A 55,775-nucleotide genomic window follows, 5' to 3' on the forward strand; every position below is an offset into this window, starting at 1 on the left:
ATGGCCCTTCGCGGCGGGCCCACGGAGCGTCGCCGGAGTGAGGGAACCCTGACGAAGTCAGGGCCAAACCAGGAGCAAAGCGTTTTTGGTTACTTTTGGGGCGCTCTTGCCAAAAGTGACCCGCCGTAAGGGCGGAACCGATATCAGCAACACCACCGCGAATGGATATCCCCACGATCTAAAAGCCAACAGAAAAATTTCCAAACCGATGATGGAACCGATCCCACCCCCGTTACCACCTATCAGCACCAAGCACTTCCGCTGGTGATGACCCAGGAGTAATCGACATGGCCGTAGGTATGAACCCAATCTCGATGATCGGCAACCTCACCCAAGGCGCCGCCGGCGCGTTGTCCAGCATCAAGCAGGAAAGCAGCATCACCGACTCCGCCGCACCCTCCAAGGCTGAAGCCGCGCAAAACGCCGCGACCGAAAAATCCGACGCCAGCTCTGCACGACTGATCGCCATGCAGACCGACGCCGACATCAAGAAACAAACCAACGACGTCCTCAGCGCCATCCGTTCCGGCAAGGAAGACAGCTCGAACAAGGCGATCAGTGCCGAGGCGCAAAACGCCAAAGGTATCAGCTACTGATCATTCAGAGCGCCCCCTGAAAAAGGGGGCAACCCCCTGACATTGGAGGTTTCATGCTAAGTCTCAACGCCAGTATCAACCCGCTGCAGAACGCGCACATCGGCACCGTCGTGTCCACCGGCGGGATCGGCGGTCAGCAAGGGCCGCAACAGTCGCTCAAGGACGTCATCGACAAGCTCGCCGGCGCGCTGACCAAAGACGGTCACCTGGACCAGGATTCGCCGCTCGGCAAAATGGTCGGCGACCAGATGAAAAAGATGAACCCTCTGGCCGCGATGGTCGGCGGCTCGCCCGACATGATCAAGGCAGCCTTGGGTGACGTGATCAAGGACAAGCTGGGCGACAACTTCGGCGCGGCGGCGGACTTCGGCCTGGGCGGCGGCGCCAGCAGTGGCGCGGGCAAGCCGGACCTGATGTCCCAAGTGCTGAACGGCCTGGGTAAAGCTTCGTTGGATGACCTTCTGAGCAAGCAGGGTGATGGAACGAAGTTTTCCTCCGACGACATGCCGATGCTGGACAAGGTCGCGCAGTTCATGGACCAGAACCCGAGCAAATTCCCCGCGCCGGATTCCGGGTCGTGGAAGAACGAGCTCAAGGAAGACAACTACCTCGACAAGAGCGAAACCAGCGCCTTCCGTGCCGCACTGGACATGCTCGGTGGCCAGTTGGATCAGCAGCAAAGCGGCGTTGCCGATGCCAGCAGCGGCGCGGGCAGTCCGACGGGCAGCACGCTGGCGGCGGACCCGACCGGTGGCCAAGGCGCATTGAGCGGCAATCCTGCCCAGGACCTGGGCCAGCTGCTCAGCGGTCTGCTGCAACAGGGCCTCAATGCCAGCACCGGCAACGGCGCAGGGAACAACGTCGGCAGCGGCCTCGGCTCTCCTGCGAACGATGCCGTGCAGCCGGGCAATTCGGGCAGCCAGGGCGTGGCCCAGGACCTCGGTCAGTTGCTGAGCGGCCTGATCGAAAAAGGCCTCGAAGCCAGTCAGGGCAGCAACGGCAATGGCGCCAGCGCCACCGGTAACGGTGCGCCGCAAAACGCGTTGTTCGCGCAACACGATCTGCAAAACAGTCTGGGCCAGGCCGCCAACGCCATCGTCCAGGCACTGCTCGGATCGGGCAACAACAGCGTTTCCTGATCGAGCCTTCGTATCGACCCGTCTGCCGGAGAGCACCCGTGACCGTTTCCAACGTCAATCAACTCAAATCGCCATCCCCCGATCTTGAGCAACACCTTGATCACGGACTGGTCAGCGGGCCTTCGCAGGCGGACGTCGATCTGTTCAATGCGGCCATGCGCCCCGACATGGCGCTGCAGCAGAGTCACCTTTCCGAACAGATTGCCAGTGCCTTGTCCGAGCGACTGGGCACCATGGACAAGTTTTCACAGCAGGCGGCGCGCAAGATGAAGAAAGCCTCCACCACCGACGACCCGCTGGAGATCGCGCAGATGAGCCGATCCTTGTCGCAGTATTCGTTGCAAATGGCGTTGACCACCAAGGTCGTCAACAAGAGCGCTCAGGCGTTCGACAAGCTGACCAACCTGCAATAGAGGGTCTGGCGTGAAGTATCTGACTGCGGGTCTGATGTGCCTGATGTTGCTGCTCAGCGGATGCAGCGACGAGACCGACCTGTTCAGCGGTCTGTCCGAACAGGACTCCAACGATGTGGTGGCCAGCCTCGCCGATCAGCACATCGATGCGCGCAAACGCATGGAGAAAACCGGGGTGGTGATCACCGTCGCCACGGCCGACATCAACCGGGCTGTGCGCATTCTCGACGCCGCCGGATTGCCTCGGCATTCGCGCACCAGCCTGGGTGAAATCTTCAAGAAGGAAGGCGTGATTTCAACGCCGCTGGAAGAGCGCGCCCGCTACATCTACGCCTTGTCGCAGGAACTGGAGGCGACGCTGTCGCAGATCGACGGCGTGATCGTGGCCCGGGTTCACGTGGTGCTGCCTGAACGGGTCGCGCCGGGCGAGCCGGTCCAGCCCGCGTCGGCGGCCGTGTTCATCAAACACACCTCGGCGCTCGACCCCGACAGCGTGCGCGGGCGCATTCAGCAGATGGTCGCCAGCAGCATTCCGGGGATGTCCGGCGAGCCGCTGGACTCGAAGAAATTCGCCATCGTGTTCGTGCCGGCTGCGGAGTTTCAGGACACCGAGCGGCTGGTCAATTTCGGGCCGTTTCTGGTGGACAGCGCGAACCAGGGCTTCTGGAAAAGCATGCTGTGGGCGGCGCCGTTTGCCGGGTTGGTGCTGATCCTGTTGCTGGTGCTGATCCTGCGCAGCGACTGGCGCAACGCGCTGTTGCAGCGGATCGGCCTGCGTCGCGGCGAGGGTTCGAACCTGCCGGTGCGGGCGTGATGCATAACGCGACGCACGCCGCGATGACGGACGCGGATGAGCGCTGGATTCAGTGGTGGTGCGCGCCTTGGCAGTGGGCGCACGGCGACTGGCTGGCGCGATTCGCCGAGGACAGTGGATTGCCAACGTTGGAGCTGTCAGGAGTGTTGCGCACCCGGCATGGCGCGTTTTTGCACAGCGTCGGGATTGCGCCCAGTCAACCTCCCGCGCCGGTTGAGCCGGTGATGCAATGGTTGGCGCTCGATCCCGCTCAACAGCAGGCCGCGCTGCACCTCGCGCAGAGCATTTGCCTGGGCCGCGTGACCGATGAATCCCTTCATGAAAGCTGGTGCCGCGCCGTGGCCAAGGCGTTGCGTCCTGGCGTCTGGCTCGACGCTTCCGTGCACGATCCTCGTGAATTGTTGGCGGCCTGGGTGGGGGAGGATTGCTGGTCCCGGTTGCGCTTGAACTGGGCACCTGGCGCCGTGCGTGACGCGGTAATCGAGATGCCCGTCGGCAAATTGCACACGCTCTGGCAATCCGTCGTTTGGCGCGCCAGCACACCCTGACTCTTTCTCTCCGGGAATTCGACATGCTCGCCAAACGCCGCCTCGCCCTGGCTTCTTCCGATGTGCTGCTCGACACCATTCTGCGGCGGGACGACTTGGCCGATATCCAGCTCGCCGGGGACGTATTGCGCAGTGCGCGCGAGGAAGCCGAGCAGATCCTTGCGGACACCCGCGAACAGGCGCAACGGGAAAAAGACCAGGCGCTGATGCAGTTCTGGGAACAGGCCAACGGCTTTCTGGACGCGTTCGAGCTGCAGCGGCAGGCTTTGCAGCAAGAAGCGATGAGCGCTGTCGAAGACTTGCTCAACACCACGCTCGCCCGACTGCTGGACGAGACCACCCTGGCCGAGCGGACACGGGCGCTGATCCGCAACCTCGCCGACAGTCAACGCCACGAAGTCGTCGCCACCCTCAGCGCGCACCCCGATCAGCTCGACGAACTTCGGGACTGGCTCGCGCAAAGCCGGTTTTCGGAACACTGGCAACTCAAGGCCGACCCCCTTATGCCACCTCTCACCCTGCGCCTGAGCGACGCCAACGGCGCGTTCGACATTGACTGGACAAGCCTGAAACGCGGGCTGTTGGGGCAAGACGCATAGGTGCATCGACGCTCTCCACTGTGGGAGCGAATTCATTCGCGAAGGGCTCGGACAGGCACTCGATCTGCTTCACCTGTACTTCTTTTCGCGAATGAATTCGCTCCCACAGGTAATCGGCGGCGCTGCCAAATGCTGAGCCGGACTCGGTTTCAACTGTGGGAGCGAATTCATTCGCGAGAGGCCAGTACATTCAACCCAGAAGTGTCGGCTGCACCAACGCTTCGCGAATAAATTCGCTCCCACAGGTAATCGGCGGCGCTGCCAAATGCTGAGCCGGACTCGGTTTCAACGGTAGGAGCGAATTCATTCGCGAGAGGCCAGTACATTCAACCCAGAAGTGTCGGCTGCACCGCCGCTTCGCGAATGAATTCGCTCCTACAGGTTTTTCGCCGCGCCCCATTATCCTGAACACCCCACCCTCCGTAGCAGCACGGCTTGCTGGTAGTGGAGACGGTTACAGCACGCGTCTGAAGCCTTTTTGTCACGTCACAGGGAACCGGACCGCCCGTCGCTTCCACTCAGGGGATGAACCTTCACGTTGGAGTCGTCCCCATGATCAGTTTCAAATCCCTGCAAAACCACCTCGATCATTCCTACAGCCGCGCCCAGAGCGACATGGAAGACGCCGCTGAAACCGCGTCCGACAGCGGCACGATGGAAGACCTTCAGGCGTTCAACGACGCGTCGCAACAAACCAACGTGGCGAACATGATCCTCAACGAAGGGCTGCGCGCCAAACACGGCATTACCAAAGCGATCATCGATGGAATTCAGTGAGTTCACGGCGATCCTCGCCCAGTGGTGTGAGCAACGTCCGCTCACGCCGCTGGACTGCTGGATCGACGACGCCAACGCCCGGCTGGCGGTGCACGGAAACGGTATCCGCATCAGCCTCGACCTGCTCGATCCCTACGACGGCAGCGACCCTCAGCGTCTGGAGGCGTTACTGGGGCAGGGCGGTGCCAGCGTGGCCTGCGACTGCGTCGGTGCCTTGGCCATCGACCCCGAGACCCGCTGCGTCGTACTGCTCAGCTGGCTCCCCAACCCCTGCACGTCGGCGGATGCCCTCAATCGCCTCGAACAGCTGGCCAACCAGCGCGGCGCGATGCTCAGCCTGATGCAAACCTCCATGCGCCACGCCACGGCCCTGTCGTCGCCTCGCGCAACCCTCAATACCTGGCAACCGGGAGTGTGAAATGCGCAAGGCCTTAATGTGGTTGCCTCTGCTGATAATTGGCGTCGCGATGCCCGCGCTGGCAGCGGTGCCTGAAGCCTGGAAACACACGGCTTACGCCTACGATGCACGGCAGACGGACCTGGCCACCGCGCTCAAGGATTTCGCCAAGGAATTCGGCATTGGCCTGGACATGGCGCCGATCCAGGGCACCCTCGACGGTCGCATCCGGGCGCAAAACCCGCAGGAATTCCTCGACCGTCTGGGGCAGGAACACCACTTCCAGTGGTTCGTCTACAACGAAACCCTGTACGTCAGCCCCACCAGCGAGCAGACCTCGGCGCGCATCGAAGTGTCCCCGGAGGCGGTGGACGACTTGCAGCAGGCGCTGTCCGACGTCGGCTTGCTCGACAAACGCTTCGGCTGGGGCGCACTGCCCGACGAAGGTGTGGTGTTAGTGCGTGGCCCGGCCAAGTACGTCGATTTCGTACGCACCTACAGCAAGAAGGTCGAGGCGCCGGAGAAAGCCGAGAAGCAGGACATCGTCGTGCTGCCGCTGAAATACGCCAACGCCGCCGACCGCACCATCCGCTACCGCGACCAGCAACTGACCGTGGCCGGGGTGGCGAGCATTCTTCAGGAATTGCTGGAAAGCCGCTCCCGGGGCGAGTCCATCAACGGCGTGAATCTGGTGCAAGGGCAGGGCAGCACCGCCAGCGGCATGGCGGGCAACAATTCGGCCGGTCTGAATTACGGCGGCCTCGAAGGCGGCGGATTCGACACCAATGCGCTGGAGCAGGGGCTGGACCGTGTGCTCGGTTCCGGTGGCAAACGCGGCAGTGGTTCCCGTGACAGCGCAAGCGGCCGCTCGAAAATCCGCGTCAGCGCCGATGTGCGCAACAACTCGGTGCTGATCTACGATCTGCCAAAACGCAAGGCGATGTACCAGAAGCTGGTGAAGGAATTGGACACCCCGCGCAACCTGATCGAGATCGACGCGGTGATCCTCGACATCGATCGCAACGAACTGGCCGAACTGTCCAGCCGCTGGAATTTCAATTCCGGCAGCGTCAGCGGCGGGGCGAATCTATTTTCCCAAGGCACCAGCTCGACGTTGTTCATTCAGGACGCCGGCAAGTTCGCCGCCGACCTGCACGCCCTCGAAGGCAACGGCGCGGCGTCGGTGATTGGCAACCCGTCGATCCTGACCCTGGAAAACCAGCCAGCGGTGATCGACTTCAGCCGCACCGAATTCCTCACGGCGACGTCCGAGCGGGTGGCGGACATTCAACCGATCACGGCAGGCACCAGCCTTCAGGTGATCCCTCGCTCGCTGGAAAAAGGCGGCAGTTCTCAGGTGCAACTGATCGTGGACATTGAAGACGGCCAGATCGATACGTCCAACATCAACGAAGATCAGCCAGCGGTGCGCAAGGGCAACGTCAGCACGCAGGCGGTGATCGCCGAGCACGGTTCGCTGGTGATCGGCGGTTTTCACGGGCTGGAAACCAACGACAAGGTCAACAAGATCCCGTTGCTGGGAGACATCCCCGTGATCGGCAAGCTGCTGTTCCAGAACCGCACACGTGAAACCAACCAGCGTGAACGCCTGTTCATTCTGACCCCGCGTCTGATTGGCGATCAGGTCAACCCCTCGCGTTACGTCGAGCTGAGCAATCCCCACGACGTTGACGATCAGATGAAGCGCATCAAGCAGCGCCGCGACGGCGGTGAAGAACCGACCCGTGGCGACGTGCAGAACGCGTTCACGCAGTTGCTCGATGGCGTGGCGCCGGTGGGCTTCAACAGTGGCGAGGCGCTGCCGTTCGAAGCCGACAGCCTGTGCGACCCCGGTGCGGGTCTGGAACTGGACCGTCAGCGTTCGCAGTGGTTTGCCAAGAAGGATTGGGGCATCGCCGTGGTGGTCGCCCACAACACCACCGCGAAACCGGTGCGCATCGACGAAAGCCGTTGCGGCGGCCGCTGGGTGATGGGCGTCAGTGCCTGGCCCCATGCCTGGCTGCAACCGGGTGCGGAAAGTGAAATCTACATCGCCGTCCGCCAGCCGCAGGTCTCGACCAAGTCCGGCAAAAACCGTCCATCATTGCTCAAGGGGGCCACACGATGAACCTGCGCGGTTACATCATCCTGCTCGTGCTGTTCGCCACCCTGGGCGGCTGCGCGAGCCATTCGGGCTGCTCGGGCTACGCCTGCAAGCGCCCGGATTCCAACGATCGTGAGCTGGTGATCTGGTGGCCGACGGACATGCGCCAGGGCATCGACGAGCGGGACCACGAGCAAGACTTCACCGTTGTGCCATTAAAGGACTGAGCATGATTCGGGTATCGGAAAAGGCAGCGTTCTACGCCCACGTCGCCGCAGAACGCGCGGCCATCTGGCCAGTGGCAACCGGCATCGCCTTCGTCAGCCGTCGAGAGCACCGGGATTGGGGCATCGCCCTGCACATCGAAGGTCGCGCCCTGCGCCCCGAGCAATTGCGCGATGCATTGGAGCGGCGGTTTTCGCAGGCTGAGGTGTTCAACGAATATTTCCTGTTTCTCGATGTGCAGCGGGATTTCGTGGTCTGGCACGCCGTGCCCGACGCCTCGGAATCCCCCACCAGCCTGGACAGCATTCGCCAGCATGAATTGATGCTGGCGGGGTTGGAGCATTTGCGGGATTGAGGCCTGCGCCATTCAATGCAGCACCGCGATCCACTGCGAGAATCGAGGGGTGTCAGACACCCCTGTGATTCAGGCAATGTGGGTACGCAAGCGCAACACCCGCTGCCCGTCGAACGGGTCGGTCAACCAATGCCCCGATACGCCGAATGTGTCCCGCAATCGCTCCGGCGTCAGCACCTCGAACGGTGACCCCAACGCCACCAGTCGCCCCCGGTCTATCACGGCCAACCGGTCACAGGCCAGCGCCTGATTCAAATCGTGCAGGGCGATGACGGTGGTCACGGGCAGGCGCTGCACCAGGTGCAGAATCGACAGTTGCTGCTGAATGTCGAGGTGGTTGGTCGGCTCGTCCAGCAACAGGATCTGCGGCCGTTGCGCCAATGCTCTGGCAATGTGCGCCCGCTGCCGTTCGCCGCCCGACAGCGTGTGCCAGGCTCGGTGACGGAGGGCTTCAAGACTCACATCGGCAATCGCCTCACTGACGATTCGCGCGTCTTCCGCGCTCCACGGCGCCAGCGCGGACAGCCACGGCGTGCGCCCCAACTCCACGGCTTCAAGCAAGCTGATCGAATCGCCGGTTTCAGCTTGTTGCTCGACCACCGCCATCCCCTGCGCCATGTCGCGCCGGCGGATGGCAGACAACCGTTCCCCGTGCAGGAATACTTCGCCTGAGGTGGGCGTCTGCAACCCGGCCAGCAACCTGATCAGGGTCGATTTTCCTGAACCGTTAGGGCCCACGACACCGAGGTTTTCCCCCGCCCGAATCGACAATGACACGCCGCTGAGCAACGTCGCGCCCTTCACGCTGTAGCTCAGATTGACCGCGCTGAGCACGCTGGCGGCCTGTTCGACAGAAGCGTTCATCGGGCGCGATTTCCCCGCATCAGAATCAGTGCAAACACCGGCGCGCCGACCAGGGCCGTGATCACGCCAATGGGCAGCACCTGGCCCTTGATCAGCACCCGCGACAGCACATCGGCGGCGATCAAGAACAGTGCGCCGCTCAAGGCACTCAACGGCAACAGCCGCGCATGCCGCACCCCGGCGACCATGCGCACGGCATGGGGAATCACCAGTCCGACGAAGCCAATCGAGCCGACCATCGACACCATCACTGCCGTCACCAACGCTGCGGTGGCGATCAGAAGGGTCTGCACTCGACGCACCGGAATCCCCAGCGAAGCCGCCGAGTCGGCACCAAAGGTGAATGCATCCAGCGAACGCCGATGCCACAGGCACACAACCAACCCCAGCAGCACCACCGGCACGGACAGCGCCACGGAGGTCCAGCGCACGCCACTGAGATTGCCCAGCAGCCAAAACATGATGCCCCGGGCCTGTTCCGCGCTGGCGGATTTGGTGATCAGAAACGACGTCAGCGCATTGAACAGCTGCGAACCGGCGATCCCCGCGAGGATGATTTGCCCCGTCGCCGCCTGGCTGCCCGAGGCCCGAGACGACCGTGCCAACAACGCGACCAGGGCAAACGCGGCAATGGCCCCGGCGAACGCACCCATCGACAAGGAAATCGCCCCGGCGCCCAACCCGATGATCGCGACCAACACCGCGCCGGTCGAAGCCCCGGCGGAAATCCCCAACAGATACGGGTCCGCCAGCGCGTTACGCAGCAACGATTGCAGCACCACGCCGGACATCGCCAGGCCCGCGCCACAGGCCGCCGCGACGATGGCCCGGGTCAGCCGGTAATTCCAGACAATGCCCTCGTCGATGGGATCGACCGCATAACCGGCCGCCCACAGCTTGTTCGCCAGCACCTGAAAGATCACCGGCACGCTGATGGCCGTTTCGCCGATGGCCACGCCTGCGATCACCGCCAGTATCAGCAACGCGCTGACCCACAGGCCATGGCCCAGCGAGCGAACGACGTTCAGGATGTTCATGGCGCGTCAGTGGCCTTGGCCAGTTGCTCGATGCCGTCGAACAGGCGAACGCTGGACTCCATCGCACTGGCGTCCATGATCACGATGCGGTTGTTTTTCACGGCGTCCATGTTGCGGGTCACCGGGTCAGACTTGAGGAAGGCGAGTTTCTTTTCGTGATCGTCAGCGGGGAAGCGGCGACGGTCCATGCGCGCGATCACTAGAATCGTCGGGTTGGCCTTGGCGATGGTTTCCCAGCCCACGGTCGGCCATTCTTCGTCCGAATCGATGACGTTGCGCATGCCTAGTGTGTCGAGCATGAAGCCCGGAATGCCTTTGCGCCCGGCGACGTACGGATCGGTGTTGATGTCCGGGCTGGAGAACCAGAACACCGCCGAAACCCTGCTCGCGTCATGGGCCTTGGCGTGTTCGATGGCCTGAGCCAGACGGGCCTTGTAGCCATCGATCAGTTGCTGGCCGCGATCCTGAACGTCGAAGATTTCCGCCTGTTGCGCGATGCTTTTGTACAGCGCGTCGATGCGGAACGCTTCAAGCCGAGTCCCGTCAGCGCCGACCAGGTTGTTCTTGCCTTCGCAGTCGGACGGCAGGATATACGTCGGGATCTTCAGGTCCTGGAACTGCTGACGTGTGCCGACCGCACCTTGCGGACCGACCATCCATTCGAACTGCACCGGCACGAAGTCCGGGTGCTTGCCGATCACCGATTCGAAGCTCGGCGCGTTGTCGGCCAGGCGCTCGATCTTCGCGTTGGCGTCCTTGAATTGAGGCAGGGTGTCGTTGAACCACAGGGAAGTGCCAATGACCCGGTCGCTCAGGCCCAGCGCGTAGAGCATTTCGGTGGCGGCCTGGCCGATGGTCACGGCTTTGTGAGGCGCTTGCGCAAAGGTCAGGGGCACGCCGCAGTTGTCGAGGGTCAACGGGTAGTGGGTCGGTGCAGCCAACGCGGAGGGGGACATGAACGCTGCGCTCGACAGCGTCAGACCGGTGAACAAGGGAGCAAAGCGGCGCAGCGACATCGGGGTTTCTCCAGTGAGCCTGTGATCGACGAAACAGGCACTGGAAAGCACACCCTGACGGCAGCCGAAGAAAAGAGGCAAGCACCGCGCACGGGAGTCCTTCCCGGACACCCCGCCGGTGAATGATTGACGCTTGCCGGCAGGTCTCCTGACTGGCGCTTCATCACCGTGCTTCGGCCTTCCCGGGCGGTAACCCAGTGGCAAACAGGAAGCACGGCTCGACGCCTACAGTTGCGGGGACAGTTCCGTTTGAGCGCGCCCGATGACACAGGGCACGGCTCGTGGATTCCCTATTAATTCCGAGTGGAAACCGGCGGCGGGGATGGTAAACGATTTGCCCGAAACAGGCGACCACTCGGCGTTCGCAAGCCACGCTCCTACAGGTCCGTTATTTCAACGGCCAGCCGATCACTTTCTTCGGCCTCGGATTCGCATACGTCCGCACTTTGGAGGTCTTCAATCCCAATCGCACCAGCGACTCCGCCAGCGCCACGGCGGCCGTCACGCCATCTACTACCGGCACGCCCGCACCGTCACGAATCAACTGGTCCAGCCCGGCCATGCCGCCACAGCCCAGGCAGATCACCTCCGCCTTGTCGTGCTTCACTGCCTCGAGCGCCTGCTCGGCGATGGCTTCCAGTGCACGGTCCGGCATCTCTTCCAGTTCCAGCACGCTCATGCCACTGGCTCGCACCGACGCACAACGTTCGAACACCCCGGCCAGTTTCAGGCGGTCTTCGATCAGCGGCACGGTCCGGTCGAGCGTGGTCACCACCGAATAGGTGTGTCCCAGCAGCATCGCCAGGCTGGCCGCGGCTTCGGTGATGTCCACCACCGGCACGTCCAGCAATTCCTGCAAGCCTTCGCGCCCGTGCTCGCCATACCCGGCCTGAATCACCGCGTCGTAGGGCTGATCGTAGGACAACACGCGGTCCATCACGGCAATTGCCGCCAGGTAACTCTCGAAATTGCCTTCCACCGATTCCGCACCAAAACGTGGCGTCAGGCCGATGATTTCCGTGCCGGGTGACGCAACACTGCGCGCCTGCTCGGCAATGGTGTCGGTCATGGATTGAGTGGTGTTCACGTTGACGATCAAAATGCGCATGGGGGCGGGTCTCAAGCGGTGATCATGGGAATCATGCCTACCGCTGAAGCGAAAACCGCGCCACCTTGGAATTCGGCGGGTGAGACGTCGAACCGTTCGCCGACGTCTCGGGTGGATCTTCAATCCTTCATCGGCACCGGAGCCTGCGGCGCAATGAAGCCTTGATCACGCATCGCTTGCCAGAAGCCGTCCGGCACCTGGGCATTCAGCGCCGCAACGTCTTCAGTGATTCGCGAGGGCCGGCTCGCGCCAGGAATCACCGCCGCCACCAGCGGGTTGGCCAGTACGAATTGCAGCGCCGCCGATTTGATCTCGACCTGGTACTGGCGGGCGATTTCCTGAATGTGCGCGACCTTGTCGAGCATCGCTTGCGGCGCTTCCTGGTACTCGAAATGCTTGCCGCCCACCAACACGCCCGAGCTGTAGGGCCCGCCCACGACGAACTCGGCGTTGTGCTCACGGGCCTTGGCGAACAGGCGTTGCAGCGGCTGGTCGTGGTCCAGCAGCGAATAGCGGCCAGCCAGCAGAAAACCGTCCGGTTGTGCTTCACTCAGGTCCAGCGTCAGCTCGCACGGCTCGACGCGGTTCACGCCCAGGCCCCACGCCTTGATCACGCCTTCTTCGCGCAGGCGGGTGAGGGTGCGGAAAGCGCCCTTGCGGGCGATGTTGAAATGCTCGATCCACTCGTCGCCGTGGGCATCTTGCGCGATGTCGTGCACGAACACGATGTCCAGGCGATCAGTGTCCAAGCGCTTGAGGCTGGCCTCGATGGAACGCAGCGTGGCGTCGCCGGAATAATCGGTGAGGATTTTGTTTTTCAAACCGTCGCTGAACGGGCCGCTGCGGGTTTCGCTGTCCAGTTCGTCGGAAATCAACCGGCCAACTTTAGTGCTGAGGGTGTATTCGTCGCGCGGCACATGGGCCAGCGCCTTGCCCAGCCGTTGCTCGGACAGGCCCGAGCCGTACAGCGGCGCCGTGTCGAAATAGCGGATGCCCTGATCCCACGCCGATTGCACCGTGGCGGCGGCTTCTTCCTCGCTGATGTCGCGGAACATATTGCCCAGAGGCGCTGCGCCAAAGCCGAGGCGGCCAATGATCTTGTCGTGCAGACTCATGAAAGTGTCCTGTCCGGGGTCATGGAGTGCCGGGAAAAAATGCCCGGCGTGTTGTACAGATCATGCCGTGCGGCAGGAGTTCTATGGTTCGTGTGGAGGGCGGGCACACGTGTCACACCACGCCGCAGATTTTCCCTGTGGGAGCGAATTCATTCGCGAAGGCAGTACATCCGACGCAGGTGTGTCGTCTGCCAAACCCTTTCGCGAATGAATTCGCTCCCACAGGTTTCTCAACTCGGCACGCTATTGTGAATGACCCAGCCGGGCTGCTGCAGAGGCGGCGTCGCGGCGAACATGCAACTTTTGCGGTCTGCGCGCCTTCCAACCCATTACACCGCGTCGATAACCGGAAAGGGAGGGCCGTCGATGAGCGAACACATCGTCCATTTCCATTGTGGGGTCGATCAGACCACCACCGAGCATTTCCGCGACCGCTGCCTGGAAGCCCTCGACAAGGGCGCGACCGGCCTGCTGCTGAACCTCTCCACCGCAGGCGGCAGCACGGCCCTGGGCTTCACGATCTACAACTTTCTCAAGTCACTGAAGGTGCCGATCCGCGCACTGAACAGCGGCAACATCGAATCCATGGGCATCGTCATCTACCTCGCCGCCGAGGAGCGCATCGTCTGTCCTCACTCCCGGTTTCTCATCCACCCGATGAGCTGGTACTTCAACCAGAGTTCGGTGGATCACTCACGCATCCGCGAATACCTGCGCAGCCTGGACAACGACTTGCAGCGGTACGTGAACATCTATTTGAGTGAAACCGACGGCGCGATGACCCCGCTGGACATTGGCCGCTGCCTGTCATCGGAGGAAAAGGTGATTCGGGCCGAAGATTCACTGGCCTGTGGCATCGCTCATCGGGTCGAGCAGCTGCAGTTTCCCGAAGGCGCCACGCACTGGACGGTCAGCGCCAGCTAAGCTCAACTCATCCACACACCGGGTCGCCAAAGAACCCGCCTGACACGAGGAACCTGCCATGCACACTCATTCGCACAAAACCCCGGACGCCGTGCCCCGCGGCGCTGTTCCGCTGGACGAAGAAGAGGTTGAAGTGGACGTCGATAACGATCCCGGTAATGAAGACCCGGGTTCGCAGTTCGACCGGGACGCCACGGTGCCGCTGATCGACCCGGACGCGTGACCGATCCAACCCACGGGCATAAAAAAAGCGAGGGCTCTCACCCTCGCTCGTTCCGCTGATCAGACGTTGATCAGGATTTACGGCCTGCGCCGCCTTGTGGCATTCCGCCTTTTTTGCTGGCGTCCGGACGTTTTTCGTCGGTTGCTTTCTGCCGGTCGTTGGCCATGTTGCTGCCACCTGAAGCCTGGCCGCCTTTTTTGCCTGCGTCGGAGGCTTTTTGGCGATCGTTCGAGAAGTTGCCAGGGTTCGATTTTCCGGTGTTAGCCATGATTGCGTACCTCTTGTTATGAGAAGGGCGAGTCATGTGGCTCGCATTAAATGGGATGAATCAAGCGGCAGTTGGTTTAAACAATCACGGCATTACCGGACAAACGGCGGGAGTGGCGAAACGATGCCAGCGCCTTGAATACGGGCCTTTACATGTGCACTTCGACCGCCAGCGGCAGGTGATCCGACAGGTGCGTCCACGGCCGCGTCCCGAGGATTTTCGGGTTGTGACTGGTGGCGTTGCGCAGGTAAACCCGGTCCAGCCGCAGCAGTGGGAAGCGGGCAGGGTAGGTCTTGGCCAATCGCCCGTGGCTTTGCTCGAAGGCCTCGTGCAAGTACGTGCAGCGCGCCAGGCGTTTGTTGCCCTGCAACTGCCAATCGTTGAAATCCCCGGCAATCACCACCGGCGCGTGTTCGGGCAGTGAATCCAGCAGCGCGCACAGCAAATCCAGCTGCAACTGGCGGTGGCTTTCCAGCAGGCTCAAATGCACGCAGATAGCGTGCACCTCGTCGTGTCCCGGCACCTGCAACACGCAATGCAGCAGGCCCCGCCGCTCCGGGCCGGTGATCGACACGTCGAGGTTGCGGTAATGCAGGATCGGGTACTTGGAGAGGATCGCATTGCCGTGGTGCCCTTCCGGGTAAACCGCGTTGCGGCCGTAGGCAAAGTCGCTCCACATGCTGTCGGCGAGAAATTCGTATTGGGAGAGGGTGGGCCAGTCGTGGTAGCGGGCGGCGTGACGATCATGGCCGCCGAGCACTTCCTGCAAAAACACCAGATCGGCCCCCGTGCTGCGCACCGCTTCGCGCAGCTCCGGCAGGATGAAACGTCGGTTCAGGGCCGTGAAGCCCTTGTGAGTGTTGACCGTCAGTACGCGTAAACGATGAACGTCCCGTACGCCCGACATGTCCGAGGGGGGAAGGTGGACACCAGCAGGATCGGAAGTCACACGCACGCTCCTTTTGCGAGGGATGTGCTAGTTCCGACCGGCTCGGGTCCGGGCAGTTCAGCGTTTTGCGATGCCGTTTGGCCGGTGTCGTGCTAGAGCCGCGTGTCTACGGCGGGGCGTCGCGACAGCAGCACGGTCAGGCCCAATGCCAGAATCGACAGCACCGCCGCGAAGAAAAAGATCCAGTCGTAGCCCATGCCGAGGGCAATTGCGCCCATCAGCGGCCCGGCGATGGCCAGTGCCAGATCGAAGAACACCGCATAGGCCCCCAGCCCCGCGCCTCGGCTGCTGTTGGGCACCTGTTTGATGGCTTCGACGCCGATGGCCGGATAGACCAGCGACAAGCCAAACCCCGCGAACCCCGCGCCGATCAACGCCACAGTGGTGTTGGGCGACAGCCACAACAGCACCAGCCCGACGGTCTCGACCGACATGCACGCGATGGCCGAACGGTAGCCGCCGAAGCGCGTGATGGCGTTGATGAAAAACAGCCGCGCCACGATGAAGCAGACACCGAACACCGTCAGGCACCACGCCGCGCCTTCCCAGCCCCGGCTGACGTAATACAGCGTGATGAAGGTGGTGAGGGTGCCGTAGCCGATGGAGGACAGGGTGAGGCCCAGGCCATAAGGTGCGACGCGGCCGAATACCGACCAGAACGCCATGCGCTCGCCGCGCACCACAGGCACCGGCGGTTTGTTGCGAATCAGCAGCAGCGCGCCTGCGGCCAGCACAGTCAACACCAGGCCGAGGCTGACGAACCCCAGCGTGTTGACCATCACCACGCCCAGCGGCGCGCCGATGGCAATGGCGCCGTAGGACGCGATGCCGTTCCATGAAATCGAACGTGCCGTGTGTTCCGCACCGACCTGGCCGATGCACCAACTGATGGTGCCCACGCCCACCAGACCTTGCGACCCGCCGAGGATCACCCGAGCAATCACCAGAATGGACAGGCTGATGCCCGCGAACGGTTCAAGCAGGACCGCCAAAACGGTCAGCACGCCACTGATCGCGATGCCCGCCAGCCCATACACAATGGCCCGCTTGGTGCCGATGGTGTCGCAGATCCGGCCCGCCACAGGGCGGCTGAACAGCGTGGCAAGGTACTGCGAACCAATCACCAGACCGGCCACCACCGCACTGAAACCCAGCTGGTTATGGACATAGCCGGGCATCACCGCGATGGGCAGCCCGATGCACAGGAAGGCGATGAAGGTGTAGAGGACGATGGAGACGATTTGCAGGGTGATCGCCATTGAATTCGTGTGCTGAGGCGACGTTTCGGGTGGCAGGGCGGCAGACATGAGGGCTCTTCGCAGGCGCGGTGGGAGTGCGCCATCATCGCCCGAGGCCAACGGAAATGAAAGCAGGCTAACGATTTAATCCTGATGCGTCGCCAGTCTCTTTCATTCCATCTTCAGTCGCGGTGGGGGTTTACCGGCAGTGGCATTTCCCTTGGCTTGCCCGCACGCCCGAATCGTTCAGCGCTTCTGCAACCAGCCCAAAAAGTGATTCTTCTTGATCGCCACCGGCTTGCGCAGCAAAACATGCTGGCTGTTCTGTTGGCGCACCGCCTGCAACTTGTTGAGTGCCGTGGTGATTTCCGCCCGCTGCTCCATCGCCTTGCGCGTGGCGGCTTTTTCGATGCGGTACATCACACAGGACGTGATGGCGATGAAGCGCGCCTCGGACGGCGAGTCGTCGAGCACGTTCTGCACGCCCATCACTTCCCCCGGCCCCATGCGCCCGGCCTCGATCATCTCCCTGCCGTCGGGAATCCTCACCGAGACAACGCCGGTCGCTATCACCCACAGCCCGTCCGGTTCGTCTCCCATGTCCATGATGGTCTGACCGGTGGCGAACTCCCGAGCGACCATCGTTTGCGCCAGTTCATCTTTCTCTTCGGCAGTGCTGGCCCTGAACACCTTCACCTCGTCCAGCAACGCCCTGGGTCGCGACATGGCCTCGGCGGTGATCTCCGATTGCCAGGCGATGCCGGCGGCTTCCAGGTGCCGATACGCCAGATCGAACAGCAGATTGCGCACGTCGCTCTTGTTATTGAGGTCGCTGATGAAGCCTGTCATCGAATATTCGATGGTGGTCGGGCTGGTGTCTTTGACCACTGCCCGGGGTTGTGGCGTCTGTAACAACGCGCTGCACCCTTGCAACGCACGCTCCAGGGCATCCAGCACGCGGCGGGGCCGGATGTGCGGAGGCATCATCACCGTGATCGACACGCCATGAATATTGACCGGTCGGCTCAAATTGACGATTTTTGCCTTGGCCGCCACTGAGTTGGGGATCACCACCATGGTCCCGACCCCGGTCATCAGGTGCGTGGCGCGCCAGTCGATGTCCATGACCTTGCCTTCCATCCCGTCGATGGAGATTGCGTCGTCCACCTGATAGGGCTTGGTGGTGTTGAGGATGATTCCGGAAAACACGTCGCTCAGTGTGCTCTGCAGCGCGAGGCCGACGATGATCGCCATCGCCCCGGAGGTCGCCAGAAGCCCCTTCACGGGCAGCTGCAGCACGTAGCCGGCCGCCGCGACGATGGCGATCAGGAAGACCACTGCGCCAATGACCTCCTGCAACAGTCGCCCGCTGTGGCCGACGCGGCCGGTCAACAGCAGACCCAGCAGAACGGTGAGGGTGCGCGCCGCATACATCCACCAGACGATGGCCAGCGCAGTGGCGGCAAATTGCATGGCGCTGTTGTCGGGCCAGGCAGGCGCTTCCAGCGGGCTCACGCCTGCACTGGCGATCACCAGGCTGTAGGCCACGAAACCCATGAGACGGATGCCGATCCGGGTCAACCGGTTGCGGTCGGCCAGCAGGTGCCAGGCCGCGACATCTGCCAAAAGCAGGAGCAGGCTCCAGGCCAGCGAATAATGAGGAACGGCTGAGGGCATGAAGGGAATTCCACGGGAGAGGGCACGTCGCCACGACACGCGGGGATGTTAGGGACAGTGATGGCGGGATGTCTATAACCGATCGCTCGCGGAGTCTACCGTCATCGGCCGTCGCCGCATCGCTTCGAAACAAGCACAGCGCTTCAATCACTGGATCGGCAGGGATTGCACCATCGGCGCTTCTTCTAACCCTGCTTTGAGGCGTCCCATGCACTCATCCCTGTTTTCGCTCGCCCGTGCCGCTGGCCTGGGCCTTGCGCTGTGCTCGACCCTGGCCAGTGCCCAACCGCCCGCCCAGCAGAAAACCCAAGTGCCGGGCTATTTCCGGCTGGCGGTGGGGGATTATGAAGTCACGGCGCTGTTCGACGGTTACAACGACCTGTCGCCAAAACTGCTCAAAGGCCTGCCCCCTGAGCGAATTCGCGCGCTACTGGCTCGGCGTGCCATCGAAACACCGGGGGTGCAAACCGCCTTCAATGCCTTTCTCATCAACACGGGAAAGAACCTGATTTTGGTGGACACCGGGGCGGGCCAGTGCATCGGTGAAACCGCGGGCATGCTGACGCGCAACCTCAAGGCGGCGGGCTATGAACCGGAGCAGGTCGACACGATTTTTCTGACCCACCTGCACCTGGATCACGTCTGTGGCCTGGTCGACGGCAACAAACAGCCGATCTTCGCCAACGCCACGGTGTACGCCGCCAAGCCTGAGGCCGATTACTGGCTGGACCCGACGGCGCTGTCCCGCGTGCCGGAACAGGCCAGGGCATTCTTCAACATCGCGCAGGATTCCACCGCTCCCTACGTCGCTGCCGGTCGTTTCAAGACGTTCACCCCCGGCGAGTCGCCCATTGCGGAAGTGCACACCACCCTCGAAGCGGGGCACACCCCCGGCAGCACCACGTACCAGTTCACGTCTCGCGGCCAATCCATTGTCTTCATCGGTGACTTGGTGCATAACCTCGCCGTGCAGTTCGAACACCCGGAAGTCAGCATCAGTTTTGACGAGAACAGCCAGAACGCGATCGCCAGCCGCGACGCGGTGTTCAGCGAAGCCGCCAGCAAGAAGCGCTGGGTCGCCGCCGCGCATCTGCCGTTCCCCGGCACCGGGCACATCGAAGCCCTGGGCAAACGCTTCCAGTGGGTGCCGGTGGAATACGGCCCGTATCAGCGCGCTCCCCATGTGCCGCTGATCGACTAAGATGAGCGCAGTCGCCTGGGCACAGGGAGTGGGCGACTGCACTGGCACCCTTTACTGACATAGGACTGGCCCTTGAACACTCCCCGGATCATGCAACTGAGCGGTGATGCCTTCACCGCGGTGCGCATTCAGCAGGCGACCCCCGACCCTGAAAAGATCATCGACATCCCGTGTGTCGATGCCTTCTCGATCATCGTTCAGTTGCAGGACTTTGCCGCTCACCGCCTCTGGCGTGGGCGCCGGCTGAGCTACGCCGGTGGCCATCTTCGGGGCTCGGTCGCGTTGCCGTTCATGGGCGATGAACTGCGCTGTCAGCATCGTTCGTCTTACGACAATCTGCGCGTGACGCTGCCCCGGCAGGCGCTGGACGCGTTGCAGGCCGAGCAGGGCGCCCAAAAGATCGGCGTGTTCCGTTACGAGCAGGGCGGCGCCGAAGACCCCGTGCTGTATCACCTGGCCCACGCCATGCTCCCGGCGCTGCAACGTCCCGACATGGCCAATCGTTTGTTTCTCGATCACGTTCTGATGGCGATGAGCAGCCACGCCATCGCCCGCTATGGGCGTGTCGCCCCGGCGTCCGGCAAGCTTCACGCCTCCCTCACGCCTACCCAATTGGCGATTGCCAAGGAGCTGATCGCCAGCCATCTTGACGGCGATCTGTCGGTTGAGCGCATTGCCCAGGAATGCTCGCTGACGCGCAGCCATTTCTCCCGGGCATTCAAACAGGCCACTGGCGTCGCGCCCCACGCCTGGCTGTTGCAGATTCGGGTGGAGCGGGCGCGGGAATTGCTGCGCGCCCTGCCGCCCATGCCGTTGGTTCAAATTGCGCAGCACTGTGGCTTCGCCGATCAGCCGCACTTGACGCGGGTGTTCACCCGATTGACCGGGGAAACACCCAGTGCCTGGCGCAGTCGTCAGCGACAGGTGCTGTCAGTGCTGGTCACTGGCGAGCGACAGTGACCAACTAATCGTTATCTAACGATCATTAAGCTCACCGAGATTCAACAACCGTTAGACGGATGGATTACAAGTTCCTACCCCTATGGATAATATCGGTTAATGTTTTTTACTGATTAGATGTTCACTGACTAAAAATGGATCGGCGACGTTGTTCGAGTGCGGGAGCCCGATGGCCTCGTACACGTTCGACGCATTCAGGGCGTGCGAATCCACTCTAAGGACTGCGTGAATAAGATGATAAGTCTCGGTCAGGCTACGGTGTCCCTGGACCTCAGGGACGTTTTCAAAGACGGCGTTGCCCTGCGCATTGGCACCCGCGCGTTCGATATTCTGGAAATGCTGATTCGCCGTCAGGGGCAACTGGTCAGCAAGGAACAGATACTTCAGCATGTGTGGCCCGACACCATCGTCGAAGAAAATAACCTGCAGGTGCACATTTCGGCACTGCGCAAGGCGCTGGGCGCTGACCGCGACCTGATTCGCACGATCCCCGGTCGTGGCTACCTGTTATTGGGCGGCGAGGGTGTCTGGCTTGACGCCACCTTGCAGGACCCGTTGCCCAAGGCGCGGGAAACAGCCTTGGGATGGGGACCATCAAGCGCCAGGCATCGGCTGCCCGCGAGCGTCGATCTGGTGGGGCGTGAGGCGTTGCTGGACGAGGTGGAGGCGGTCTTGAGCGACGGCCACGCGTTGGTCACCCTGATTGGGCCGGGGGGCGTGGGCAAGACCAGTCTGGCGGTGGTGCTCGGCCAGCAGCGTATCGACCGCGAGGCAATGCCGGTGTGTTTCGTGCCGCTGGCCGAGTTGCAACGGGGCGATCGGCTGTGCGAAGTGCTGGCGGCCGCGTTGGGCGTCGAATCCGTCGAGGGTGAGCCACTGGCGGCGAGCCTCTGCCAACACATCGTTCGCCATCCGGGCCTGATTATCCTCGACAACTGTGAGCACCTCATCGACGAGGTCGCCGGGCTGGTCGAGGCCGTGTTACGGGGCGCGCCGTGTGCACGGCTGCTGGCCACCAGTCGTGAGCCCCTGCGGATTGCCGGCGAACGCAGCGTGCAAGTGCCGCCGCTGACGGCGCCCGCACCGGACGCCAGCCGCGAAAACGTGTTGCAAAGCACCTCCGCTCAGCTGTTTCTCCGGCATTGGCGGGCGCTGGACTGCCACATGGGCGGCAGCGGCGACACCGAACTGGACGATTACAGCGTCGAGCTGGTGGGTGAGGTCTGTCGGCGTCTGGACGGTATGCCATTGGCGCTGGAAATGGCGGCGGCACGGGCCACGGCACTGGGTCTTTATCAACTGGTCGCCAGTCTGGACGACAGCGTTCATCTGCTGACCGCGAGCCTGCGCACCGCGCCGCCACGGCAACAGACGCTGCATGCGTCGCTGGCCTGGAGCTATCGTCTGTTGAGCCGGGACGAACGTGCGGTGCTCAGGCTGCTCGCCGACCTGGACGGCCCGTTCACGCTGGAGCAGGCGTGCCATGCCTTGCAGTGCGCGACGCTCGCCCGGGCGTGCATCATGGACTGCATGGTGAGGCTGGCGACCAAGTCGTTATTGGTGGTGTCGGCCCAAGGACCGTTCCGTTTTTATTGCATGCTGGCGGCAACGCGGGCCTGCCTGCGCGTGGTTCAGACCCAGGAAATCGCCGGCGAAACCCTCAGGCTCGACCCGCGCTATCGTGTTCCCGTCGCTGCACAGGGCGATATCCAACCGCTCAGGGCTGTTCCGTTGGGTCCCGACGGGTATCATCCTCAGGCACACAGAGCACTGGCGTTGAGCCGCTGAAGACGGAAGAGTTTATGAACGCGACACCCCGGGTCTATGTGGTCGACGACGACGCCGCCATCCGTACCGCGCTGCAGCGCTTGTTGAATTCGGAGGACATCGCGTGCAGCGCCTTCGACAGCGCCGCCGCCTTTTTGGCGCACCCGCTCGATGAAGCCCCGACCTGCCTGTTGCTCGACGTCAATCTCGCCCACGGCACGGGTTTCGATTTGCAGGATGAATTGCAGGTGCGCGGCCTGCATTTTCCGATCATCTTCATGACCGGCTACGGCACCATCGCCATGTCGGTCAAGGCCATCAAAGCCGGGGCCCATGAGTTCCTGACCAAGCCATTCGAACCGGAGCACCTCCTGGACCTGGTGCGCGAAGCGCTGGCCGCCGACGCGCTCAACCTGTCCGAACGCCGCCTGACGTTTCACGTGCGTGACCGTTTCAATCACCTGACGCCCCGTGAACGACAAGTCATGGGTTTATTGATCACCGGCAAAATGAATAAACAGATCGCCGTCGAATTGGGCACCAGCGAAGTGACCGCCAAAGTTCACAAAAAACATGTCATGGCAAAAATGAACGCACGCAATGTCATCGAACTTTTGAAGATGCACGAGCGGCTCGGTGTCATGACGCAATGAATAACCGCACACTTGTACATATTCGGTAGTTTGAAGTTTATATGTCGTGTGACCTGCCAATCGCGTCAACTTTCAGCCCGACAAAGTTGTGCTTATGATTCGCAGGGCCGATGACTTCCACGTTGTTGTTTACGCCCGTCGAACTCAGGCACGGTCCGCGGGGCACGATCCGGCCCCTGACGTTGAATCTCACCAAGGGCTTTCATGAGCAGCGTTTTTGATGCGCCATCAGGCAGGGCTCCCCACGACGCGCTCTTCGGGCCGGAGTGGTGGGGGCAGCTCGTCTGGGAATGGCTGCTCGCGGACGGCGAACTGAGTCATTTCCGGGTCAGGCTCCCCGACGGCGGAGGTCAGCAGTGGCGCGTGATCAGTGCGGCCGCCAGCGCAAGTGACAATGCCACGCGGCGGCTGGAACATGAGTTTTCCCTCGCGGGCCGGTTGTCGCCCCGGTGGGCGCTGCAACCGCTGGCGCTGTTGTCCGACGCATTGCCCAGCGGCCATGGCCTGCTGCTGGTGTCGAGCGATCCGGGCGGGCAGCCGCTGCACGAACTGGCCGATCAACCCTTGTCGATCAAACGCTTTCTGCACCTGGCCATCGGTGCCTCGTCGGCCTTGGTGCACCTTCACGCAGAAGGGCTGCTGCACCGTGACATCAAGCCGTGCAATCTGGTGGAAGGGACCGATGGCAGTGTGCGGCTGAGCGGATTTGGACTGAGCGTCGAGGCCCACCCTTCGGGCGCTCTGCCAGTGTCGGATTCAATTTGCGGCACGCTGGCGTACATGTCGCCGGAGCAATCGCGCAGGGTCGAGCGTCACGCCGATCAGCGCAGCGACCTTTACTCCCTGGGCATGACGTTTTACGAGTGGTTGGCCGGCCACTTGCCGTTCGAGGCCCGCGACGCCGTCGAATGGGTGTACTGCCATGTGGCGCGACAGCCACCGGCGCTCAGCCTGTATCGTGGTGACATTCCGCCCGCGCTGTCGGAGCTGGTGCTCAAGTTGCTGGCCAAGAACCCGGACGACCGTTACCAGAGCGCGGCTGATGTGCTGGCGGACCTGCGTTCGTGCAACTGCCAGTGGCAACGGCTTCAGGACATTCCCGCATTGGGCCATGACCTGGCGCCGGCGCGCAGTGAAGCGTACCGGCACGCGCTGATCACGCAGGCGCGGCAGCGGGAGGCGATTCTGGCATCTCGCGTCAGTGTCACCATTGCCGGAGGGCAGGACACGCTCGACCTCGCGTCGGTGATGAAAGCGGCGCAGGCATTGAGTGACGAGACCGAGCAGGATCGCCTGATCGAAATCCTCATGCGCACCACTATCCTGCATGCCGGTGCACAGCGGGCGCTGCTGATGCTGGTGAAGAACGAGGCGCCGCTGATCCACGCGGTTGGTCGTGACGACGATGGCGGCCTGCGGATCGAATTGGTGAACCTGACGCCCAGCAAGGCGCACTTGCCCCTGTCAATCCTCTACCGGGTGATGCGTACCCAACAGCGTCTGGTGATCGAGGATGTCTCCGCCGACGGCTACTTCGGCGCCGATGAATACCTCGACGAGCATCGTGTGCGGTCCGCGTTGTGCCTGCCGTTGCTCAAGCAGCGCCAGGTGATCGGTGTGCTGTACCTGGAAAACAATCTGGCGCCGGGGGTGTTCACGGCCAACAGGGCCGGGGTGTTGGAGCTCTTGGCCGGGCAGGCGGCCATCTCGCTGGAGACCGCTCGACTGCACCAGGAACTGATGGCGGAAAACGCTCGCCGACACGACATTGAAACCGCGCTGCGCAACGCCAGGGCCAAACTGGCGAGGGTGTCGCAAGTCACGGTCATGGGTGAGCTGGCGGCGTCGATTGCCCACGAAATCAACCAACCGCTGGCGTCGATGGTGTCCAATGCCGCAGCAAGCCTGCGCTGGTTGAACCGGGAGACCCCGCGGGTCGATGAGGCGCTGTCCGGGCTGCGGGACATCGTGCAGGACGGTCGGCGTGCCGGAGAAATCGTCAATGCCCTGCAGTCTCTCGCGCGACAAGGTGCGCAGCAGCGACGGCGGCTGTTGATCAACGACGTGATCCGTCACGTCGTGGCGCTGACCGTGGTCGAGGTGGAGCAACACAAAGTCCTGATGACCAGCCACCTGACCCGCTCACCGTTGCAGGTCTACGGCTGCGAAGTGCAATTGCAGCAGGTGGTGCTGAACTTGATCCTCAACGCGCTGGACGCCCTGAGCGCGGGCGACCAGGTGCTCAGACGCCTGTCGATCACCAGTGAAGCGGTGCACGATGATTATCTGGTGGTGAGCGTGGAAGACACCGGCCCGGGCATCGCCCCTGAGGACATGGACAAGGTGTTCAACGCGTTCTACACCACCAAGGACAAAGGCATGGGCATGGGATTGGCGATCTGCCGCTCCATCGTCAACGCCCACGGCGGCCAGCTGTACGTCATGCCTGCGCGCTACGGCGGCGCCACGTTCGTCTTCACCCTCCCGGCGGTTTAAGTCGCGAGCGGCGAGCGGCGAGCGGCGAGCGCTGAACCTGAGACCGCCGCGCACAGCTTGAAGCTTGCCGCTCGCCGCTTGCCGCTAGAATCTTGCCGCTTGCCGCTCGAAACTCGTCGCTTAATAGGGCCAGGTCGACGCCAGCAACCGTTCGCAGAACCCGCCCGCATTCAAATGGTGGTCGTGAAACTCCAGCACGTCGGCATTGATCGTGCCGTAGGTGCTTTGCCGACGGTGCAGTTGTCCCTCGGCCAGCGCATGCAGGAATTTGATCTTGAATCCGGCTTCGCGGGGGAATGCGTTGAGGACGCAGGCGAGGACACCGGGGCAGAGCGCCTGGCAATGGGTGCCAAGCAAGTCGGTGTCGACGGCCGCCGCCAGCAGCGCTGTCAACGCCGGTTTGTGCGAGGGAATGCCGGGGGTGGTGTGCAGGGCGATGGCGTCCCAGACGAGGGCGATGTCATCGCGGGAGCGGCCATAACCTCGCAGGAACTGGGCCGCTGCGTCGGCGCTGTCCACTTCGAAGCGCTGCTGGGAATGGCGATACAGCGTCGTCACGCCGATGCGCAGAAACAATGCGCCGATGTACAGCAGGTCAGGCTCATACCGCAATTCACGGCCTTGCCCGATCAGGCTGGCGAACACAAAGGTGCGTCGGGCGGCATCGAACATCAGTCCGGACTGGGTCGCCCGCATCAACTCGGTCGCCGCACGGGCCATCGCGCTGTCGGGGATCGGGATTCCAGCAACATATCGGGTGGTCACGTGCGTCCCTCGCAACGAACCGGGCTTTGGCATGTTCAGACCTTAAACCGCTCGGGCGACAGCGTCTTTGTGCGGCGCCTTAAACGTCCTGAAAGGGTCTGGGTCGGGCTATCTGGCAGGCGCGGATTATTAACCATTCAGAACATTTAATACCCGGAGAAGGACTTTAAGGCCTCTGCGCACCAGACTCCAGAGACCGCCCCCTGCGACCTGGAGAGCCCGGAATGAATGCAATCAACTCGACTTTGTACAACGCGTTGCTGGCATCTTTGCGTGCCTTGCCCGACGGCGAGCAACAACTGCTGGAACAGGTGGTGCGTGAGCTGTCGAATCGCGTGGCCTCGGAAGCGGAACGCCCTGAGACCGAGACCCCGGCCGAGCGCGTGGCGCTGTCTCCGTGGCAGGAGCGGCGGGCCAAGGAGCTGATGGCCAGCCAGATGGACAAGGGCCTGTCGATTGCCCGTATCGCCAGCGAATGCTCGCTGTCGCGCAGCCATTTCTCGCGGGCGTTCAAGAAAAACACCGGCCTGTCCCCCCGCGACTGGTTCCTGCAAATGCGACTGGACCGCGCCCGAGGGCTGTTGAGTGAATCGGCGTTGACCATTTCCCAGATCAGCCTCGATTGCGGGTTCGCCGATCAGTCGCACTTCACCCGCGTGTTCACCCGAGTGGTCGGGATTACGCCGTTCAACTGGCGACGGTCCAAGGCGCACGTGTTGGCGTGTGCGGGGTGATCACTGCAGCGCTACAAGACATTCAACGGGTACTGAACCACCACATACCAGCGATCAATGTCATCGCCGCCTTGCGCGTCGTTGCCGCGATGGGACACATGGGACAGGTTGAACAGCAGGTCTTTCGCCGGGCCTGACTGGACGACGTATTTGACGTCGATGTCGCGCTCCCAATGCCGTCCGCCCTTGCCCTGGATCGGCTGGAAACGTCCCGTCTCTTCGTCGAACGGCTGGTACGCCGCGCCTTGAGGGGCGTGGGTGCCGTCGATCTGGCTGCCGCGCACATAGCGGGTCATGAATTTCAGGCCCGGCACGCCGAGCACACTGGCGTCGAGGTCGTAACGCAGTTGCCAGGACTGTTCGTGGGCGCCGTTGAAGTCGGCGTATTTGATCGAGTTCGCGAGGTAAATCGAGTCGCCGCCCACGAAGTCGAACGGCGTGTCGCCATCGATTTTCTGATAGGCGAGGGTGAGCGCCTGACCGCCCAGGCTGTACTTCGTGGACAGGCTCCAGGCGGTGTTATCGATGCCCCCGGCCCGGGCGCTGCCTTGATCCAGCGTGCGATAGACGTTGGCATCCGTCAGCAATGAGCTGTTGTCGGATGGCACGGCGAGGTAGTGCAGGTTGCCGTAATACTGCCGCCAGGTGTCAGTGAGTTGCGAGCCATAGACCGACCCGCCAAACGGTCCGTCGCCCGTGCTTTCCACGCCCGCCAGGGAGAGCGCGCGACCCCGGGTGCTGGCGCCATAGCCATCGAAATCGCCGTGGGCGGTGGAGGCGTTTTCGTTCTTGAACGCGTTGAAGTGCCCAGCGACCAGTTTCAATCCGTCGACATCCCGGCTGTCGAGAAACAGGCCGGTGGCGTATTCCGGTTGCAGGCGTTTGTCCCCGGTGTCGAGGACCGGCGTCTCGACCTCCATCTCGCCGATCATCAGCGTGGTGTTCGAGAGCCTCAGCTTCAGTGCACCGCCGGCGCTGGCGTAATCGTCTTCGGCACGGCCGTCGCTGTCCAGCGGCAGCAATCCGGTCCCGGCGTGACCCCGGCCGCTGTCGAGCTTCAGGCCATAGAAACCGTGGGCATCGACACCAACGCCCAACATGCCTTGGGTAAACCCGGATTGCAGCTTGGCGATAAAACCCTGGGCCCACTCCTGTCGATAACTCTGATCGGGATGCCCGGTCCGGTAGTCGTTCTGCAGGAAGAAATTGCGCGCCAGGATGTTCAGCGAGGTGCCCGCCAGGAACCCTTGATCCTCGGTCGCGGGGGCGGCCATCAAGGTCGGGGAAGTGGTGAGTAACGCCAGGGACAGCAGGGACAATCGGCTTGCCATGAAACGGCCTTCTGAGGAGTGAACACGCAAGCCGTCAATGTGGCAGGCACGGACGCGCGGGGATTGATGCCCTGTGCGCGTTTTAGTCCGGGAGTGCTGCGTGATAAATGAAGGCGTCAACGTCACGAAGAGCACATTCATTCAAGCCATACCGCAACCGACTGTGTATATCTGCCCGAGCCGTTTACAGTGCCTCGCGTGTTGTGCATTGTTGACGGGCTCGAACCGTGCGCCGCCCAGCGCGGGCCTTTCCCTCATGCTTACACCGGAACCGATCCATGAATCGCAACGACCTGCGCCGCGTCGACATGAACCTGTTAGTGATCTTCGAAGCGTTGATGTTCGAACGTAACCTGACGCGCGTCGCTGAGAAGCTGTTCATGGGCCAGCCCGCGATCAGTGCCGCGCTGGCCCGTTTGCGCGATTTGTTCGACGACCCGTTGCTGCTGCGCAACGGCCGGGCGATGGAGCCGACGGCCCGTGCGCTGGATATTCTCAAGGAGCTGCAACCGGCGCTCGACACCATTTCCGGCGCCGTGAGTCGCGCCAAGGAATTCGAACCGGCGACCAGTTGCGACGTGTTCCGGATCGGGCTCTCCGACGATGCCGAGTTTGGATTGTTTCCGCCGCTGCTGACGCGCCTGCGGGAAGAGGCGCCGGGGATCATCGTCGTGGTGCGCCGGGCCAATTACCTGCTGATGCCGTCGCTGCTGGCGTCCGGGGAAATTTCGGTGGGCATCAGTTACACCACCGAACTGCCGGCCAACGCCAAGCGCAAGAAACTGCGTGACATCGGCTGCAAAGTGCTGCGGGGCGACAAGCGTCCCGGCACGTTGACGCTGGACGATTACTGCGAGCGGCCGCACACCATGGTGTCGTTCTCGGGGGATCTGAGCGGCAACATCGACCTGGACCTGGCCAAGGTCGGGCGGGCGAGAAGGGTGGTGGTGGCGGTGCCTCAGTTCAGTGGTTTGCGCGCCTTGCTGGCCGGGACCGAGCTGATCGCGACCGTCCCGGATTACGCGGCCTGCGCGCTGGTGGAAGGCTGCGCCCTGCGGGCCGAAGACCCACCGTTTCCCATCGAGCCGGCCGAGTTGTCGATGGTCTGGAGCGGCGTCCACGACAACGACCCTGCCGAACGCTGGCTGCGGGGGCGGATCACCGAGTTCATGTCACAGGAAACGCGGCCGATGCCGTGAGGCGTGGCATTGAATGGCGCAGTTCAAGCTTTTGATGCTGGCCGAAGGATCACTCCTCCTCAATCCGAATCACCTCGTCCGTCACTTCCTCCAGCTGCCGCACGACCTGATAAATGTGCGCCACGGCCAGCAGGGTCGGGCGGGGGATGTGTTTGCCGGGTTTGACCTTGTACAGCGTGCGCGCCAGCCAGATGCTTTGCACCACCGGAATCCCAGCTTTCTTCGCTCGGGCGATGAGGGCCAGGGCGTCGTCGTCTTCGCCTTTGCAATGAATCAGCGGTAACGGCGTTTTTCCCGGCCGGTAATACAGCGCGACGGCGTAGTGGGTCGGGTTGACCACGAGCATGTCGGCATCTTCCACGGGTTTCGGTGGCGCGGTCGGGGCCTGATTCAGCAGTTCGTGGGCCAGTTGCCGACGATGGCCTTTGACGTGGGGATCGCCCTCGGACTGTTTGTATTCCTTCTTGATGTCCTCATGGCTCATGCGCAGCTTTTTCGCGTGGAAATACTTCTGCAACGCGAAGTCCACGACGCCGATCACCACCAGCAGTCCCAGGGTTGCCCGCAGGATGTGGCGGAACAGCTGCAACAGCGAATGCCAGTAGGTCGTCAGGTCAGTGTTGGACAGCAAAATCAACGCCCCCAGCGACGGCTTGACCACCGCATACAACGTCGCGGCAATCGCCACCGCCTTGAGAATGCTGAGCAGCAGCGTCGTCAGGCTCTGGGCCGAGAACATCTGCTTGGCGTGGGCAAACGGGTTGAGCTTGTTGAGGTCGATCTTCAAGGCTTTGGGCGCGAACAGAAAGCCGATCTGCATCCAGCTCCCCACCAGCCGCATCAGCACCGCGATGCCGACGCTGCTGAGGATGAATCCGACCAGCACCGAGGCGCCTTCGCTGGCCACTTGTTCGAGGGTGTGCAGGTAGGGTTTTCCGATCCCCTGAAACGACAGCGACAGCAAATGCAGCAGCCGCGCCACGCTTTCATCGGCCAACCCCAACGTGACCTCGCTGACCACCAGCAGCACCAGCAGTTTGCTCAGGTCCTGACTCTGCCCGACCTGGCCTTTCTCCCGAGCGTCGCGCAGCTGTTTGGGCGTGGCTTTTTCTGTTTTTTCGCTCATCGACTGCCCCTGTTTATCGGCTGCGCGCTCACGGCACCGGCACCAATTGCGTCAGCAAATGCTTGAGATCGGCCAGTTGCAGAATCTGCCCGTTGCCCAGTTCCAACAGGGTCGGCAGGTAGATCAGCAGAAACGCGATCCCGGCCATGCTCTTCGCCGGCATGGCCAGAATCGACACGTTCAGCTGCTGCGCGTACAGGCCGATGATCGCCAGCGCCGCTTCGATCAGCAGCAACAGGCCAATGAACGGCGCGGCGTAGAGCATCATGTGTTGCAGCGTCTGGTTGAGCTGTTCGAGAAACACGTCCAGGCCTTCGACCGTCATGCCCGGCAGCCACGCCGTGGGCGGCCAGACCTGGTAGCTGTCCCAGATCACCTGGGTGATCAGCGACAAACCGCCCGACAGGATCACCAGCATGATCAGGGTTTCCTGAAACAGCTCGCCCAAGGGGGTTGCGTCAGGCCCGAGGGCGGGGTTCAACTGCCCGCCACTCAAAGCGCCGCGTTGGCTGTCAAGCAGTGCGCCAACCGAGGCGAACATCCAGAAGGGCGCGTACAGCAGCAGGCCGAGCAGGGTGCCCAGCACCGCTTCCTTGAGCAGCAGCGCGCCGATGGAAAACCAGTCGTTTTCAAAGGAAGACAGCGCGCGGCTGATGGCGGGCGCCGGGACCATCGACACCACCAGCACCACGGCGTAGCGCAAGGGGCCCTTGAGGTATTTGAAGCAGAACGCCGGGACCAGAATCATGCACGGCAACAGGCGCGCCGCTGCCAGGCCCATGCCCAGCATCAATTCAAACAGCCCCTGTGCGTCGAAGGGCATCTAGTGCATGCCCCCGGAACGGGCGATCAGGTCGAATGACATATTGATGAACTGAATCAGTTCGACACCGATCCAGCGCCCGGTCATGGCCAGGGTCAGGCCGACCGCCGCCAGTTTGATGCCGAAGGGCAGGGTCTGGTCCTGAATCTGCATCAAAGCCTGAACCAGTGACGTCATCACCCCCACCAGTACAGCCACGCCCAGCGGCGGCGCGGTGAGGATCACCACCAGAAACATGCCCTGCTTGAACAACGCCAACGCTTCCATGGGCCGCCTCACATGTACGAATAAAAGAGACTGTCGAGCAGGCGTGTCCAGCCTTGCACCAGCACGAACAGCAACAGTTTCAGCGGCAGGGAAATGGTCATCGGCGAGACCATCTGCATGCCCAGCGCGAGCAGCAGGTTGGAGACGATCAGGTCGATGACGATGAACGGGATGTAGATCAGAAAGCCGATCTGAAACCCGGCCTGCAATTCCGACAGCACGAACGCCGGAACGGCCAGCAGCAGGTCGCTCTTGGTCGCCTGATCAGCCATTTCCCTGGGCCACATGCGTTGGGTGTTGTCCAGCAGGTGGGCGCTGACGTCGGGGTCGGTGTTACGGGTCATGAAGCGTTGCAGCGGCTCGATCACCGTGCTGGCGCTGGCCTGGAGTTTGTCGGTGCTGCCCATTTCCAGCGGGTGTTCGTGAATCCGCTGCTGAATCTCGTGGGCCACCGGGGCCATGACGAACATGGTCGCCGCCAAGGCGATGCCGTACATGGCCATGTTCGGTGGCACCTGCTGCACGCCGATGGCGTTGCGGGTGATCAGCAAGGTCATGGCGATTTTCAGAAAGGCCGTGCAGACGATCAGCAGAAACGGAATCAGCGACAGGGCGCCGAGAAACAGCGCCAGCATGACCGGGTTCATCCCGTCCATGATCATGCGGGCGACGCCATGCGGGTGATGTGCAGGCCGAGGCGGCCGTCGACGTCCACCAGTTCGCCTTCGGCCACCACGCGGTCGCCGTGGCACAACGTCGCGTAGCCGGGGGCGATGCCGCTGACTTCCAGCACCGTGCCCGCCGCGATCCGGCGCAGGTCGCCGAGTGTCAGGTCGAGGTGGCCGCAGCGCAGGGTCAAGGCCATGGGCAGGTGATCGAGCGGGTCAAGTGTGTGTTGCGGCTGGGACTCGGCAGTCGGGGTGTCGAGGGTGTCTTCGAACGGGGCGTCGGCGGGGTGTGCCCAATCCGTTTCAGCGGGGTCTTCTTGGAGGGGTTGCCCGTGGTCTTCGTAGCCGTCGTCAGCCACGGGGGAAACGTCCTGATCCTCGTCGGTCAGGGTGTCCAGCTCTTCGTCGTAGAGCGCTTCATTGGCCATGTTCCAGGGTTTCCTCGTGGCTGAGCCGTACATACAGCTGGCGTTCGTCGCTGTCGGTGTGCACTGCCCATTGCCGTCCGCCGAGGTTCAGGCGGCCTTGGCCGTCGCTGTCGAAATGGCTCAGCGTGGGCAGCAGCACGTCACCGGGTTGCAGTGACGTGAGCTGCGCCAGGCTCAGCGACAGTTCGCCCAGTTCCAGCGGCTGTCGGACGGGCCATTGCTCGTCGAGCGCTTGCCGGTGCCGGTGCCAGTCAGCGCCTTGCAGCAGGCGGAGCAGGACGTCGGCAGTGGCGCGGATCACCCCGTGCAGGCATTGATCGCCCAATTGCAGCTGAATCCGACAGGTCACGGCGGCGGTTGGCAGTGCAGTGTCAGTGCTGAGTGGCACAAGGGGCGAAAGCAGTTCCGCGATGACCGGACTGAATCGCTGATTGAGCACCTGCCAGTACCACGGCTGAGGTTCGCCGGAGAGGGTGACGGGCAGCTCGCCGAGCAGGCTGAGCAGGGCGTCGGCGTCGCTCAGGCCCAGGATGCCAAGGGCGCTGTCGAACCAGGTCAGTGAGTGAGGCTCGGTGATTTCGGCGGTCATCGGGCGCAGGGTCAGTTTGCCCGGCAGGCCTTGCGCGCTAAAGGCCAGCGTGGCCCCGGCGCCCAGTTGGCGACTGAAGTGCGCGGCGTGAGGATCGATCTGGCGGAAAGTCAGGGCGTTCATGCAGGCAGTTCCTCGTGAAAAGACAGGTCGACGTCATGACCCAGTGCGTCGGCCAGTGCAGTTTCACAGGCCCGTTGGTGGCGCTGGACGCGCTTGAGCACGCCTTTTCGGGCAAAGCCCAGTTCGACGTTCCATTGGTTGTCGCGTTTGTTGGCGTTGACCTTTACCTTGCCCAGCGTCGGCATCAGCAGGGTCACGCTGAACGGGCCGTCGGGTTGGGCGGGCAGGCGCTCGGCGAGTGCGTGGATCAATTGGGTCGGCACGCCTTCGCTCGGAGGCAACAGGCTGAAACCGCTGCCACCGAAGCCTGAATGATCGGGCTCTTCGCTCACGGGCGGGACCAGCAGTTGCGAGAAAAACAGGCCGTCGGCGTTTAGCGCGTCGTTGGGGGTGGACTGAGGCCATGCCGTGGTGGGGCGACTGACATCGGATCGGCGGGCGCCACTCAGCGTGAGGCGGTCGGCCAGCGTGGACGGTTCAGGTGACGCCGGACGCTGCGCAGGGTGTGCAGCTGGGCGAGGGGGCGATTTGATCGGTGGGTTCATCGGGCTCAACCTTATCGTTGAAAATCAGCTCTGTTCGTTGACGGCTTCGGCGAGGCAGGCCAGTTTCTCCACGGCGCGTTGGGCGGCCTTCGCGGCGGTCATGGCCTCGGTGATCCGTTGGCGCTGGTCATCGATGCCCAGCTTTTGCCGCTCCACGTCTTGCCGGATATAGGCCAGGCGGTCGAGCATGCGGTGTTCCTTTTCGTGCCAGCGGTCGAGGTCATTCAAGGGCATGGTCTTGTTCAGGTTGACCTCGCTCAACACCTGACGCCGCTCCCGCTGATTGACCCGCTCCTGGCTCAACACCTCGCGGGTCTCCTGCAACTGCACCTGCATCGCCTCCAACGCCTGCTGCGCCAGACGCTGCGCCCGCTCGGCACTCGCCTGACGGTGCTGACGCAACGGCGTCAGCACACCGATCACCTGTTCCATCGCCAGGCGTTGCGGATCGGTTTCGAGTTCTTCTTCCATTGGTAATCCTCCAGCACTCAAACCCGGGCCGACGGTTTGAAACACGGTCCCCCTGTGGGAGCGAATTTATTCGCGAAGGGCTCGGACAGGCACTCCATCTGCGTCGCCTGTCCTTCTTTTCGCGAATAAATTCGCTCCCACAGGTGTCGTGTGCAGTCAGTTGCAACGGCACGTTCACCTCAGTCGGGCAACTGCGACGTCAGCTGCATTAACGCTTCAAGCGTCTCCTGCAACGGCACCGGCTCGCGCAAATCCTGGCGCAGGAAGGCGTTGATCGGTTCGTTAAGCTGCACCGCGCAATCGGTCACGGGGTCGCCGCCAGGCTGGTATTCGCCGAGGCGCAGAAGCATTTCCACTTGTTTGTACGCCGCCATGAGCCGCCGCAGCCGGTTGTTCGCCTGCTGGTGTTCGCGGCCAGTCACGTTGCTGAGAATCCGGCTGATGCTGGCTTGCACGTCAATCGCGGGGTAGTGGCCGCGTTCGGCGAGTTTGCGCGACAGCACGATGTGACCGTCCAACAGCGACCGCACTTCGTCGGCCACAGGATCGTTCATCGAATCCTGCTCGATCAGCACGGTGTACAGCGCGGTGATGGACCCCTTTTCGCTCATCCCGGCCCGTTCCACCAGACGCGGCAACAGTGTGTACACCGACGGCGGCAAGCCACCCCGGCCCAACGGTTCGCCCGCCGCGATGCCGATTTCCCGTTGGGCCCGGGCGAAACGCGTCAGAGAGTCCAACAGCAACAGCACCTTCATGCCGCGCTCGCGGTAGGCCTCGGCGATGGCGGTCGCGGTGAACGCCGCACGGGCCCGCTCCATGCTGGACCGGTCGGACGTGGCGCAGACCAGCACCGAGCGGCTGCGCAACGTGGCGTCCAGTTCGTGATCCAGAAATTCGCGCAACTCCCGACCCCGCTCACCGATCAGGCCGAAGACGATCACGTCGCAGTCCATGTTCCTCGCCAGTTCGGCCATCAGCGTCGTCTTGCCGCACCCGGCCCCGGCGAACAGCCCGACGCGCTGTCCTTCGCCCAGCAGAATTGCGCTGTCGATCGCCCGTACGCCGGTGGGCAACGCGTTGGTGATCCGTGGGCGCTGGGTGGGTGGCAGGGCGTCGGCGATCACTGGAAGCGTCACCCGACGATCACCGGGACCGGCAAATGCCCCCAGGGAATCTTCCAGCAACGGCCGACCGAACCCGTCCAAAACGCTGCCGAGCAGGCTGTCATCGACGCCGATACGGTGGGCCATGCCGAGGGGGCGAATGTGCGCGCCGACCTGAATCCCGTCCGGCGTGCCCAAAGCGCTGAGCAACGTGCAGTCGCGGGTGAAACCGACGATTTCCGCCAGCATGGTGCTGCCGTCGGCCTTGCTGACTTCGCACAGGTCCCCGACCTTCGCCGCCGGAATCTGGCACTCCAGCAAAATCCCGCTCACCGCACTCACGCGGCCGCTGACCCGCACGGCGGAAAACCCGCTCAGACGTCGGGCGTGGCCGGTTTTCCAGTGATCAAGGGCGGCGTTCACCAGTTCACCTCGTAATGCCGTTCGCCGTCGAACTGAATGCGATTGTCGTCGATGCGGGTCAGGCGCAACCCGGCCAGTTCGTCGCCGACGTACAGCCGATGCCCGTCCGCCGTGACCAGATGCGCGTGCGGCCCGGACATGATCTGCACGATGGTGAACGGCAGGCCGTTGCTGGACGTGGTGACGTTGTCGATCACGCCGACGGGCGCGTCATAACGGTCCTTGAAGCGTTGCAGCATGCGCTGATACACCACCTGCGACTCGGCTTTCAGGTTGCCGCTCAACACCAGACCTTCGGACGTCTGCTGCACATCGACGCCACTGAGCAGGCGGTCGCTGAGCATGGTGGTGAGCTGGCGCCGGGTGTCGTCGACATTGGCCAGGTGAATACGTTTTGAACCAGGTTCCGCGACGGGTTTCAAGGCGGGTTTCGTGGTTGCTGCGGAAGGCTTCGACGGTTGGACCATGGCGACGGCGGCCACCGTGTCCGGACTGCCGCTGCTGCGCGTCAGGCTCCAGGCGCTGCCAGCAACGCCCAACAACACGCCGACGATGACCCCGGTGGTGCGGTTCAACAGCCTTGAGCGCGACTCGACTTTTTCCAGCGGGGGTGCGCTGCTACGGGCGTCTGGTGCAGGGTCGGGCGGCTCGGTCACGGGCGTTTCCTGCGCGGCTTCGACCCTGGGTTGCGGGATGACAACCGGCACCGATGGCCACGCATCCTCGGCCGCCGACACGCACAGCCACACCGAACCCAGCACGAACGCGGTGTTGGGAATCAGCTCGGCGGTCGCATGGCGATGGCCTTCCTGATCGCCGATCTGACCCTCGGCCGCGTTCAGCACGAACCCTTCGCCCTGGCGCTGCAAGCGGCAATGCACCTGTTCGACACCCGGATCATGCAGCGCCAGGTCCTGCTCCTCGTCCGAGCCGATCACCCATTGCTCACCCACCAGGGGCAGGGCAGCGCCTTGATGCAGGCCGGTCAACACCCGTAATTCAAACATGCGACGCTCTCCAGCCACTCACGCGGCGTACTCGTTGTCCAGCGCTTCCAGGTCTTCTTCGAGGTCGAAGCGGCCTAGCACCTTGACCTGCGCAGCGTTGTTGATTTCGGCGAACGACAGCACCGGCACGTGATAGAACTCTTCCTGCAACAGCGTTCGCAGCGGGCTGCGCAGGTCCTGAGCCACGAGCAGCACCGCGCGTTCGGCGGTGCGGACCGGGAAAGCGATGTGCAGTTGTTGCACCAGCAACTGGCTGGTCTCGTTATCCAGCGCGAAGAAGGTTTCGGTCTGGGTCTGGCGCAGGCCGTCGCGCAAGATGCCTTCGCTTTCCGGGGTCAGCACCCACACCAGCAACCCTTCGGCGCCGCAGTATTGGTGGTAGATCTGCGACTTCAGGGCGATGCGCACGTAGTCGGCCAGCACCGTCACTTCCCGTTCGTGCTGGCCGTGCTCGATGAGGGTTTCGGCGATCACCCGGATGGCCCGCAGCGGCACGCACTCCGACGCCAGACGTTGCAACACCGCCGAGAACCGCGCCAGTGGCAGCACCCGTTGCATTTCCTGAGCGAGTTCCGGCTGTTCGCTTTCCAGCCAGCCGAGGATCGCCTTGGTTTCCTGCAAGCCGATGAATTGCGGACCGCAGGACTGCAAGGCGCGCTCCATGCGCTCGATGATCAGGGTCATGGCGTCCACCCGCTCGACGTCATGGTTTTGCAGTTGCGGGTCGTCATAAGGCAGCCACAGCCATTGGCCTTCCTGCCGTTCGACGCTGCCGTAGACCCCGGCGTCCGGCGATTCTTCGACCATCCGCGCATCCACCGCCACGTGGCTTTGGGTGAACGTCGCCTTGAGCAGCGGCACCTCGTAGACCGAAAAACGGAATTCATCCGCAGGCAGGTGTTCGGCCTGTTCGATGATGAAGGAGGGCAGGGTCAGGCCGTATTGCACCACCAGCCGGTTGCGGCGCTGGCGGATCTCGCTGACCAGCGCCTCGACCTGCGCCGGGTTCTGGCTAGGGTGGAATTGCAGGACGAATTGACGACTCGGCGAAAAGGTCCGCAAGTCTTCACGGCCGTTCATCTCCGGCGCCACGGCCACCGCCTGCACCTGTTCCGCCTGGGGTTTGGCGCGGTGCAGTTGCAGCAGGCCGCCCGTGCCACAGACGATCGAAATGACGATGAACACCGCCGTCGGCATGCCCGGCAGCGCGGCGAACCCGAGCATGGCCACGGCGGCGATGATCCAGGCCTTGGGCTGGCTGGTGATCTGCTCGGCGATCTGCCGACCGATATTGGCCTCGGCGCGGTCCTCGTCCGGCACGCGGGTGATGATCATGCCGCAGGTCACGGAAATCAGCAGCGCCGGAATCTGCGCGATGAGGCCGTCGCCGATGGTCAGTACGGTGTAGACCTGCAAGGCATCGCCCGCTGTCATGTTGTGCTGCACCACGCCGATGGCGATGCCGCCGATCATGTTGATCGCGACGATGATCAGGCTGGCGATGGCGTCGCCGTTGACGAACTTCATCGCCCCGTCCATGGCGCCGAACAACTGGCTTTCCTTGCCCAGCTCAGAGCGACGACGGCGGGCTTCATGGACGCTGATCAGGTTGGCGCGCAAATCGCTGTCGATGGACATCTGCTTGCCGGGCATGGCGTCCAGCGTGAACCGCGCGCCGACTTCCGCCACCCGCTCGGAACCTTTGGTGATCACCAGAAAATTGACCACGGTGAGGATCAGGAAGATCACCATGCCCACCGCCAGGTTGCCGCCGACCACGAACTGGCCGAAGGCTTCGACGATGTGCCCGGCGTCCTGGTTGAGCAGAATCAGCCGGGTGGTGGAAATCGACAGCGCCAGACGGAACATCGTCGTCAGCAACAGCACGGCGGGGAAGGTCGAGAACGCCAGCGGCCGGGGCAGGTGCATCGCGAGCATGATCAGCAGGCAGGAAATACAGATGTTGATGGCAATCAGCACGTCCACCAGGCCCGTGGGCAGCGGGGTGATCATCATGAAGACGATGGCGATCACCACGAAGGCGCCGACGATTTCCGAGCGGCGCATGGCCGCCAGGGCGAGTTGGTTGAGCAGGTTGATGACACGATCCATCAGGCAAGGCCCCCTTGCTGCGGGTTCTGTTCCAGCCGAGTCAGCTCGGCCATGAGGATGAGCAGGTTGCCCAAGGCGTTCTGGCGGCTTTTCATGTCGCGCCACAGGAGAATCGGCAATTGCTGCAACATCGGCCGCAGACCGTTGAGGAACGCGAGCTGATGCTTGAGCTGTTTGCCGCCAATGTGCTGGGTCAGTTGCAGGGTTTCATTGAGGCTCATGCCTTTGGCGGACAGTGCGAGCAGGTGTTTGAGGAACGCGGCGGAATCCACTTGGACGCCGGGGTTTTTGTTGCGCATCCGCCCCAGCAGGTGTTCGCAGCTTTGCAGCAGGGTCGCGACGTGGCGCGCGGTGTTGAGGCCGTGCATCAGCGTGCGCAATTGCTGGGGCGATGTGGAAGGAGTGAGGGCGGAGAGGTCGTCGGCGAGAGCGCTGCGCATGTCCCGCAGGTTGAGTTCGAACTCGCCGGCTTGCTCCTGTTCGTTGAGCAGGGCATCGATCAGGCCGGTGATATTGGGCTGACCGGACACGGCCACGCCGTACAGGTTGCGCAGGGCACCGCGACGTTTGTTGTCGATGCCCGAGCGGGCGAAGGCCTTGGCGGTGTTGATTCCCGCGCGCGTCCGCTGGCCGTATTGGCGGCGCAGCAGTTTCAATTGTTGGGTCAGGACCACGTGTTCGCCGGTGGCGCCGTCCGCTTGCGCCTGCTTTCTCGCGGCCTGAAGCACCACGTGCGCCTTCGCGGGATCGCCTTCGGAAAAATCGAGAATCTGCTCAAGGCTGGCGGCCCGCTCCTTTTGCAACTGTTTGCGCATCTTGCGGGCCGCGTCGTCGAGCCCGGAATCCTGAGTGCCCATCAACAGTTGATACAACTCCCCCAGCTTCGCCGCCCGAGACTGCAAGGCATTGCCGCTCGCCACCAGTTCGCGCTGACCCAGGCTGCGGCTCTGTTGCACCAGCGCCGACGCGAAACGGGCCACCTGTTGCGGCGAGGTGCCGCCCAGGTTCGGCAGGTTGGTGCGCGGGGGCGTCGTGACCGTCGCCGCGTTCTTCGCGAGGGCGGGCTCAGGGGTGTGCAACGCTTGAGGAGCAGCGGGAGCGGAGATCTTCATAGGACGATTCTGAGCGTGGTCATGGGCTCTGAGTGGGACGTCCGGGGATTACGGTTCCATCGATTCCGCACAATCGGCATCTGTGCCAAAAACCGTTAGGGATTCAGTGCCTTCGCGCAAGTTTTTGCACGAATGGTTTTTGGATCGAATTTATTCCCGTTAAAAATCAGATAGATAGCGTATTTTTGAGACTGGCACGGCTATCGCTATAGGGCTAACACACTTCAAACAAGGAAGCGCCCTGATGTTCCCAAGCCTCGCACTGCTCGACATCGAACCTAAAAACCGCCACCAGCCGATCTCCGGCATCCGCCAATTGACGAGCGATCAGATCAAGATGATTCGTGCATTCATTCAAAAGCGCGTGATGAACCCGGATGACGTTGACGACATCTTGCAATGCACCTTTCTGGAGGCGCTGCGCAGCGAACACAAGTTCCAGAATGCGAGCAAACCGCAGACGTGGTTGTGCGGGATCGCGCTGAACCTGATCCGCAATCACTTTCGCAAAATGTATCGTCAGCCCTATCAGGAGAGCTGGGAGGACCAGACCCACACTGAACTCGACAGCCAGGGTGACATCGGGCATCAGGTGGACGGCCACCGCCAACTGGTTCGCGTGGTCAAGGCCATCGGGACCTTGCCGTCGAACATGCAGCGGGTGATCGAGGTGTCACTGGAAATGGACGGCAACTATCAGGAAACCGCGAGTTCGCTGGGTGTGCCGATTGGCACGGTGCGTTCGCGCCTGTCCCGTGCCAGGGAGCAGTTGAAGCGTCAGATGGACCCGTTCAGTTGAGGCCGGTCTTCTTCAGCCAGGCTCAGCGTTGGCCGAGCGCAGCCGAAACGGCAAGACCGTTTCAGATGTGCTCGGAAACGGTGGCAGCGTTGACCAGGTCGTACAGGGCGAATGCGCGGTTAACCAGGAAAACGGTGACGGCGGTGAGGGCAACGGCATTGATCAAGTGGATAGTCATGGTCGTGAATCCTGTAGGGAAGATCGTAAGGGAGGTAAGCGATGGAGGCGATGTTACGCGAGGCCCGAAAAACCTGAAGACAATCGCTTTCATGGTGGACATCAACGGGATTGATAAGGGCGGCGGGAGGCTCTGGGCCTTGTGTTTCAAGGCGTGCGCCAGCACCGCTCCTGCTTCTGGTCGAAGGCGATATTGGGCCTGATGCATTGCTTGCGCTTGATTCTGCCCGTAGGGCGTAGGAGTTGGCTTGCCTACGATCGGCTGCGCAGCAGTCGTAAATCCGATGCACGCGGGCTGCCTGACACAACCGAGGTGATCGGTTTTACTGCCGCTGCGCGGCAGATCGTAGGCAAGCCAACTCCCACGGACTTCGGCCAGAATCAAGCGCGAAAATGAAACAACCTGAAACATTTCCCGGAACCGACCTGCATGCGGGACCACACAGTTGCCATCCTTCATTCCCGGATGGCGACTCCCATGCGTATTTCGAACAGCCCCTACAGCGGTATCGCACCTCAGTCCGACAGCGGCGAGTCGGCTCAATCCCTGCCACTGGCAAAATCAGCCAGCACGTTGCTGAGTCAGGGCGCGAACCCCAATGTCCAGTTCGGCGCGGCGACGGCTCAGCCTGCCGGGGACATCGCAGCCACTGAAAAGCAATTGCTGTCCCTGCTGTTGCAGCTGTTCAAGGGCAACGCCCAACACCCGCAGACACCGCAAACCCCGCCCCAAGGCACGCCGGCCAACACGTCATCTTCAGCCACATCGTCGGCCACATCCTCGGCCAATACGCCCACGCAAGCCCCGGCCAGCGCCAGCAAACCCAACGCCGTCAGCGACGTCAGTGCCTCGACACCCACCGATGCCAGCAAACCCACCGACCAACCCAAATCCACCGAAGCCAGCTTCCTCGACGACTCGAAATACTCGTCGCCCAAGGAGCTGGAACGCTGGGCGCCGATGGTCGCCAACTTGCCGCCGGACCAGCGCGAGCAGGCCGCCAAGGAGTTGAACCGGCCCATCGCCGCCGCGCGCATGGCGGCTGAAAAAGGCCCGGACGCCGCCAAGGCCATGGACTTCATCAACGCCAACCCGGCGCTGAAAACCGTCGTGGACACCGGCAAGCACGGCGGCAAGGCGGACGGCAAGATCACCGACGGTGACCTCAAGGCCTTCGCGAAGAACATGCAAAAGGCCGCCGACAGCGCTGACAAAGACATTTCGAATTATCAGAAAGACCACCCGGACGCCGATCCGCAGTCGATGGAACTGGTGCGCAGCGCCGCCTTGATGCGCGCCAACGAACCGCTGACCAAGGCCGCCGACCCCAAGCACGCGGCGGGCACGGACGGCGAAACCAAAGTCGACGGGCTGACCAGCGCCGATGGCCTGAAAGCCCTCCAAAGCGACAACCCCGGGCTGGCCGGACCGCTCAAACAGGCGGCCAAGACCTGGTCGCAGCCGGGCTTCCTGACCCAGATCGACCAGGGCGGTCTGGAAGGACGGTCACTGGCGGCCCACAGCCCCGACAAACTGTTCAGCGCCAGCAACATCAGCGACTGGATCAAGAAACAGGCGCCCACCAACGGCGGTGAATTCGCCAGCGTGTTGAGCGACGCCGCGACCCTCAATTCGGTCGCCAACACCGACATCAGCAAGCTGGGCAAGGACGTTTTCGACAACCCTTCGGCCTACACCGGCGAGCAAAAGGCTGCGGTGATGGTCAAGTTGCAACAGACCCAGCAAAGCGTCGTGGCCGGGGAAGACCTGCGCAAGACCGGTAAGACCGAAGACGCGCTCAACGAAAAAATTGGCCAATTGCAGGCCGACCCCGACGTGCAAGCCTTCCTTGATCAACAGATCCCGCAGCAGTCGCGCAACTTGGTCAACAGCACGCCGAGCTTGCAAAAGGCCGTCAACGAACAGATGCAGAAGGTCAACAGCGGTGAGGCCTTGCAGACTGATTTGAACACCGCCGACAAGGCCACCAGCAAGGACAAACCCAACGCCGATTACAGCAGCGCCCTCGGCGGATTGTCCGCGCAGCTGCAAATGCAACAAGACCTGCTGGGGCCGAATGCCGACGTGCCCACCGCGCAACAGGTGCTGGGCCAACGCCCGGACCTGCAAGGCAAGGTTCAGGACTCGTACGTCAGCAATTTCAGTGAAGGTGGGGCGGTCAAGCAGCTGCTGAACCAGAAGAAGGCCGACGGCGAACAAGCCCTGAATAGCGCCGACGCGCAGAAAGCCGCCTACGACAGCGTGTTGCCGCAGGATTTCGTGCAGGGCCAACAACAGAACTACGTGCAGTCCACCTTCGCCCAGCTTCAGGACTCCAAACCCGGCCGCAAGATGCTCGACGAAGCGAGCAAGGGTGACAAGGACCATGCGCCGTCCCAGGTCGCGAAAATGGCCTCTCACATGGGCCCGGCAGCGTTCCAGTCCATCGCAGGATTCGCCTCCGTCTCCGACATGCTGGCCCGCGGCGACAAGACCGACGCCGCCAAGACGATTTACGACAGCATCAAATCAGGCCTGTCGGCCGCCAAGCAAGGCTACGACGCGGTGGCGAAATCCGCCGGGCGCGCCGGGTTGGGTGAAGTGGCGGCGAAAGTCGGCGGGCGCGTCGCGGGCATGGTCGTCGGTGAAGCCGCCGGGATGGCCGCCGGGGCCGCCATCGGCGCCTCGATTCCGGTGGTCGGCTGGATCGCCGACGCCGCCATGAGCCTGGGTTTCGGGATCTCCGCGATCATCGAAGCCGTGAAGAAGCACAAGGCGCAGAAAGCCTTCGACCACAACGTCGACCCGGTCCTGGACCAGTTCGGCATTCCGAAGGCCCATTGATTCTTCCCTGACCTGAAACGAGGTAAACGATCATGAACATGAGTGTTTCGTCGCATCGCCCCCTGCAGGACCTGAACACGCCCACGGATTTTTCCTCACTGAGCGGCAAATCCGGCCAGCACAACGGCCTCGGCAGCAGTGGCAGCGGCAACCAGGCCATCGACCCCAGCGCATTGCTGTTCGCCAGCCCGACGCAGTCCCAGGTCAATTTCGCGCCGCCCAACAGCCAGGACCCGCAGGTGGACGCCAGCAACCCGGCCTCCAGCACTGATCAACAAGCGGGCGTGGTGCAGCAGATCATGAGCCTGCTGATGCAATTGATGCAGATGCTCATGCAGAACAACCCCAACAGCCCGTCCAACGCGCAAAACCTCGCGGCGCAGAACCCGGCCACTGGCAGCGGAAGCGGTGCAGGGAGCGGCGCAGTGGACGGGGCGGGTTCCGGCGCAGGTTCGGGCGAGGGCGCGTCGGGTGCAGAGGGCGCTGGGGCGCCGGCCAGCAACGCCGCCAGCACGGTGCCGGGCGATACGTCGCTCACCGGTTCCGGCGATCTGCACCTGCCCAAGCAGCTCGAACCGTACCGCAACGACATCATGGACGCCTCGAACGCCACGGGCGTTCCGCCGAGCGTGCTGGCCGGGCAGATCTGGGCCGAGTCCCGTGGTCAGTTGGGCCAGGACACCACCAACGTCAACGGCAAGACCGATGCGGGCCTGATGCAGGTCAACGCCGATACCTTCGCCGGTCTGAAAAAGGAAAACCCCGACCTGCTGGGCAACGCCGACGTGAACAACGCCCACGACAACATCATGGCGGGCGCGCTGTACATGCGCGATCAGAAAGAAGCGTTCGGCGACTGGGGTTCCGCGCTGCGAGCCTACAACTCCGGCCCGGACAAGGTCAGCAAGGGTGACCTGGCCAACGCAGGCGGCGTGGGCGATCCCGACTACGTCAACAACGTCATGAACTTCGCGAAGATCATCGAAAGCGGTCAGGGGCAATTGCCCGGCTGATCGGTGACTCGCTCAAGGGCCGGGTGACGGGCGGGTGTGTGCCCGTCGCGCCGTCTGGCTCGCCCATCAACAAGAGGTGTTAACCATGAATGGAATCCAGAGAACCCCCCAAGGCGCTCAGCCGGTCGCCAGCACGTCGGCGAACACCGTCAACGACACCGACGCAGGGCATGGCGCGGGGCGGGTTGCCGCGTTGTCTCCGGCGCTGGTGCAAGCGGAAGTCACGCTGATCGCCGATTACCTGAAACAACACGTTTTTTCTGCCCATTACCAGAATTTGAAAACGGCTCCTCCCGGCGCCAGCCAAGAGGCGCTGGATGACATCAACCAACATAACGAAGGCGTGACCCGGCATAACGCGCAGCTCAACGACATCGCCACCAGCCGTGCCCGCGTGTTGCAGCGGGAGGGCGAAACCCTGAGCGACATCGCAGACACCCTGGCCAAGGGCGAGAAGTTCGACCGGCTGGCGACCCACACGTCCAGCGCGTTCCGTGCGATTCCCTTCGCCGCCGCCACGGCGTTGCAATACGCCCGCCCCGAGATCAACAAGGGCGACTGGCTGCCGACTCCACTCAAACCCCTGACGCCGCTGATTTCCGGGGCGCTGTCGGGGGTCATGGATCAGGTGGGCACCGGGGTGATGAACCGGGTGACCGGCGATAATCAATTCCTCAAGACCACGCCGGACAAACTGCATGATGCGATGGCGGTCTCCCAGCGGCTGCACGCACCGGGGTTGGTCCGGCAGAGCGTCGACATGGGCGTGGCGATTCAGGGCTACACCGCCCGTAACGCAGCGCGTACGGTCATGGCCACCGCGCTGGCGGGGCATCCCAAGGCACAGGGCGCGATGGACACCGCGATCTCTACGGTCGGTGGACTCGGGGCGAATGCCGTATTCGGCAACCGGTTGCAAGCCACGGAACACCGTGACCATCAGCGCGGTGGGGCCTATGTGTTCGGCCGTAAAGACGCCGAGGCCAAGCCGCTGGACGAAGAAACGGAATGGCTCGACGCCTATAAGGGCATCAAGAACGCCAGCTATTCGGGGGCGGCGGTCAATGCCGGCAAACGCCTCGCGGGCATGCCTATCGACATCCTGACCGACAGCAGCAAAGCCGTGCGCAGCCTGGTTTCGGCCACCAGCCTGACCCAGAACGGGCTGGCGTTGGCGGGTGGGTTCGCGGGCGTGGGCAAGTTGCAGGAATTGGCGACCAGAAACCTCAGTAATCCTTATGCCAAGACCGTTGTCAGCCAGTTGACCAACACGGCTGCATCGGCCGCCGTGTTTGCTGGCTGGACCACCGCAGGCGTGATGACCGACCCAGCCACCAAGGGCGCGGAAGCCTTCCTGCAAAACACCGTCAAGGGTGCGGCGTCCACGTCAGCTTCTTTCGTTGGCGACAAGACCATGGCGGGCGCCAAAGCCGTGGGCCGTGGTGCTTCCGAAACCGCGTCCACAACCGGCGCGGCCTTGCGGGCGCAGTACGAGAATCATGTGCGCCGTCGTGAACGGGAGCGGGATGTTGAGGGGGAAGGGGGGATGGAGATGACTTGAGGCGGCTTGAAGTTTTGAGCCGCGAGTTTTGAGCTGCAAGCTGCAAGAAAAAGCAGGATTGACGCACTTCATGGGCTTTTGATTCTGCCCGGAGGGCGTAGGAGTTGGCTTGCCTACGATCGGCTGCGAAGCAGTCGCAAATTCAGAGCATGCGATCTGTCTGACAGGGTGGAGGTGTTTGGTTCTACTGCCGCTGCGCAGCAGATCGTAGGCAAGCCAACTCCCACGGCCCGTAATCAAAAGCGTTGTGCAGCGCTTGTTAGAGTACGCGACGCGTTCAGTGACTATGCGAACTGATGCGTTAGCGTATAGCGTTAGCCTTTATGGCCTTAGTTCTTTTCCGTCTGCACTTATTTGGCGCATACACATTAGATATCCATAACTCAAAAGTCTGTTAGTACCCCTCAAAACTTGCACAATCGTGCTTTTATTTAAGCCCACAGAACTAATAGCACACCGCCCACTCGAAGCGTTTAATGGTAGATAGTCTGCCATCGGGCGGATGAAGCTTCGCAATTGAGGCACCCGCCCGAAATCAGGACTAACCTGAGCAGACGCGGGCGTTCGCCGTTGATACCGACTGTCCAGTCAAACGCCGCTCGCTGGCTGCACAGGCCATCCATGCAAGTCTGGAAATGTAGACCGTCCTTATTTGAGGGCACCGTTTTATTGTCGAAGACATTCACTGGCCGGGCGATTCGCCCGCCTCGACAGACATGACACTTGGAGCAATCGGCGATGAATAAGCAATGGGTTTGGGGCCTGACGGTTTCCGTGCTGGCTTTGGGTGTGTCCACCGCGTATGCGGCGTCCGATGTGAACACTGGCAAGGCCGTGGCGGAATACGGCTCCGAGAAAGTCGGCCCGAACCGAACGGCCTCTGATGGCAGCGACCATGTCGGAGCGAATGCGACCGCGTCCGATGGCGCGGATCACGTGGGCGCCAATGCCACCGCTTCCGACGGTTCTGATCGCGTCGGTGCAAACCGCGTAGCCGCAGATGGTGCTGACCGCGTAGGTGCCAACCGCGTAGCGGCTGACGGCGCGGATCGTGTCGGTGCGAATCGTGTCGCTGCTGACGGCGCAGACCGAGTCGGTGCAAACCGCGTAGCGGCTGATGGTGCAGATCGCGTGGGTGCAAACCGCGTAGCTGCTGATGGCGCTGATCGCGTGGGTGCCAATCGCGTAGCGGCTGACGGTGCTGATCATGTGGGCGCGAATTCCGTTGCTGCTGATGGCGCTGATCGTGTGGGTGCAAACCGCGTAGCTGCTGATGGCGCTGATCGTGTAGGTGCCAATCGCGTAGCGGCTGACGGTGCTGATCATGTGGGCGCGAATTCCGTTGCTGCTGATGGCGCTGATCGTGTAGGTGCCAATCGCGTAGCGGCTGATGGCGCTGATCGTGTAGGTGCCAATCGCGTAGCGGCTGATGGCGCTGATCGTGTAGGTGCCAATCGCGTAGCGGCTGACGGTGCTGATCATGTGGGCGCGAATTCCGTTGCTGCTGATGGCGCTGATCGTGTAGGTGCCAATCGTGTTGCTGCTGACGGAGCAGATCACGTCGGCGCCAACGCTGTCGCTGCGAACGGCCAGCCTGAACGCGGCCTCGCATCCGATGGCGCGGACAAGGTCGGCGCGTCCCGCGTGGCGGCTCAGGACGAGAAAAAACTCGACCATATGAACTTCCGCGAAGTGGCCGGTGAGATGGATTACGACAAACTTACCCGATGATCCTGACGTAACGTGAAAGCCCGCCCTCGATGCATCGAGGGCGGGCTTTTTTTGCTTCCGCTACTCGCGTGCCCTCCCTCGACGGCATAATCGCGCCTTCTTTCAACAGGAGACCGCCCGATGACTGATCGTACGCTGATTGTTCCCGACACCATGACATCCCTCGTTGAACGCGCCGGTTACGCCCCTGCTGTGAGCGTCGGCGACACGTTGTACTGCGCCGGACAAGTCGGCAGAACCGCCGACCTCAAGGTGATCGACGACCCGGAACAACAGTTCATCGCTGCCTGGGACAACCTGCGTCAGGTGCTCGAAGCGGGAGGCTGCACGTTCGAAGACATCGTCGACATGACCACCTACCACGTGAACATGTCGCAGCACATGCCGGTGTTTCGTGACGTAAAAAACCGGCTGTTCCCCCGAGGCTTGTGCGCCTGGACCTGCATCGGCGTGAGCGAACTGGCGCACCCCGGCATCCTGGTGGAAATCAAATGCGTGGCGGTGCGGCGTCGGGCTTGATCCATGGGCGGTATGACAGCCGGCCGCTCGTGGAGGATGGGCTGAACTAACGTTGCGCCTTCCGGGTCGGTTTTACATCGCTCATCCATTGCTGGAGTCTGCCATGCAGCCTTATGTCATTTGCCACATGATGTCGTCCCTCGACGGCCACGCGCTCACCGACGGCTGGGACCGCGCCTTCAAGAAATCCGCGGGCGACCTCTACGAAACGCTGGCCCAGACCTTCGAATTCGATGCCTGGATCTGCGGTCGCGTGACCATGCAGGAAATCGCCCACGACGACGGCTATCCGAAAGGCTTGGCGAAGGGTGCGATTCCGCGCACGGATCACTTCGTCGAGCGGAAAGCCGACACCTATGCCATTTCCATCGACCCCCACGGCAAAGTGGGCTGGAAGAAGAATGAGGCGCTGGGTTCTCACGTGGTCGAAGTGCTCACCGAAGGTGTCTCGGACGATTACCTCGCGCACCTGCAATCCGTGGGCGTTTCGTACCTGTTTGCGGGAAAAACCGAAATCGACCTCCAGCACGTGGTGGACGTGTTAAGCAGAGAACTGGGCTGCAAACGGCTGATCGTCGAAGGTGGGCCCCATGTCAGCGGCTCGTTCGTCAACGCCGGTCTGGTGGACGAAGTGAGCGTGCTGATTCTGCCGCTGGTGGACGGACGCGGCGAACACCCCGCGTCATTCGAAGTGACGCCCGACGCCTGGAAACAGCCCGCGCACCTCAAGCTGTCGTCTGCCGAGGTTCAAGAGGGCGGCGCTGTGTGGCTGCGTTACACCAAGGCCTGACAGAATCATCCGGCGAGGCGCGGCTCGATGGCATGCTGGACGGCGCTCTGGACCAGGTCGATGAAGGCGTTGAGCGCAGGCGAGCGCACGCCCCGTCGCCAGATCAGCCAGATGTTCAAGTAGCGGAAGTCTTCGCTCAGCGGATAAGCCCGGACGCTGGGACTGCCTGGCATGCTTTCGAGCATGCTGCGCGGCACCATCGCCACGCCCGCGCCCGCGGTCACACAGGCCAGCATGCCGTGGTAGGACTCCATTTCGAGGATCTTGCCGGGGGTGGCCATGTCGGCCTTGAACCAGGCTTCGAAGTGGCGGCGGTAGGAGCAGTTCTGACGAAAGCCATAGACCGTCTTGCCGTTCACATCGAGCGCACGGGTCACGGGATCATGGCTGGCAGCGGTGATCAGCAGCATTTCCTCTTCGAACAACTCGACGCCTTCCAGCTCGGGGTGACGCAGTGGCCCATCGACGAACGCAGCACTCAGCCGTCCTGACAACACACCGTCGATCATGTCTCCGGAAGGCCCGGTTGAGAGGTCCAGTTCGACCTTCGGGTAGCGCTGGTGAAACGCGGCCAGCAGGGACGGGATGCGCACGGCCGCCGTACTTTCCATGGAGCCCAGGGAAAACGCGCCCTGAGGCTCGGACCCCGAGGTGGCCTGACGCGCCTCCTCAACCAGATCGAGAATGCGCCGGGTGTAGTCGAGAAACGTCCAGCCGGTGGGGGACAGACGCAGGCGCAGTTTTTCGCGAATGAACAGATCGACGCCCAGTTCCTGTTCCAGTTGCTTGATGCGAGTGGTCAGGTTGGACGGCACACGGTGCAGGCGCTGGGCCGCCGCGGTGATGCTGCCTTCTTCGGCAATGGCCTTGAACAGTTCGAGTTGGGTCAGGTCCATGTGGGTGGTCAACCTTTCACGTTTTGAGAATGTATTTTTGATAATTATTCATTATCGAAAATGGTTCGGAGAGCCTATCGTGGTCCCAAGACTTCAGCAATGGGTGGCCGTCGGACGGCATTCAGTGTGAAGGTCACACCACCACAGGAGGCATTTACTCATGTCGCAACACGCATCTTCGTCTCACGCCATTTCGTTGAACCCTGCCACTGGCAAGGTGTTTGCCGAGTATCCGTTCGAACAGGCTGCCGAGCTTGAGCAGTCCCTGAGCCGCGCTGCCGCTGGCTTCAAAGCCTGGCGCAAGGAGCCGATCAGCGTGCGCGCCGAGCAGTTGCGCAAAATCGCCAAGGTCTTGCGCAAGAACGCCGAGGCACTGGCGCAGATGATGACCGCCGAAATGGGCAAGCCCATCGCCCAGTCCCGTGGCGAGGTGGAAAAAACCGCTGCCACCTGCGAGTGGTACGCCGAGAACGGCCCCGCAATGCTGGCCCCGGAAAAGACCCCGGTCGAAAACGACAAAGCGTACATCGATTACCTGCCGCTGGGCCCGATCCTGGCCGTGATGCCGTGGAACTTCCCGATCTGGCAGGTGATGCGCGGCGCGATCCCGATGATTCTTTCGGGCAATACCTACGTCCTCAAACACGCCCCCAACGTCATGGGTAGCGCGTACCTGTTGCGTGATGCCTGGGCCGAAGCCGGTCTGCCGGAAGGTGTGTTCGAAGTGATCAACGTCGGCAACGAAGGCGTTTCGAAAGCCATTGCCGATCCACGCATTGCCGCGGTTGCCGTCACTGGCAGCGTGCGCGCCGGTGCTGCCATCGCCGCTCAGGCCGGTGCAGCGTTGAAGAAGTGCGTGCTGGAGCTGGGCGGTTCGGACCCGTTCATCGTGCTGGCGGACGCGGACCTGGACGAGGCCGTGAAGGCCGCGACGATCGGCCGTTATCAGAACAGTGGCCAGATTTGCGTGGCGGCCAAGCGCATCATCGTCGAAGAAAGCGTGCTGCCCGCATTTACCGAAAAGTTTGTGGCGGCGGTCAAGGCGCTGAAAGTCGGTGATCCGCTGGATGAGGCGAATTACGTCGGTCCAATGGCCCGTTACGATCTGCGCGACGAGCTGCATGCCCAAGTGCAGAAAACCCTGAGCGAAGGCGCGACGCTGTTGTTCGGCGGTGAAAAGGTCACGGGCGAGGGCAATTACTATGCGCCTACGATCCTGTCGAATGTGCGGCCAGGCATGACGTCGTTTACGGAAGAGCTGTTTGGCCCCGTAGCGTCCTTGATCGTCGCCCGTGATGCTGAGCATGCCGTCGAACTGGCCAACGACAGCGAGTTCGGTCTGGCAGGCAGCGTCTGGACGGCGGACGTCGAAAAGGCCCGCGACATCGCGGCACGACTGGAAACCGGCGGCGTGTTCATCAATGGCTACACCGCCTCTGACGCCCGGGTGCCCATTGGCGGCGTGAAGAAAAGCGGATTCGGCCGGGAGCTGTCGCACTTCGGCATCCGCGAATTCTGCAACGCGCAGACCGTCTGGCTGGATCGTCGTTAATCGGCGTCAGCCGGTAGCACCGAACCCCGCGCAATCGATGACTGCGCGGGGTTTTTCTTTTGTGTTCTGTGATGGGCACGCCGTGCTGCTACAAAGAGCCATGTGATCCGCAACCTCCCTGCACGCCGCAGACCTCGTGGGAGACGCCGGAGGTTACGACGGCAGCGAAGCGACTGGCGCAGTTTCAACTGTGGGATCGTGTCGTGTTCCGGTCATTTGCGCTGCCGCAATCGCCGACCTAAACCGACTTCTTCTGCCGTTCCCGATGCGCCGCTGCTTTGGCGCGGTTGCCGCAGGCGGCCATGCTGCACCAGCGGCGTTTCTTGCCTCGGGTGTGGTCAACGAACATCAGGGTGCAGGTCGGTCCTTCGCAGCTTTTGACGTCTGAAAAATCCTCAGTGCACAGGAACTCGGCAATCGCCTCTCCTACGGGCAACAACAAGGATTCCGGCGTGCGCCAGCGCCGTTTCAGGCCAAGGGACAGTTTCCCGTCGAGACCTTCACCGGCTGTGATTTCCGCGTACTTCTCATCCCGTTCCAGCAAGCGATTCAGCGATCCGAGTTCCGAAGCGGCCGACGGATCAAGGGGCTGCCCTCGGTGCTTGAGCACGAACGCCCGAAACCACTCGCGGAGCGATCTTGCTTGCGCGGCGGCGTTGTCCAGCTCGCCCGGCAGCGCGCTTTCACGCAGGGTGTTAAGAACGGATTCGTCGACCCAGCCCGATTGGCGCAACCAGTCCAGCCAGTCGTCACCGTCATCGATCCAGTCGACAGGTTCGGTCATCGGCGTGGCGATGGAGTTCAGAAAGTCCAGTGCAGGGGCGTCTGCGACGAAAATGGCGGGGCCGCGAAGCTTGGAGGTCATGAAGGTTCCCTAACGAAGAATCGGCCAATGGTAACCCCTGAAATGCACTTGGCCAAGTTACGGTTTCGTGAGTGACACTGCGCACTGACGAATGACCGAAGCCGCTCATGGTGAAGACAGGGGCGCCAGCGCATCGCGCAGGCGCGGACTGGCAAAGTCCAGAAATCGACGGATTTTCAACGGCATGTGACGGTGAGGCGCGTGCAGGATATGAATGGGGAAGGGCGGCAATTCGTATTCTTCGAGGACGATGCGCAAGGTTCCGGCCTGGATGGCTTCATGGGCCTGGTAATGAAGCAGTCGGGCGAACCCCACACCTTGCACGGCAGCGTCCACCAGCGCGTTGGCCCCCGTGAGGAGGCGCGGAGCAAAGGCCACCTCAATGGACGCGCCGGTGTCCGGAGCCTGAAAGCGCCAGCCAGCGGTCAACGTCGGACCGTCTGTGGCGATACACGGCATGTGCTTCAAGTCGAGGGGCGTCTGCGGCACGCCATGTTCGGCGAGCAACTTGGGACTGGCGCAGATCACTCCGCGCACCGCACCGACGCGGGTGGCAATCATGCCGCTGTCGGGTAGATGACCGATGCGCACGGCCATATCGATCTGGTCGTCGAGCAAATCGACATTCCGGTCTCGCAGGTCGAGTCTGACGTTGATTTCGGGAAACAGTCCGAGGAAATCCGCCACCACCGGCAGCACGTGAAGGCGGCCAAACAGCAGCGGGGCGGAGATGACCAGTTCCCCCCGAGGCGCAACGAATTCCCCCGCAGCCGTACGTTCCGCTTCGGCGACCTGTTCGAGGATTTTCTTCGCGGCGGCGGCATAAATCACCCCCGCATCGGTCAGGCCGAGTTTGCGCGTCGTGCGCGTCAGTAATTGCGTTCCCAAATGCTTTTCGAGGTCCCCGATGTTGCGGCTGACCGTCTGGACCGGAATCCGCAAGGCACGAGCGGCAGCGGAAAAACTCCCGGTTTGGATGGTGCTCAGCAACAGGTTCATCGCTTCGATACGGTCCACTTCATCTTCCCGAAAACAGTGAAGGTCTTTCCCGAAAACGTTGGATTATCAAGGTTCCGCGGAGGGTTCATAGTCTGGTCCAGCCCTTTGGGCAGCGCAAGAACCGTCTGTGTGGCGCCACGCAGCGGAGTTTTGTCGCGCGCGAAACCGGCGCCGACGCCGAGGCTGGGCTATGACTGTACACGCGACCCCGGGTGATGCCGCAGCCTGGGTCTGTCCCTTCAAAATCAACACGGCATCCAAGAGGATTTGTCATGAGTGACGCACTGACGCAAGGTGTTCACCACGTAGGGCTGGCCGTGGAAGACCTCGACCAGACCGTCGATTTTTTCTGCACATGCCTGGGCTGGAAAGAAGTCGGGCGCATCCCGGCCTATCCTTCGGCATTCGTCAACGACGGCACCGTGACCGTCACGCTCTGGCAGGTGGCGGACCCGCAGACAGCCACACGCTTCGACCGCCGAAAAAACATTGGCCTGCACCACCTTGCCCTGGCCGTGACCGACTTGCCGGACGTGTTCGAGAAAGTCAGTGCCTACCCCGGCGTGGTCGTGGAGTTTGCACCTCAGCCAACCGGCCCCGACTCTCCACGCTCCCATTTCATTTGCGCAATCCCAGGCGGGATTCGTGTTGAATTCGCCACTCGCGCCCCGGCCGCCACGGCCAAGTGACTCCCAACACCAGGAGATGAATCGATGCCTTACGTCAACATCAAAGTCACCCGGGAAGGCACCTCGCCCGGTGCCAGTGCCACCACGCCGGAACAGAAAAAAGCCTTGATTCAAGGCGTCAGCCAGTTGTTGCTCGACGTATTGGGCAAGCCGCTCGATTCCACGTTCGTCGTCATTGACGAGGTCGACCTCGACAGCTGGGGTGTCGGCGGTGTCACGGTTTCAGAATACCGGGACAGCCTCAAACGCACGTCCTGACGCTACGGCATGCCCGCAAGACAGGGACGTCTTGTTTCATTCCTCTTTCCAGGTTCATGGTGCGCACGGCTGCCCGTGTGTAGCTCCCTCCTGCGCCTGCATTTTCCTGTTCGTTTATAGAAAATAACCTGAATTAACCTGTTTGACAGGTTACTTCTTCGTATGCAAGGATGGACCCACTTCAACGCAGGCCTGCAGGGGGAACGCCCCATGCTGACCTCCTGTTTACCTATCAAGGATCACAACGTATGACGTTCAATAAATTGCTGGCGGCCATGTGCGCCAGTGCGGCGATCGCCGTCGGTTCAGGCATCACAACCGCTCAGGCGGCCACGGAGAAAACCATGACGTCCAGTGTTCAATCCTTTCAGCAAGTGCATTACCGCTACGTGCAAGTCAACGACGTGAAAGTGTTTTACCGTGAGGCCGGTAATCCAGCCAACCCCACTGTTTTGCTGCTGCACGGTTTCCCGACTTCATCGTTCATGTACCGTAACCTGATCCCGATCCTGTCCAAGCGCTATCACGTGGTTGCGCCGGATTTCCCAGGCTTCGGTCTGACCGAAAGTCCGGCCCGGGATCACTATGTGTATTCGTTCGAGAACATCGCGAACACGATCAATCAGTTCACGGAACAGCTCGGCCTGAAGCACTATGCAATGGAAGTGTTCGACTACGGTGCACCGGTGGGCTGGCGTCTGGCGAAAGCCCACCCTGAGCGCATCACTGCGATCATCACCCAGAACGGCAACGCCTACGTCGAGGGTTTGAGCGATGGCTGGGCGCCGA

At 62.4% G+C, this 55,775-nt stretch carries 56 protein-coding genes, 1 pseudogene and 1 riboswitch (1 of these 58 running past the window's edge); of the genes and pseudogenes, 31 read left to right on the forward strand and 26 right to left on the reverse strand.

Going from position 1 to position 55,775, the window contains the following annotated elements:
• Positions 1-287 precede the first annotated feature (287 nt).
• The 11 genes from GVN17_RS05825 (at position 288) to GVN17_RS05875 (ending at position 7,967) form a co-directional block, all read left to right on the forward strand.
• Positions 288-596 (forward strand): hypothetical protein, encoded by a 309-nt coding sequence (locus GVN17_RS05825; RefSeq protein ID WP_166594294.1) that lies wholly within the window; start codon positions 288-290, stop codon positions 594-596.
• 53 nt (positions 597-649) lie between these two features.
• Positions 650-1,735, forward strand: coding sequence for a harpin HrpZ family protein (locus GVN17_RS05830; RefSeq protein ID WP_166594295.1), 1,086 nt, complete (start codon positions 650-652; stop codon positions 1,733-1,735).
• A 38-nt stretch (positions 1,736-1,773) separates the two neighbouring features.
• Positions 1,774-2,148, forward strand: a complete 375-nt coding sequence (gene sctI, locus GVN17_RS05835) for a type III secretion system inner rod subunit SctI (protein WP_166594296.1) — start codon at positions 1,774-1,776, stop codon at positions 2,146-2,148.
• Positions 2,149-2,158: 10 nt separating this feature from the next.
• Entirely contained in the window at positions 2,159-2,962 is an 804-nt protein-coding gene (gene sctJ, locus GVN17_RS05840) for a type III secretion system inner membrane ring lipoprotein SctJ (RefSeq protein WP_166594297.1), read from the forward strand.
• Entirely contained in the window at positions 2,962-3,510 is a 549-nt protein-coding gene (locus GVN17_RS05845) for a type III secretion protein (protein ID WP_256665096.1), read from the forward strand. Before sctJ ends, GVN17_RS05845 begins: the two co-directional genes overlap by 1 nt.
• Before the next feature lie 23 nt (positions 3,511-3,533).
• The gene (gene sctL, locus GVN17_RS05850) at positions 3,534-4,109 is read left to right on the forward strand and encodes a type III secretion system stator protein SctL (RefSeq protein WP_166594298.1); all 576 of its coding nucleotides are present in this window, start codon (positions 3,534-3,536) and stop codon (positions 4,107-4,109) included.
• Between the two features lie 552 nt (positions 4,110-4,661).
• Entirely contained in the window at positions 4,662-4,886 is a 225-nt protein-coding gene (locus tag GVN17_RS05855; RefSeq protein ID WP_166594299.1) for a type III secretion protein, read from the forward strand.
• Positions 4,873-5,304: a type III secretion protein gene (locus tag GVN17_RS05860; RefSeq protein ID WP_166594300.1), complete on the forward strand. Its 432-nt coding sequence runs from the start codon at positions 4,873-4,875 to the stop codon at positions 5,302-5,304. The genes GVN17_RS05855 and GVN17_RS05860 overlap by 14 nt, the downstream gene beginning before the upstream one ends.
• A 1-nt stretch (position 5,305) precedes the next feature.
• Positions 5,306-7,411 carry a type III secretion system outer membrane ring subunit SctC gene (gene sctC, locus GVN17_RS05865; RefSeq protein ID WP_166594301.1) on the forward strand — a complete coding sequence of 702 codons (2,106 nt, stop codon included), beginning with the start codon at positions 5,306-5,308 and terminating at the stop codon, positions 7,409-7,411.
• On the forward strand, positions 7,408-7,614 hold the full coding sequence (gene hrpT, locus GVN17_RS05870; RefSeq protein ID WP_166594302.1) for an HrpT family type III secretion system protein: 207 nt from the start codon (positions 7,408-7,410) through the stop codon (positions 7,612-7,614). The genes sctC and hrpT overlap by 4 nt, the downstream gene beginning before the upstream one ends.
• Before the next feature lie 2 nt (positions 7,615-7,616).
• Positions 7,617-7,967, forward strand: a complete 351-nt coding sequence (locus tag GVN17_RS05875; protein WP_166594303.1) for a type III secretion protein HrpV — start codon at positions 7,617-7,619, stop codon at positions 7,965-7,967.
• Positions 7,968-8,036: 69 nt separating this feature from the next.
• Here the strand turns inward: GVN17_RS05875 and GVN17_RS05880 are convergent, their stop codons facing one another.
• From GVN17_RS05880 to GVN17_RS05900, 5 genes are all read right to left on the reverse strand, one after another.
• The gene (locus tag GVN17_RS05880; RefSeq protein ID WP_166594304.1) at positions 8,037-8,831 is read right to left on the reverse strand and encodes an ABC transporter ATP-binding protein; all 795 of its coding nucleotides are present in this window, start codon (positions 8,829-8,831) and stop codon (positions 8,037-8,039) included.
• Complete coding sequence (locus GVN17_RS05885; RefSeq protein ID WP_371928487.1) at positions 8,828-9,868, reverse strand: FecCD family ABC transporter permease; 1,041 nt, start codon at positions 9,866-9,868, stop codon at positions 8,828-8,830. Before GVN17_RS05885 ends, GVN17_RS05880 begins: the two co-directional genes overlap by 4 nt.
• Positions 9,865-10,884 carry an ABC transporter substrate-binding protein gene (locus GVN17_RS05890; RefSeq protein ID WP_166594305.1) on the reverse strand — a complete coding sequence of 340 codons (1,020 nt, stop codon included), beginning with the start codon at positions 10,882-10,884 and terminating at the stop codon, positions 9,865-9,867. The genes GVN17_RS05885 and GVN17_RS05890 overlap by 4 nt, the downstream gene beginning before the upstream one ends.
• 120 nt (positions 10,885-11,004) lie before the next feature.
• A riboswitch (cobalamin riboswitch) is annotated at positions 11,005-11,214 on the reverse strand.
• Positions 11,215-11,272: 58 nt separating this feature from the next.
• Positions 11,273-11,992: an aspartate/glutamate racemase family protein gene (locus GVN17_RS05895; RefSeq protein WP_166594306.1), complete on the reverse strand. Its 720-nt coding sequence runs from the start codon at positions 11,990-11,992 to the stop codon at positions 11,273-11,275.
• Between the two features lie 119 nt (positions 11,993-12,111).
• Positions 12,112-13,107 carry an aldo/keto reductase gene (locus tag GVN17_RS05900; RefSeq protein WP_166594307.1) on the reverse strand — a complete coding sequence of 332 codons (996 nt, stop codon included), beginning with the start codon at positions 13,105-13,107 and terminating at the stop codon, positions 12,112-12,114.
• 366 nt (positions 13,108-13,473) lie between these two features.
• Between GVN17_RS05900 and GVN17_RS05905 the strand changes: the two genes are divergently transcribed.
• The gene (locus GVN17_RS05905; RefSeq protein ID WP_166594308.1) at positions 13,474-14,031 is read left to right on the forward strand and encodes an ATP-dependent Clp protease proteolytic subunit; all 558 of its coding nucleotides are present in this window, start codon (positions 13,474-13,476) and stop codon (positions 14,029-14,031) included.
• A gap of 58 nt (positions 14,032-14,089) precedes the next feature.
• The gene (locus GVN17_RS05910) at positions 14,090-14,254 is read left to right on the forward strand and encodes a hypothetical protein (RefSeq protein WP_166594291.1); all 165 of its coding nucleotides are present in this window, start codon (positions 14,090-14,092) and stop codon (positions 14,252-14,254) included.
• A gap of 70 nt (positions 14,255-14,324) precedes the next feature.
• Here the strand turns inward: GVN17_RS05910 and GVN17_RS05915 are convergent, their stop codons facing one another.
• The 4 genes from GVN17_RS05915 to GVN17_RS05930 all read right to left on the reverse strand — a co-directional run bounded on the left by GVN17_RS05915 (position 14,325) and on the right by GVN17_RS05930 (position 18,386).
• Complete coding sequence (locus GVN17_RS05915; protein WP_166594309.1) at positions 14,325-14,522, reverse strand: general stress protein; 198 nt, start codon at positions 14,520-14,522, stop codon at positions 14,325-14,327.
• Between the two features lie 148 nt (positions 14,523-14,670).
• Positions 14,671-15,429 (reverse strand): endonuclease/exonuclease/phosphatase family protein, encoded by a 759-nt coding sequence (locus GVN17_RS05920; RefSeq protein WP_166594742.1) that lies wholly within the window; start codon positions 15,427-15,429, stop codon positions 14,671-14,673.
• A gap of 134 nt (positions 15,430-15,563) precedes the next feature.
• Positions 15,564-16,778 carry an MFS transporter gene (locus tag GVN17_RS05925; protein WP_166594310.1) on the reverse strand — a complete coding sequence of 405 codons (1,215 nt, stop codon included), beginning with the start codon at positions 16,776-16,778 and terminating at the stop codon, positions 15,564-15,566.
• 177 nt (positions 16,779-16,955) lie between these two features.
• The gene (locus GVN17_RS05930; protein WP_166594311.1) at positions 16,956-18,386 is read right to left on the reverse strand and encodes a mechanosensitive ion channel family protein; all 1,431 of its coding nucleotides are present in this window, start codon (positions 18,384-18,386) and stop codon (positions 16,956-16,958) included.
• A 208-nt stretch (positions 18,387-18,594) separates the two neighbouring features.
• On the opposite strand from GVN17_RS05930, the gene GVN17_RS05935 reads away from it, so the two are divergent.
• The 5 genes from GVN17_RS05935 to GVN17_RS05955 all read left to right on the forward strand — a co-directional run bounded on the left by GVN17_RS05935 (position 18,595) and on the right by GVN17_RS05955 (position 25,463).
• Complete coding sequence (locus GVN17_RS05935; protein ID WP_166594312.1) at positions 18,595-19,587, forward strand: MBL fold metallo-hydrolase; 993 nt, start codon at positions 18,595-18,597, stop codon at positions 19,585-19,587.
• Positions 19,588-19,659: 72 nt separating this feature from the next.
• Positions 19,660-20,547 (forward strand): helix-turn-helix domain-containing protein, encoded by an 888-nt coding sequence (locus GVN17_RS05940; RefSeq protein WP_166594313.1) that lies wholly within the window; start codon positions 19,660-19,662, stop codon positions 20,545-20,547.
• Positions 20,548-20,781: 234 nt separating this feature from the next.
• The gene (locus GVN17_RS05945; RefSeq protein WP_256665135.1) at positions 20,782-22,335 is read left to right on the forward strand and encodes a winged helix-turn-helix domain-containing protein; all 1,554 of its coding nucleotides are present in this window, start codon (positions 20,782-20,784) and stop codon (positions 22,333-22,335) included.
• Between the two features lie 14 nt (positions 22,336-22,349).
• Positions 22,350-22,967, forward strand: a complete 618-nt coding sequence (locus GVN17_RS05950) for a response regulator transcription factor (RefSeq protein WP_166594315.1) — start codon at positions 22,350-22,352, stop codon at positions 22,965-22,967.
• A 204-nt stretch (positions 22,968-23,171) separates the two neighbouring features.
• A complete protein-coding gene (locus GVN17_RS05955) occupies positions 23,172-25,463 on the forward strand; it encodes an ATP-binding protein (protein ID WP_166594316.1) in 2,292 nt (763 codons plus the stop codon).
• A 120-nt stretch (positions 25,464-25,583) separates the two neighbouring features.
• On the opposite strand, the gene GVN17_RS05960 is transcribed toward GVN17_RS05955, so the two are convergent.
• Positions 25,584-26,228, reverse strand: a complete 645-nt coding sequence (locus GVN17_RS05960; RefSeq protein WP_166594317.1) for a phosphohydrolase — start codon at positions 26,226-26,228, stop codon at positions 25,584-25,586.
• Positions 26,229-26,452: 224 nt separating this feature from the next.
• Here GVN17_RS05960 and GVN17_RS05965 point away from each other — a divergent pair, with 224 nt between their 5' ends.
• Positions 26,453-26,962, forward strand: a complete 510-nt coding sequence (locus GVN17_RS05965) for a helix-turn-helix domain-containing protein (protein WP_166594318.1) — start codon at positions 26,453-26,455, stop codon at positions 26,960-26,962.
• A gap of 11 nt (positions 26,963-26,973) precedes the next feature.
• Here GVN17_RS05965 and GVN17_RS05970 read toward each other — a convergent pair whose 3' ends face one another.
• Positions 26,974-28,293 (reverse strand): OprD family porin, encoded by a 1,320-nt coding sequence (locus tag GVN17_RS05970; protein ID WP_166594319.1) that lies wholly within the window; start codon positions 28,291-28,293, stop codon positions 26,974-26,976.
• 278 nt (positions 28,294-28,571) lie between these two features.
• On the opposite strand from GVN17_RS05970, the gene GVN17_RS05975 reads away from it, so the two are divergent.
• Positions 28,572-29,492, forward strand: a complete 921-nt coding sequence (locus GVN17_RS05975; RefSeq protein WP_166594320.1) for a LysR family transcriptional regulator — start codon at positions 28,572-28,574, stop codon at positions 29,490-29,492.
• 49 nt (positions 29,493-29,541) lie between these two features.
• Here the strand turns inward: GVN17_RS05975 and sctU are convergent, their stop codons facing one another.
• The 12 genes from sctU to sctW form a co-directional block, all read right to left on the reverse strand.
• Positions 29,542-30,618 (reverse strand): type III secretion system export apparatus subunit SctU, encoded by a 1,077-nt coding sequence (sctU, locus tag GVN17_RS05980; RefSeq protein WP_166594321.1) that lies wholly within the window; start codon positions 30,616-30,618, stop codon positions 29,542-29,544.
• Positions 30,619-30,646: 28 nt separating this feature from the next.
• Positions 30,647-31,441 (reverse strand): type III secretion system export apparatus subunit SctT, encoded by a 795-nt coding sequence (gene sctT, locus GVN17_RS05985; RefSeq protein ID WP_166594322.1) that lies wholly within the window; start codon positions 31,439-31,441, stop codon positions 30,647-30,649.
• Positions 31,442-31,708, reverse strand: a complete 267-nt coding sequence (sctS, locus tag GVN17_RS05990; protein ID WP_166594323.1) for a type III secretion system export apparatus subunit SctS — start codon at positions 31,706-31,708, stop codon at positions 31,442-31,444.
• Positions 31,709-31,716: 8 nt separating this feature from the next.
• The gene (sctR, locus tag GVN17_RS05995) at positions 31,717-32,370 is read right to left on the reverse strand and encodes a type III secretion system export apparatus subunit SctR (protein ID WP_166594324.1); all 654 of its coding nucleotides are present in this window, start codon (positions 32,368-32,370) and stop codon (positions 31,717-31,719) included.
• A complete protein-coding gene (locus tag GVN17_RS06000) occupies positions 32,367-32,804 on the reverse strand; it encodes a FliM/FliN family flagellar motor switch protein (protein WP_166594325.1) in 438 nt (145 codons plus the stop codon). Before GVN17_RS06000 ends, sctR begins: the two co-directional genes overlap by 4 nt.
• Positions 32,794-33,516, reverse strand: coding sequence for a type III secretion system protein (locus GVN17_RS06005; protein WP_166594326.1), 723 nt, complete (start codon positions 33,514-33,516; stop codon positions 32,794-32,796). Before GVN17_RS06005 ends, GVN17_RS06000 begins: the two co-directional genes overlap by 11 nt.
• Positions 33,513-34,061: a type III secretion system HrpP C-terminal domain-containing protein gene (locus GVN17_RS06010; protein ID WP_166594327.1), complete on the reverse strand. Its 549-nt coding sequence runs from the start codon at positions 34,059-34,061 to the stop codon at positions 33,513-33,515. Before GVN17_RS06010 ends, GVN17_RS06005 begins: the two co-directional genes overlap by 4 nt.
• A gap of 24 nt (positions 34,062-34,085) precedes the next feature.
• The gene (locus GVN17_RS06015; protein WP_166594328.1) at positions 34,086-34,532 is read right to left on the reverse strand and encodes a YscO family type III secretion system apparatus protein; all 447 of its coding nucleotides are present in this window, start codon (positions 34,530-34,532) and stop codon (positions 34,086-34,088) included.
• Between the two features lie 179 nt (positions 34,533-34,711).
• The gene (locus tag GVN17_RS06020) at positions 34,712-36,061 is read right to left on the reverse strand and encodes a FliI/YscN family ATPase (protein ID WP_166594329.1); all 1,350 of its coding nucleotides are present in this window, start codon (positions 36,059-36,061) and stop codon (positions 34,712-34,714) included.
• Positions 36,058-37,068 (reverse strand): type III secretion system inner membrane ring subunit SctD, encoded by a 1,011-nt coding sequence (gene sctD, locus GVN17_RS06025; protein ID WP_166594330.1) that lies wholly within the window; start codon positions 37,066-37,068, stop codon positions 36,058-36,060. Before sctD ends, GVN17_RS06020 begins: the two co-directional genes overlap by 4 nt.
• An 18-nt stretch (positions 37,069-37,086) precedes the next feature.
• Positions 37,087-39,180 (reverse strand): type III secretion system export apparatus subunit SctV, encoded by a 2,094-nt coding sequence (gene sctV, locus GVN17_RS06030; protein ID WP_166594331.1) that lies wholly within the window; start codon positions 39,178-39,180, stop codon positions 37,087-37,089.
• Complete coding sequence (gene sctW / locus GVN17_RS06035; RefSeq protein WP_166594332.1) at positions 39,180-40,292, reverse strand: type III secretion system gatekeeper subunit SctW; 1,113 nt, start codon at positions 40,290-40,292, stop codon at positions 39,180-39,182. The genes sctV and sctW overlap by 1 nt, the downstream gene beginning before the upstream one ends.
• A 244-nt stretch (positions 40,293-40,536) precedes the next feature.
• Between sctW and GVN17_RS06040 the strand changes: the two genes are divergently transcribed.
• From GVN17_RS06040 to GVN17_RS06070, 7 genes and pseudogenes are all read left to right on the forward strand, one after another.
• Positions 40,537-41,091 carry an RNA polymerase sigma factor gene (locus GVN17_RS06040; protein ID WP_166594333.1) on the forward strand — a complete coding sequence of 185 codons (555 nt, stop codon included), beginning with the start codon at positions 40,537-40,539 and terminating at the stop codon, positions 41,089-41,091.
• A gap of 655 nt (positions 41,092-41,746) precedes the next feature.
• On the forward strand, positions 41,747-44,113 hold the full coding sequence (locus tag GVN17_RS06045; RefSeq protein WP_166594334.1) for a type III effector HrpK domain-containing protein: 2,367 nt from the start codon (positions 41,747-41,749) through the stop codon (positions 44,111-44,113).
• A 173-nt stretch (positions 44,114-44,286) separates the two neighbouring features.
• Positions 44,287-45,126, forward strand: coding sequence for a transglycosylase SLT domain-containing protein (locus GVN17_RS06050; protein WP_166594743.1), 840 nt, complete (start codon positions 44,287-44,289; stop codon positions 45,124-45,126).
• 85 nt (positions 45,127-45,211) lie between these two features.
• Complete coding sequence (locus GVN17_RS06055; protein ID WP_256665101.1) at positions 45,212-46,687, forward strand: type III effector; 1,476 nt, start codon at positions 45,212-45,214, stop codon at positions 46,685-46,687.
• Positions 46,688-47,425: 738 nt separating this feature from the next.
• Positions 47,426-47,875 (forward strand): annotated as a pseudogene (locus GVN17_RS29795) (phage infection protein); the annotation flags it as partial.
• A 663-nt stretch (positions 47,876-48,538) separates the two neighbouring features.
• Positions 48,539-48,937, forward strand: coding sequence for a RidA family protein (locus GVN17_RS06065; protein WP_166594336.1), 399 nt, complete (start codon positions 48,539-48,541; stop codon positions 48,935-48,937).
• A gap of 103 nt (positions 48,938-49,040) precedes the next feature.
• Positions 49,041-49,727, forward strand: a complete 687-nt coding sequence (locus GVN17_RS06070) for a dihydrofolate reductase family protein (RefSeq protein ID WP_166594337.1) — start codon at positions 49,041-49,043, stop codon at positions 49,725-49,727.
• A gap of 5 nt (positions 49,728-49,732) precedes the next feature.
• On the opposite strand, the gene GVN17_RS06075 is transcribed toward GVN17_RS06070, so the two are convergent.
• Positions 49,733-50,623 carry a LysR family transcriptional regulator gene (locus GVN17_RS06075; RefSeq protein WP_166594338.1) on the reverse strand — a complete coding sequence of 297 codons (891 nt, stop codon included), beginning with the start codon at positions 50,621-50,623 and terminating at the stop codon, positions 49,733-49,735.
• Positions 50,624-50,783: 160 nt separating this feature from the next.
• On the opposite strand from GVN17_RS06075, the gene GVN17_RS06080 reads away from it, so the two are divergent.
• Complete coding sequence (locus GVN17_RS06080) at positions 50,784-52,175, forward strand: aldehyde dehydrogenase family protein (RefSeq protein WP_166594339.1); 1,392 nt, start codon at positions 50,784-50,786, stop codon at positions 52,173-52,175.
• 238 nt (positions 52,176-52,413) lie between these two features.
• On the opposite strand, the gene GVN17_RS06085 is transcribed toward GVN17_RS06080, so the two are convergent.
• Both GVN17_RS06085 and GVN17_RS06090 read right to left on the reverse strand, forming a co-directional pair.
• Complete coding sequence (locus tag GVN17_RS06085; protein WP_166594340.1) at positions 52,414-53,040, reverse strand: ABATE domain-containing protein; 627 nt, start codon at positions 53,038-53,040, stop codon at positions 52,414-52,416.
• Positions 53,041-53,145: 105 nt separating this feature from the next.
• The gene (locus GVN17_RS06090; RefSeq protein ID WP_371928488.1) at positions 53,146-54,057 is read right to left on the reverse strand and encodes a LysR family transcriptional regulator; all 912 of its coding nucleotides are present in this window, start codon (positions 54,055-54,057) and stop codon (positions 53,146-53,148) included.
• A gap of 254 nt (positions 54,058-54,311) precedes the next feature.
• On the opposite strand from GVN17_RS06090, the gene GVN17_RS06095 reads away from it, so the two are divergent.
• From GVN17_RS06095 to GVN17_RS06105, 3 genes are all read left to right on the forward strand, one after another.
• Positions 54,312-54,728 (forward strand): VOC family protein, encoded by a 417-nt coding sequence (locus tag GVN17_RS06095; protein ID WP_166594341.1) that lies wholly within the window; start codon positions 54,312-54,314, stop codon positions 54,726-54,728.
• Between the two features lie 24 nt (positions 54,729-54,752).
• Positions 54,753-54,986: a 4-oxalocrotonate tautomerase family protein gene (locus GVN17_RS06100; protein ID WP_166594342.1), complete on the forward strand. Its 234-nt coding sequence runs from the start codon at positions 54,753-54,755 to the stop codon at positions 54,984-54,986.
• Positions 54,987-55,234: 248 nt separating this feature from the next.
• A protein-coding gene (locus tag GVN17_RS06105) for an alpha/beta fold hydrolase (protein ID WP_166594343.1) crosses the window boundary here: on the forward strand, positions 55,235-55,775 show its 5' portion. The gene runs 446 nt beyond the window's last position; the window shows 541 of its 987 coding nt (coding positions 1-541); its start codon is at positions 55,235-55,237; its stop codon lies off the right edge, out of view.

Source organism: Pseudomonas sp. SLFW (genome assembly GCF_009905615.1).
Classification (GTDB): Bacteria; Pseudomonadota; Gammaproteobacteria; order Pseudomonadales; family Pseudomonadaceae; genus Aquipseudomonas; species Aquipseudomonas bambusae.

Excerpts from the sequence above, each read along its gene's own strand:
- GVN17_RS05890 (WP_166594305.1), bottom strand. The coding sequence starts at position 10,884 with ATGTCGCTGCGCCGCTTTGCTCCCTTGTTCACCGGTCTGACGCTGTCG.
- GVN17_RS06070 (WP_166594337.1), top strand. The coding sequence starts at position 49,041 with ATGCAGCCTTATGTCATTTGCCACATGATGTCGTCCCTCGACGGCCAC.
- sctR (WP_166594324.1), bottom strand. The coding sequence starts at position 32,370 with ATGATCATGGACGGGATGAACCCGGTCATGCTGGCGCTGTTTCTCGGC.
- GVN17_RS05915 (WP_166594309.1), bottom strand. The coding sequence starts at position 14,522 with ATGGCTAACACCGGAAAATCGAACCCTGGCAACTTCTCGAACGATCGC.
- GVN17_RS06080 (WP_166594339.1), top strand. The coding sequence starts at position 50,784 with ATGTCGCAACACGCATCTTCGTCTCACGCCATTTCGTTGAACCCTGCC.
- sctS (WP_166594323.1), bottom strand. The coding sequence starts at position 31,708 with ATGGAAGCGTTGGCGTTGTTCAAGCAGGGCATGTTTCTGGTGGTGATC.
- GVN17_RS05900 (WP_166594307.1), bottom strand. The coding sequence starts at position 13,107 with ATGAGTCTGCACGACAAGATCATTGGCCGCCTCGGCTTTGGCGCAGCG.
- GVN17_RS06100 (WP_166594342.1), top strand. The coding sequence starts at position 54,753 with ATGCCTTACGTCAACATCAAAGTCACCCGGGAAGGCACCTCGCCCGGT.
- GVN17_RS05830 (WP_166594295.1), top strand. The coding sequence starts at position 650 with ATGCTAAGTCTCAACGCCAGTATCAACCCGCTGCAGAACGCGCACATC.
- GVN17_RS06000 (WP_166594325.1), bottom strand. The coding sequence starts at position 32,804 with ATGGCCAATGAAGCGCTCTACGACGAAGAGCTGGACACCCTGACCGAC.
- GVN17_RS05975 (WP_166594320.1), top strand. The coding sequence starts at position 28,572 with ATGAATCGCAACGACCTGCGCCGCGTCGACATGAACCTGTTAGTGATC.
- GVN17_RS06065 (WP_166594336.1), top strand. The coding sequence starts at position 48,539 with ATGACTGATCGTACGCTGATTGTTCCCGACACCATGACATCCCTCGTT.
- GVN17_RS05935 (WP_166594312.1), top strand. The coding sequence starts at position 18,595 with ATGCACTCATCCCTGTTTTCGCTCGCCCGTGCCGCTGGCCTGGGCCTT.
- GVN17_RS05825 (WP_166594294.1), top strand. The coding sequence starts at position 288 with ATGGCCGTAGGTATGAACCCAATCTCGATGATCGGCAACCTCACCCAA.
- GVN17_RS05955 (WP_166594316.1), top strand. The coding sequence starts at position 23,172 with ATGAGCAGCGTTTTTGATGCGCCATCAGGCAGGGCTCCCCACGACGCG.
- sctL (WP_166594298.1), top strand. The coding sequence starts at position 3,534 with ATGCTCGCCAAACGCCGCCTCGCCCTGGCTTCTTCCGATGTGCTGCTC.
- GVN17_RS06010 (WP_166594327.1), bottom strand. The coding sequence starts at position 34,061 with ATGAACCCACCGATCAAATCGCCCCCTCGCCCAGCTGCACACCCTGCG.
- hrpT (WP_166594302.1), top strand. The coding sequence starts at position 7,408 with ATGAACCTGCGCGGTTACATCATCCTGCTCGTGCTGTTCGCCACCCTG.
- GVN17_RS05895 (WP_166594306.1), bottom strand. The coding sequence starts at position 11,992 with ATGCGCATTTTGATCGTCAACGTGAACACCACTCAATCCATGACCGAC.
- GVN17_RS05910 (WP_166594291.1), top strand. The coding sequence starts at position 14,090 with ATGCACACTCATTCGCACAAAACCCCGGACGCCGTGCCCCGCGGCGCT.
- GVN17_RS06055 (WP_256665101.1), top strand. The coding sequence starts at position 45,212 with ATGAATGGAATCCAGAGAACCCCCCAAGGCGCTCAGCCGGTCGCCAGC.
- sctV (WP_166594331.1), bottom strand. The coding sequence starts at position 39,180 with ATGGATCGTGTCATCAACCTGCTCAACCAACTCGCCCTGGCGGCCATG.
- sctW (WP_166594332.1), bottom strand. The coding sequence starts at position 40,292 with ATGAAGATCTCCGCTCCCGCTGCTCCTCAAGCGTTGCACACCCCTGAG.
- GVN17_RS05965 (WP_166594318.1), top strand. The coding sequence starts at position 26,453 with ATGAATGCAATCAACTCGACTTTGTACAACGCGTTGCTGGCATCTTTG.
- GVN17_RS05845 (WP_256665096.1), top strand. The coding sequence starts at position 2,962 with ATGCATAACGCGACGCACGCCGCGATGACGGACGCGGATGAGCGCTGG.
- GVN17_RS05885 (WP_371928487.1), bottom strand. The coding sequence starts at position 9,868 with ATGAACATCCTGAACGTCGTTCGCTCGCTGGGCCATGGCCTGTGGGTC.
- GVN17_RS05950 (WP_166594315.1), top strand. The coding sequence starts at position 22,350 with ATGAACGCGACACCCCGGGTCTATGTGGTCGACGACGACGCCGCCATC.
- GVN17_RS05920 (WP_166594742.1), bottom strand. The coding sequence starts at position 15,429 with ATGTCGGGCGTACGGGACGTTCATCGTTTACGCGTACTGACGGTCAAC.
- GVN17_RS06075 (WP_166594338.1), bottom strand. The coding sequence starts at position 50,623 with ATGGACCTGACCCAACTCGAACTGTTCAAGGCCATTGCCGAAGAAGGC.
- sctC (WP_166594301.1), top strand. The coding sequence starts at position 5,306 with ATGCGCAAGGCCTTAATGTGGTTGCCTCTGCTGATAATTGGCGTCGCG.
- GVN17_RS05880 (WP_166594304.1), bottom strand. The coding sequence starts at position 8,831 with ATGAACGCTTCTGTCGAACAGGCCGCCAGCGTGCTCAGCGCGGTCAAT.
- GVN17_RS06045 (WP_166594334.1), top strand. The coding sequence starts at position 41,747 with ATGCGTATTTCGAACAGCCCCTACAGCGGTATCGCACCTCAGTCCGAC.
- GVN17_RS05905 (WP_166594308.1), top strand. The coding sequence starts at position 13,474 with ATGAGCGAACACATCGTCCATTTCCATTGTGGGGTCGATCAGACCACC.
- GVN17_RS05945 (WP_256665135.1), top strand. The coding sequence starts at position 20,782 with ATGATAAGTCTCGGTCAGGCTACGGTGTCCCTGGACCTCAGGGACGTT.
- GVN17_RS06095 (WP_166594341.1), top strand. The coding sequence starts at position 54,312 with ATGAGTGACGCACTGACGCAAGGTGTTCACCACGTAGGGCTGGCCGTG.
- GVN17_RS06005 (WP_166594326.1), bottom strand. The coding sequence starts at position 33,516 with ATGAACGCCCTGACTTTCCGCCAGATCGATCCTCACGCCGCGCACTTC.
- GVN17_RS06085 (WP_166594340.1), bottom strand. The coding sequence starts at position 53,040 with ATGACCTCCAAGCTTCGCGGCCCCGCCATTTTCGTCGCAGACGCCCCT.
- GVN17_RS06015 (WP_166594328.1), bottom strand. The coding sequence starts at position 34,532 with ATGGAAGAAGAACTCGAAACCGATCCGCAACGCCTGGCGATGGAACAG.
- GVN17_RS05970 (WP_166594319.1), bottom strand. The coding sequence starts at position 28,293 with ATGGCAAGCCGATTGTCCCTGCTGTCCCTGGCGTTACTCACCACTTCC.
- GVN17_RS05860 (WP_166594300.1), top strand. The coding sequence starts at position 4,873 with ATGGAATTCAGTGAGTTCACGGCGATCCTCGCCCAGTGGTGTGAGCAA.
- GVN17_RS06040 (WP_166594333.1), top strand. The coding sequence starts at position 40,537 with ATGTTCCCAAGCCTCGCACTGCTCGACATCGAACCTAAAAACCGCCAC.
- sctU (WP_166594321.1), bottom strand. The coding sequence starts at position 30,618 with ATGAGCGAAAAAACAGAAAAAGCCACGCCCAAACAGCTGCGCGACGCT.
- GVN17_RS05930 (WP_166594311.1), bottom strand. The coding sequence starts at position 18,386 with ATGCCCTCAGCCGTTCCTCATTATTCGCTGGCCTGGAGCCTGCTCCTG.
- GVN17_RS05875 (WP_166594303.1), top strand. The coding sequence starts at position 7,617 with ATGATTCGGGTATCGGAAAAGGCAGCGTTCTACGCCCACGTCGCCGCA.
- sctT (WP_166594322.1), bottom strand. The coding sequence starts at position 31,441 with ATGCCCTTCGACGCACAGGGGCTGTTTGAATTGATGCTGGGCATGGGC.
- sctD (WP_166594330.1), bottom strand. The coding sequence starts at position 37,068 with ATGTTTGAATTACGGGTGTTGACCGGCCTGCATCAAGGCGCTGCCCTG.
- GVN17_RS05855 (WP_166594299.1), top strand. The coding sequence starts at position 4,662 with ATGATCAGTTTCAAATCCCTGCAAAACCACCTCGATCATTCCTACAGC.
- GVN17_RS05925 (WP_166594310.1), bottom strand. The coding sequence starts at position 16,778 with ATGTCTGCCGCCCTGCCACCCGAAACGTCGCCTCAGCACACGAATTCA.